This window comes from Gordonia sp. 11cp (assembly GCF_057767225.1).
In genome coordinates this window covers 115,343-170,404 of record NZ_CM173437.1, presented here as the reverse complement: position 1 = coordinate 170,404, position 55,062 = coordinate 115,343, and the positions used below count along the sequence as shown (strand labels likewise).

General features: G+C 68.1%; 59 protein-coding genes and 1 pseudogene (2 of these 60 only partly in view). 29 read left to right on the top strand and 31 right to left on the bottom strand.

The genetic code is table 11. The annotated features are described in order from the left end of the window. Positions 1-119, bottom strand: partial view of an SRPBCC family protein gene (locus tag AC3B6C_RS00815; RefSeq protein WP_488374592.1) — the 5' end (the start) only. It extends 334 nt beyond the left edge of the window; 119 of the gene's 453 nt are visible here — the first part of the coding sequence; it begins with the start codon at positions 117-119; its stop codon lies off the left edge, out of view. Positions 120-200: 81 nt separating this feature from the next. Next, positions 201-1,622: an AIM24 family protein gene (locus tag AC3B6C_RS00810; RefSeq protein WP_488374591.1), complete on the bottom strand. Its 1,422-nt coding sequence runs from the start codon at positions 1,620-1,622 to the stop codon at positions 201-203. A 282-nt stretch (positions 1,623-1,904) separates the two neighbouring features. Here AC3B6C_RS00810 and AC3B6C_RS00805 point away from each other — a divergent pair, with 282 nt between their 5' ends. Further along, positions 1,905-2,045: a hypothetical protein gene (locus AC3B6C_RS00805; RefSeq protein WP_014927829.1), complete on the top strand. Its 141-nt coding sequence runs from the start codon at positions 1,905-1,907 to the stop codon at positions 2,043-2,045. Between the two features lie 33 nt (positions 2,046-2,078). Here the strand turns inward: AC3B6C_RS00805 and AC3B6C_RS00800 are convergent, their stop codons facing one another. The 19 genes from AC3B6C_RS00800 to AC3B6C_RS00710 all read right to left on the bottom strand — a co-directional run bounded on the left by AC3B6C_RS00800 (position 2,079) and on the right by AC3B6C_RS00710 (position 26,478). Next, a complete protein-coding gene (locus AC3B6C_RS00800) occupies positions 2,079-3,572 on the bottom strand; it encodes a sugar transferase (RefSeq protein ID WP_488374590.1) in 1,494 nt (497 codons plus the stop codon). Positions 3,573-3,699: 127 nt separating this feature from the next. Beyond that, positions 3,700-4,368: a GAF domain-containing protein gene (locus AC3B6C_RS00795; protein WP_488374589.1), complete on the bottom strand. Its 669-nt coding sequence runs from the start codon at positions 4,366-4,368 to the stop codon at positions 3,700-3,702. Between the two features lie 45 nt (positions 4,369-4,413). Beyond that, positions 4,414-5,625, bottom strand: coding sequence for a lipase family protein (locus AC3B6C_RS00790; RefSeq protein WP_488374588.1), 1,212 nt, complete (start codon positions 5,623-5,625; stop codon positions 4,414-4,416). After that, positions 5,622-6,893 (bottom strand): hypothetical protein, encoded by a 1,272-nt coding sequence (locus AC3B6C_RS00785; RefSeq protein WP_488374587.1) that lies wholly within the window; start codon positions 6,891-6,893, stop codon positions 5,622-5,624. The genes AC3B6C_RS00790 and AC3B6C_RS00785 overlap by 4 nt, the downstream gene beginning before the upstream one ends. Beyond that, positions 6,880-7,986, bottom strand: a complete 1,107-nt coding sequence (locus tag AC3B6C_RS00780) for a glycosyltransferase (protein ID WP_488374586.1) — start codon at positions 7,984-7,986, stop codon at positions 6,880-6,882. The genes AC3B6C_RS00785 and AC3B6C_RS00780 overlap by 14 nt, the downstream gene beginning before the upstream one ends. Next, positions 7,976-9,367: a YveK family protein gene (locus tag AC3B6C_RS00775; RefSeq protein ID WP_488374585.1), complete on the bottom strand. Its 1,392-nt coding sequence runs from the start codon at positions 9,365-9,367 to the stop codon at positions 7,976-7,978. Before AC3B6C_RS00775 ends, AC3B6C_RS00780 begins: the two co-directional genes overlap by 11 nt. A 149-nt stretch (positions 9,368-9,516) precedes the next feature. Next, entirely contained in the window at positions 9,517-10,608 is a 1,092-nt protein-coding gene (locus AC3B6C_RS00770; RefSeq protein WP_010842226.1) for a glycoside hydrolase 5 family protein, read from the bottom strand. Positions 10,609-10,643: 35 nt separating this feature from the next. Then, positions 10,644-11,768 (bottom strand): glycosyltransferase family 4 protein, encoded by a 1,125-nt coding sequence (locus AC3B6C_RS00765; protein ID WP_488374584.1) that lies wholly within the window; start codon positions 11,766-11,768, stop codon positions 10,644-10,646. Then, positions 11,765-13,342 (bottom strand): oligosaccharide flippase family protein, encoded by a 1,578-nt coding sequence (locus AC3B6C_RS00760; RefSeq protein WP_488374583.1) that lies wholly within the window; start codon positions 13,340-13,342, stop codon positions 11,765-11,767. The genes AC3B6C_RS00765 and AC3B6C_RS00760 overlap by 4 nt, the downstream gene beginning before the upstream one ends. Then, the gene (locus AC3B6C_RS00755) at positions 13,339-14,289 is read right to left on the bottom strand and encodes a glycosyltransferase family 4 protein (RefSeq protein ID WP_488374582.1); all 951 of its coding nucleotides are present in this window, start codon (positions 14,287-14,289) and stop codon (positions 13,339-13,341) included. The genes AC3B6C_RS00760 and AC3B6C_RS00755 overlap by 4 nt, the downstream gene beginning before the upstream one ends. Positions 14,290-14,321: 32 nt before the next feature. After that, the gene (locus AC3B6C_RS00750; RefSeq protein ID WP_488374581.1) at positions 14,322-15,722 is read right to left on the bottom strand and encodes an O-antigen ligase family protein; all 1,401 of its coding nucleotides are present in this window, start codon (positions 15,720-15,722) and stop codon (positions 14,322-14,324) included. Between the two features lie 138 nt (positions 15,723-15,860). Further along, on the bottom strand, positions 15,861-16,484 hold the full coding sequence (locus AC3B6C_RS00745; protein ID WP_488374580.1) for a DUF4262 domain-containing protein: 624 nt from the start codon (positions 16,482-16,484) through the stop codon (positions 15,861-15,863). 84 nt (positions 16,485-16,568) lie between these two features. After that, entirely contained in the window at positions 16,569-17,777 is a 1,209-nt protein-coding gene (locus tag AC3B6C_RS00740) for a nitrate/nitrite transporter (protein ID WP_055476747.1), read from the bottom strand. After that, complete coding sequence (narI, locus tag AC3B6C_RS00735) at positions 17,774-18,523, bottom strand: respiratory nitrate reductase subunit gamma (RefSeq protein ID WP_488374579.1); 750 nt, start codon at positions 18,521-18,523, stop codon at positions 17,774-17,776. The genes AC3B6C_RS00740 and narI overlap by 4 nt, the downstream gene beginning before the upstream one ends. 52 nt (positions 18,524-18,575) lie before the next feature. Further along, a complete protein-coding gene (gene narJ / locus AC3B6C_RS00730; protein ID WP_488374578.1) occupies positions 18,576-19,247 on the bottom strand; it encodes a nitrate reductase molybdenum cofactor assembly chaperone in 672 nt (223 codons plus the stop codon). Continuing rightward, entirely contained in the window at positions 19,244-20,923 is a 1,680-nt protein-coding gene (gene narH / locus AC3B6C_RS00725; RefSeq protein WP_488374577.1) for a nitrate reductase subunit beta, read from the bottom strand. The genes narJ and narH overlap by 4 nt, the downstream gene beginning before the upstream one ends. Then, positions 20,923-24,642, bottom strand: a complete 3,720-nt coding sequence (locus AC3B6C_RS00720; RefSeq protein WP_488374576.1) for a nitrate reductase subunit alpha — start codon at positions 24,640-24,642, stop codon at positions 20,923-20,925. Before AC3B6C_RS00720 ends, narH begins: the two co-directional genes overlap by 1 nt. Positions 24,643-24,768: 126 nt before the next feature. Beyond that, a complete protein-coding gene (locus AC3B6C_RS00715; RefSeq protein WP_488374575.1) occupies positions 24,769-25,110 on the bottom strand; it encodes a cupin domain-containing protein in 342 nt (113 codons plus the stop codon). Positions 25,111-25,332: 222 nt separating this feature from the next. Continuing rightward, positions 25,333-26,478, bottom strand: coding sequence for a PQQ-dependent sugar dehydrogenase (locus tag AC3B6C_RS00710; protein ID WP_488374574.1), 1,146 nt, complete (start codon positions 26,476-26,478; stop codon positions 25,333-25,335). Positions 26,479-26,749: 271 nt separating this feature from the next. On the opposite strand from AC3B6C_RS00710, the gene rpsH reads away from it, so the two are divergent. The 10 genes from rpsH (at position 26,750) to AC3B6C_RS00660 (ending at position 34,676) form a co-directional block, all read left to right on the top strand. Beyond that, entirely contained in the window at positions 26,750-27,148 is a 399-nt protein-coding gene (rpsH, locus tag AC3B6C_RS00705; RefSeq protein WP_010842213.1) for a 30S ribosomal protein S8, read from the top strand. A gap of 13 nt (positions 27,149-27,161) precedes the next feature. After that, positions 27,162-27,698: a 50S ribosomal protein L6 gene (rplF, locus tag AC3B6C_RS00700; RefSeq protein ID WP_010842212.1), complete on the top strand. Its 537-nt coding sequence runs from the start codon at positions 27,162-27,164 to the stop codon at positions 27,696-27,698. 3 nt (positions 27,699-27,701) lie between these two features. After that, entirely contained in the window at positions 27,702-28,106 is a 405-nt protein-coding gene (gene rplR / locus AC3B6C_RS00695; protein WP_010842211.1) for a 50S ribosomal protein L18, read from the top strand. Positions 28,107-28,152: 46 nt separating this feature from the next. Then, the gene (gene rpsE, locus AC3B6C_RS00690; RefSeq protein ID WP_010842210.1) at positions 28,153-28,800 is read left to right on the top strand and encodes a 30S ribosomal protein S5; all 648 of its coding nucleotides are present in this window, start codon (positions 28,153-28,155) and stop codon (positions 28,798-28,800) included. A 2-nt stretch (positions 28,801-28,802) separates the two neighbouring features. Beyond that, positions 28,803-28,988 carry a 50S ribosomal protein L30 gene (gene rpmD / locus AC3B6C_RS00685; RefSeq protein ID WP_010842209.1) on the top strand — a complete coding sequence of 62 codons (186 nt, stop codon included), beginning with the start codon at positions 28,803-28,805 and terminating at the stop codon, positions 28,986-28,988. Beyond that, entirely contained in the window at positions 28,985-29,425 is a 441-nt protein-coding gene (rplO, locus tag AC3B6C_RS00680; protein WP_004023566.1) for a 50S ribosomal protein L15, read from the top strand. Before rpmD ends, rplO begins: the two co-directional genes overlap by 4 nt. A 205-nt stretch (positions 29,426-29,630) precedes the next feature. After that, positions 29,631-30,959: a preprotein translocase subunit SecY gene (gene secY, locus AC3B6C_RS00675; RefSeq protein ID WP_014927813.1), complete on the top strand. Its 1,329-nt coding sequence runs from the start codon at positions 29,631-29,633 to the stop codon at positions 30,957-30,959. Further along, the gene (locus tag AC3B6C_RS00670) at positions 30,956-31,510 is read left to right on the top strand and encodes an adenylate kinase (protein ID WP_014927812.1); all 555 of its coding nucleotides are present in this window, start codon (positions 30,956-30,958) and stop codon (positions 31,508-31,510) included. Before secY ends, AC3B6C_RS00670 begins: the two co-directional genes overlap by 4 nt. Positions 31,511-31,547: 37 nt before the next feature. Next, positions 31,548-32,345 carry a type I methionyl aminopeptidase gene (gene map, locus AC3B6C_RS00665; protein ID WP_488374573.1) on the top strand — a complete coding sequence of 266 codons (798 nt, stop codon included), beginning with the start codon at positions 31,548-31,550 and terminating at the stop codon, positions 32,343-32,345. 243 nt (positions 32,346-32,588) lie between these two features. Beyond that, the gene (locus tag AC3B6C_RS00660) at positions 32,589-34,676 is read left to right on the top strand and encodes a bifunctional lysylphosphatidylglycerol flippase/synthetase MprF (RefSeq protein ID WP_488374572.1); all 2,088 of its coding nucleotides are present in this window, start codon (positions 32,589-32,591) and stop codon (positions 34,674-34,676) included. Here AC3B6C_RS00660 and kstD read toward each other — a convergent pair. Continuing rightward, positions 34,662-36,329 (bottom strand): annotated as a pseudogene (kstD, locus tag AC3B6C_RS00655) (3-oxosteroid 1-dehydrogenase). The gene AC3B6C_RS00660 and the pseudogene kstD sit on opposite strands and share 15 nt — an antisense overlap. A 76-nt stretch (positions 36,330-36,405) precedes the next feature. Here kstD and AC3B6C_RS00650 point away from each other — a divergent pair. Next, complete coding sequence (locus tag AC3B6C_RS00650) at positions 36,406-36,996, top strand: TetR/AcrR family transcriptional regulator (protein ID WP_488374571.1); 591 nt, start codon at positions 36,406-36,408, stop codon at positions 36,994-36,996. An 89-nt stretch (positions 36,997-37,085) separates the two neighbouring features. Continuing rightward, positions 37,086-37,322 (top strand): hypothetical protein, encoded by a 237-nt coding sequence (locus AC3B6C_RS00645; RefSeq protein WP_488374570.1) that lies wholly within the window; start codon positions 37,086-37,088, stop codon positions 37,320-37,322. Here the strand turns inward: AC3B6C_RS00645 and fdhD are convergent. The 5 genes from fdhD to AC3B6C_RS00620 are packed head-to-tail and all read right to left on the bottom strand — an operon-like array spanning position 37,294 to position 40,207. After that, a complete protein-coding gene (fdhD, locus tag AC3B6C_RS00640) occupies positions 37,294-38,163 on the bottom strand; it encodes a formate dehydrogenase accessory sulfurtransferase FdhD (RefSeq protein WP_488374569.1) in 870 nt (289 codons plus the stop codon). The genes AC3B6C_RS00645 and fdhD overlap by 29 nt on opposite strands. 40 nt (positions 38,164-38,203) lie before the next feature. After that, on the bottom strand, positions 38,204-38,653 hold the full coding sequence (gene dtd / locus AC3B6C_RS00635; protein ID WP_488374568.1) for a D-aminoacyl-tRNA deacylase: 450 nt from the start codon (positions 38,651-38,653) through the stop codon (positions 38,204-38,206). Positions 38,654-38,696: 43 nt separating this feature from the next. Continuing rightward, a complete protein-coding gene (locus tag AC3B6C_RS00630) occupies positions 38,697-39,446 on the bottom strand; it encodes an SIMPL domain-containing protein (protein WP_488374564.1) in 750 nt (249 codons plus the stop codon). Beyond that, positions 39,443-39,835 carry a phage holin family protein gene (locus tag AC3B6C_RS00625; RefSeq protein WP_488374562.1) on the bottom strand — a complete coding sequence of 131 codons (393 nt, stop codon included), beginning with the start codon at positions 39,833-39,835 and terminating at the stop codon, positions 39,443-39,445. The genes AC3B6C_RS00630 and AC3B6C_RS00625 overlap by 4 nt, the downstream gene beginning before the upstream one ends. A gap of 27 nt (positions 39,836-39,862) precedes the next feature. Further along, positions 39,863-40,207 (bottom strand): iron chaperone, encoded by a 345-nt coding sequence (locus AC3B6C_RS00620; RefSeq protein ID WP_488374559.1) that lies wholly within the window; start codon positions 40,205-40,207, stop codon positions 39,863-39,865. Positions 40,208-40,456: 249 nt separating this feature from the next. Here AC3B6C_RS00620 and infA point away from each other — a divergent pair, with 249 nt between their 5' ends. The 8 genes from infA (at position 40,457) to truA (ending at position 45,270) form a co-directional block, all read left to right on the top strand. Continuing rightward, positions 40,457-40,678, top strand: coding sequence for a translation initiation factor IF-1 (gene infA, locus AC3B6C_RS00615; protein WP_004023539.1), 222 nt, complete (start codon positions 40,457-40,459; stop codon positions 40,676-40,678). A 117-nt stretch (positions 40,679-40,795) separates the two neighbouring features. Continuing rightward, positions 40,796-40,909 carry a 50S ribosomal protein L36 gene (rpmJ, locus tag AC3B6C_RS00610; RefSeq protein ID WP_005207978.1) on the top strand — a complete coding sequence of 38 codons (114 nt, stop codon included), beginning with the start codon at positions 40,796-40,798 and terminating at the stop codon, positions 40,907-40,909. 211 nt (positions 40,910-41,120) lie between these two features. Then, positions 41,121-41,489 carry a 30S ribosomal protein S13 gene (gene rpsM, locus AC3B6C_RS00605; protein ID WP_004023537.1) on the top strand — a complete coding sequence of 123 codons (369 nt, stop codon included), beginning with the start codon at positions 41,121-41,123 and terminating at the stop codon, positions 41,487-41,489. Continuing rightward, positions 41,489-41,896, top strand: a complete 408-nt coding sequence (gene rpsK / locus AC3B6C_RS00600) for a 30S ribosomal protein S11 (protein WP_004023536.1) — start codon at positions 41,489-41,491, stop codon at positions 41,894-41,896. Before rpsM ends, rpsK begins: the two co-directional genes overlap by 1 nt. Before the next feature lie 24 nt (positions 41,897-41,920). Further along, positions 41,921-42,526: a 30S ribosomal protein S4 gene (gene rpsD, locus AC3B6C_RS00595; RefSeq protein ID WP_010842199.1), complete on the top strand. Its 606-nt coding sequence runs from the start codon at positions 41,921-41,923 to the stop codon at positions 42,524-42,526. 82 nt (positions 42,527-42,608) lie between these two features. After that, positions 42,609-43,661, top strand: coding sequence for a DNA-directed RNA polymerase subunit alpha (locus AC3B6C_RS00590; protein ID WP_010842198.1), 1,053 nt, complete (start codon positions 42,609-42,611; stop codon positions 43,659-43,661). 81 nt (positions 43,662-43,742) lie between these two features. Beyond that, entirely contained in the window at positions 43,743-44,375 is a 633-nt protein-coding gene (gene rplQ, locus AC3B6C_RS00585; RefSeq protein ID WP_010842197.1) for a 50S ribosomal protein L17, read from the top strand. After that, on the top strand, positions 44,332-45,270 hold the full coding sequence (gene truA, locus AC3B6C_RS00580; RefSeq protein ID WP_488374558.1) for a tRNA pseudouridine(38-40) synthase TruA: 939 nt from the start codon (positions 44,332-44,334) through the stop codon (positions 45,268-45,270). Before rplQ ends, truA begins: the two co-directional genes overlap by 44 nt. A 114-nt stretch (positions 45,271-45,384) precedes the next feature. Here the strand turns inward: truA and AC3B6C_RS00575 are convergent, their stop codons facing one another. The 3 genes from AC3B6C_RS00575 to AC3B6C_RS00565 all read right to left on the bottom strand — a co-directional run bounded on the left by AC3B6C_RS00575 (position 45,385) and on the right by AC3B6C_RS00565 (position 47,759). Next, the gene (locus AC3B6C_RS00575; protein WP_488374557.1) at positions 45,385-46,023 is read right to left on the bottom strand and encodes a TM2 domain-containing protein; all 639 of its coding nucleotides are present in this window, start codon (positions 46,021-46,023) and stop codon (positions 45,385-45,387) included. Between the two features lie 82 nt (positions 46,024-46,105). Beyond that, on the bottom strand, positions 46,106-46,648 hold the full coding sequence (locus tag AC3B6C_RS00570; protein WP_488374555.1) for a hypothetical protein: 543 nt from the start codon (positions 46,646-46,648) through the stop codon (positions 46,106-46,108). A gap of 34 nt (positions 46,649-46,682) precedes the next feature. Beyond that, positions 46,683-47,759 (bottom strand): alpha/beta fold hydrolase, encoded by a 1,077-nt coding sequence (locus AC3B6C_RS00565; RefSeq protein ID WP_488374554.1) that lies wholly within the window; start codon positions 47,757-47,759, stop codon positions 46,683-46,685. A gap of 245 nt (positions 47,760-48,004) precedes the next feature. Here AC3B6C_RS00565 and AC3B6C_RS00560 point away from each other — a divergent pair, with 245 nt between their 5' ends. Then, on the top strand, positions 48,005-48,631 hold the full coding sequence (locus AC3B6C_RS00560; protein WP_044508128.1) for a DedA family protein: 627 nt from the start codon (positions 48,005-48,007) through the stop codon (positions 48,629-48,631). Between the two features lie 22 nt (positions 48,632-48,653). On the opposite strand, the gene AC3B6C_RS00555 is transcribed toward AC3B6C_RS00560, so the two are convergent. Further along, entirely contained in the window at positions 48,654-50,306 is a 1,653-nt protein-coding gene (locus AC3B6C_RS00555; RefSeq protein ID WP_488374553.1) for a MinD/ParA family ATP-binding protein, read from the bottom strand. 370 nt (positions 50,307-50,676) lie between these two features. On the opposite strand from AC3B6C_RS00555, the gene AC3B6C_RS00550 reads away from it, so the two are divergent. From AC3B6C_RS00550 to AC3B6C_RS00520, 7 genes are all read left to right on the top strand, one after another. Further along, the gene (locus tag AC3B6C_RS00550; RefSeq protein WP_010842187.1) at positions 50,677-51,057 is read left to right on the top strand and encodes a hypothetical protein; all 381 of its coding nucleotides are present in this window, start codon (positions 50,677-50,679) and stop codon (positions 51,055-51,057) included. 8 nt (positions 51,058-51,065) lie between these two features. Further along, positions 51,066-51,377: a YbaB/EbfC family nucleoid-associated protein gene (locus AC3B6C_RS00545; protein WP_014927796.1), complete on the top strand. Its 312-nt coding sequence runs from the start codon at positions 51,066-51,068 to the stop codon at positions 51,375-51,377. Between the two features lie 58 nt (positions 51,378-51,435). After that, the gene (locus AC3B6C_RS00540; RefSeq protein WP_014927795.1) at positions 51,436-51,744 is read left to right on the top strand and encodes a type VII secretion target; all 309 of its coding nucleotides are present in this window, start codon (positions 51,436-51,438) and stop codon (positions 51,742-51,744) included. Positions 51,745-51,758: 14 nt separating this feature from the next. Continuing rightward, a complete protein-coding gene (locus AC3B6C_RS00535; protein ID WP_488374552.1) occupies positions 51,759-53,087 on the top strand; it encodes a hypothetical protein in 1,329 nt (442 codons plus the stop codon). After that, the gene (locus tag AC3B6C_RS00530) at positions 53,084-53,395 is read left to right on the top strand and encodes a PE domain-containing protein (RefSeq protein WP_488374551.1); all 312 of its coding nucleotides are present in this window, start codon (positions 53,084-53,086) and stop codon (positions 53,393-53,395) included. Before AC3B6C_RS00535 ends, AC3B6C_RS00530 begins: the two co-directional genes overlap by 4 nt. Before the next feature lie 73 nt (positions 53,396-53,468). After that, on the top strand, positions 53,469-54,527 hold the full coding sequence (locus tag AC3B6C_RS00525) for a PPE domain-containing protein (protein WP_488374549.1): 1,059 nt from the start codon (positions 53,469-53,471) through the stop codon (positions 54,525-54,527). Further along, positions 54,524-55,062 carry the 5' portion of an ESX secretion-associated protein EspG gene (locus AC3B6C_RS00520; RefSeq protein WP_488374548.1) on the top strand. Its footprint extends 313 nt past the window's final position, so only the first 539 of its 852 coding nucleotides appear in the window; it begins with the start codon at positions 54,524-54,526; its stop codon lies off the right edge, out of view. Before AC3B6C_RS00525 ends, AC3B6C_RS00520 begins: the two co-directional genes overlap by 4 nt.

Below are 55,062 nucleotides of genomic sequence, written 5' to 3'. Positions count from 1 at the left end.
ACGGTCTCGACGCCGATCACGCCGGGAGTCAGCGCCGCCACGTGCTCCGGGATGAGGCAGTACTCCCACACGGTGGCGAGGGGCTGTCGGACGAGGACGGTCGCGCTTGCTTCGGGCATGGCGTCGACGTTACCCTCCCGTCGGATTCGGTAGCGAAAGATGGTGTATAGCACCGATTCTCGCTACGAAATCCCGGTTGGTCAGCGGCCGAGGATGCCGCCCAGCATGCCGCCGGCGCCGGACCCCGCAGAGCCTCCGCCACCGGTGCCGCCGACGAATCCGCCGGGCGGCAGTTCGGACGGTTGGACGACGACGAAACCGCGCCCGGAGAACTCGAGGGTGAACCGCTCGCCGGTGCTCCGACCCATGAGGGTGCCCAGGTTGAACGAGTCGTTGGACTTCACCGATGTGCGCAGGCTCGATGACCACGCGACCGCGGCCTGCGGGTCGGCGTAGGTCGCGGCGTCGACGTTCAGGACGACCGGGGTGCCGTCGGTGGTGATGGCGATCCGGCCGCGACCGGTGAACACGCAGTTGAACAGGCCGGCGTTGCTCATCGCCCCGGCCCCCTGCACGCGGGCGATGTCGTAGGAGAGCGACGAGTCGAAGGCGAGCACGTTGGCGCCGTTGATGGTGAGGCCGTCCGACCCGTCGAGGTCGATGAGGTGCACGTCCGACGCGGCGTCGGCGAGGAACAGGTCGCCCTGCCCGGTGACCTTCATCAGCGGGACGCCCTCACCGGTCACCGCCTGACGCATCATCCGGCCGAGCCCGCCGGAGCCGAGCGCCTCGAACTTCAGGTTTCCCTGATAGGCCACCATCGAGCCGGTCCTGGCCATCACCTCACCGGAGAGTCCGACCCGACACATCTTGCTGCCCTGCTTCTGGATCCCCTGCCCGGTGACCTCGGCGTGGGACGGCGCGAACAGATCGCTGTGCATGGGGACTCCCTGTGGTTGGGCGGTGACCGGAGGCGGCGGTGTGGACGGTGAATTCCATTGCGACGCCGGCGGTCCGGGCGTCGAAGGTGGTGCGGTCGCAGGCGCTGCCGTCGAAGGCGGCCAGGGTTGCGGATCGGTCACGTGCGGGGGTTGGCCGGGCGGAGGTGGTGGAGCGGGCTCGTCGTCGACGGTTATGCCGAAGGCTGTCGCCAGTCCGGCGAGACCGGAGTCGTAACCCTGTCCGACGGCTCGTACCTTCCAGACGTCGTTGCGACGATAGATCTCCAGACACACGACCGCCGCTTCGCTCGTGAGGCCGGCGGGGCTGAAGGTGAGGTCGGTGCCGCCGCCGGTCACCGTTGCGGTGAGCGCACCGGCGGTGGCGAAACTGGTGGGTCCCGTGCCGTCGAGGCTCGCGGCCACGACCACCCGCGCGATCTCGCGGGGCAGGGCAGCGGTGTCGATGGAGACGATGTCGGCGGAGCCGTCGGAGCGATAGCCGACGCCGGGTCCGGCGGGCTGGTTGTAGAAGATGAGGTCGGCATCGGAGCGGACCCGCCCGGCGTCGGTCAGCAGGATCGCCGAGGTGTTGACCGGCGATGCCGAGCGCACCGAGACGGTCACCGCCGGCGAGGGCAGTGGACGGTTCTCTCCGGCGGTCAGCGTGAGCACGGTGTCCATTGTGCCAACTCTTCCCATGTCGGGGTGCCTGCTGGTCGATCGACACAAGGCTGGGACGCCCGCCTCGGTCCGGACCGACGTTTGTGGTTCGTGTCGCCCCCGTCGCCCCGCCGACTGTCGCCCGAGTAGATGCACCCCGAGAAAAACCAGTGGCGCCGGCAGGCGCCGTCGCGACACCATGAGCGGGCAATCGAGTCCACGGATGCCCGCAGGCATCCTCCACCATCACGTGATCGGCGAATGAACCGCCGGCACACCGTGTTCGAGCGTCAGGAGGTCGCCATGACCGCACTGGTCCTTGCCATCGTCAGCGGGATCATCCTGCTCGCCGTCGTCACCCGCACCCTGATCGTCACCGTCCGGGATGACCGGGGGCGCATGCCTTATCGCGCGGGTTATGACACCCGGCGTCCCTCGCCCTGAGTGCGCGTCGTCTGATCTGGGTGTGGCCCAGCCTCACTCCGCCTTCTTCAGCACCGCCAGCACGGTCAGGAGCAGGATCTTGATGTCGAGCCACAGCGACCAGTTCTCGATGTAGTAGTTGTCCCACTCGGCGCGGTCGGCGATCGAGGTCTGGCCGCGAAGGCCGTGCACCTGCGCCCACCCGGTGACCCCGGCTTTCACCCGGTGGCGTTCGCCGTACCGCCGGATCTGCACCTCGAACAACGAGACGTACTCGGGACGCTCGGGTCGTGGACCGACGAGACTCATGTCCCCGCGGATCACGTTGAGCAACTGGGGCAGTTCGTCCATCGACGTCGAACGCATGATCTTGCCGATCTTGGTGCGCCGGTCGACCCCCTCGACGCCGCCGGGAGCGCTGCCCTCGGTGGGGCGGAATTTCTCCGCGTCGGGGTCCTCGGGCCGCATCGAACGGAACTTCAGGCAGTCGAACACCCGCGCGTTGCGACCCACCCTGGGTTGCGCGAAGAAGATCGGCCCGGGTGAGCTCAACCGGACCAGCAGCATGAGGGCGAGGAACAGCGGTGAGATCGCTGCCAGGATCAGGGCCCCGGCCACCCGGTCGCCGATGTGTTTGGTCCGGTACTGCCACCCGCGCGGGTTGGTGTGTGGGACCGACATCAGGGGCAGGCCGCCGATGTGGTCCACCCTGCTGCGTCGACCGACGACGTCGAACATCCGCGGCACGATCCACACCTTGACGCCGTGCCGATGGGCGATACGGACAGCGGCGGTGAGTCTTTCGACATTGGTGACCGCGAAGGCCACCACCAGGACCTCGGCCTTCGTGGCACGGATCGCCTGGTCGAGTTCGTCCACTCCACCGAGCTGCGCGATCTCGTTGGTCGGGCCCTCGTCCCGATCGGCGCGGGGCGGCGCGCCGGCCGCCAGGATCCCCACCGGCCGGAGGCCGTGCTCGGGTGCCGACACCATCCGGCCCACGACCTGTGCGGTGATCGGCCCGTCGCCGATGATCAAGGTGGGGGACAGCAGGTGGCCGCTCTTGCGCAGACTCCGCTGGATGGTGTCGCGGATGAGACGGCCGAACGGAACCCAGAACAGCGCCGACACCCACACCTTGGTGACCGCGGCGCCGGGCCGGTCGTCGGAGAAGGAGAGGAGCAGCGAGCAGAGCAGGATCATCGCGGCGATCGTGCACCCGGTCATCACCCCGCCGACCTCGTCGAGGAAGCGGCGGTTGAGTCCTCGCCGGTACACCCCGCGCAACGTGAAGATGACGACGAGGATCGGCACGAAGAGGACGAGCGTCCAGAGCGGCGGGCTCGCGCCGGCGCCGCTGTTGACCCACCAGATCCCCATGGCCACTGCGATCGACGCGGAGACCACGTCGATCGACACGGTGACGATCGTGCTCAGGGGATCGTCGCGGATCAGCTCATGGAAAGTGCGTCTCGTTCCCGCGGTCGCGGGCACCGGGGCGCGCGTCGTCGTCTGCGGGATCTCGGCCTGCGAAACACGGGTCGACAAGTCCACTCCATCCGAACAGCCCCCCGTGCCGACGATTGTAGGTGCACCGGACCGTCTCGCGTGCGCCTACCGGCCACGTGTTGGGCATCGGATGCTCACCGGCAGGTCAGCAGGCATCGGGGGGCGCTCACTTCCCGAAGATGAGTTCCTGAACCAGGATCGAGAGATCGGACATGAGCTGTACTTCCGCGGAGGACCAGTGGTGCGGTTCGGAATCCCAGGCGCAGAACGTGCCGATGACATGTCCGTCGTCGTCGGCGAGCGGGATGCCGAGGTAGGCGGTCACCTCGCCGCTGACGGCGGTCGGGTGGTCGGCGAGGAGGGCGTGGTCGGCGATGTCGTCGATGATGAGGGGTGAGCCGCTGACCACCGGAAGGACGCAGAGCGAGTTGACCAGCGTCCGGGTGCTGGGGCCGTCGGGTGTCCCGGACCGGAACGCGATCGCCGCAGTTGCCTGTTCCTCAGGGGTGATGAGATTGACGGCGACATGGGGAACGCCCACGGCGTCGATCGTGAGTCGGATGGTCTCGTCGAGGCCGTGGGTCGGCGGGTCGTCGAGGAGCCCGCTGTCCTTCAGGGCGCGCATGCGCTCGGGATCGGACAGGACCGCGTGGAGCGACCTGGCCATGTCGGGATTGCGCCCGCGGACCGCCTCGAGCACGGCGAGAAGGCCGGCCTCGGGTGAGGTGTCGAAGAGCGCGGCCAGCTGGTCGGCGTCCGCGGTCGTCTCGGAGTCAGGAGTGGGGTCGTCGACGGGGTTCACCGTGTCGTCACCGTCCTCGGTGCTCGCGCTCATCGTCACTCCTCTCGCAGCCCGGTTCGACCGGGCAGAACATCCAGCTCACGCGCACGTGTTCGGCGGTCGCTGTCCTGATCGCACGGCGCCGACCCAGTCGGTGGCCGCGGAACCGATGTCGAGTATGCCGTGCGGCTGGTTGCGGACCCTGAGCGCAGTGATGTCATCACCCAGACGGCAGGCCCGGTCGATGGCCGCCGCGGTCCACGGGGCCGGGATGACATCGTCGGAGTCGCTGTAGGCCACGAGCATCGGGGCCGATGCCCGCCCCCGGGGCAGACTCACCTCGCGCAGCCACGTCCGGAGGGACTCGGTGGCCGCGTCGTCGACCGGCCGGTAGTCCTCGGGTCGGGTCCGTTCGACGACGGCCTGTTTCTGCACGAGCGCGGCGTCGTTGCACTCGAGGAACACCCCGAAGGCCTGTTGCAGCGGTCCGTGGACGTAGTCGTCGATGACCAGTTCGGGGTGGATCGTCTTCAGCCCGGTCAGTACGAGCGGGAGGAACGCGATCTGCTCGGGCGTGAGGGTGCCGGCGGCCATCGAGTCCGCCAGCGGCGCGACGTCGAGCGCGGGACTCATGCTCACCGTGCCGCGCAGGCGTAGCCCACGACCGTAGGTGTCCGCGATCTCGTTGGCGTGGAACACCGCATGACCGCCCTGCGACACCCCGAAACCCCACCACCGGTCGCTCGTGCCGTCGACGACCGTGCGGGTCGCCCGGACCGAATCGATGATGTTGTCGGCGGCCGGCGCCGGGTCGAGATAGCGGTGGGGTCCAGGGGTTCCGAGTCCCTGGTAGTCGGTCTGCACGACGACGAAACCCTGCTCGAGCAGCGACGCGATGAGATCGATGGTGCCCAGCAGGTTCCCGTAGAGCGAGGGGGCGCAGTTGCCCGCGGTGCCGGTCGTCGGGTGCCCGACCGCCAGGATCTCCCGGCCACCAGCCGGTGCGCGGCCGCGCGGCACGAAGGCCGCGGCCGAGACCGGAACCAGTCGATCGCCGGCCGGATCGGTCGACAGATAGCGGAAGCGAACGGTGCGATCGACGAGGCGCCGCAGCGCGATGTAGGCGTCGGTCGGTACGGGTGCGCCGACGAGGTCGCCCGCCGATGCCCCGACCGGTGCCGCGAACTCTCGCGACCCGCCGTCGGAGGCAGGACCGGGAGCCGACGAGCACGCGGCGGCGACCAGCACGGTGACGACGAGGAGGGCCACGAGCACGGGCGTGCGCCCGACGTGCCGCGACGCCACCGTCATGACCGTGTGAGCAGTCGATCCAGCAGCGACACCGGATCTTCACAGAGGTGGTCGAGGGCCGCTTCGATCATCGGGCGCCCGACGAAGTCGCTGCAGAACGTCGTCGTGAAGCTCCGTGAACCGTCGATCTCGCTGACGAGCATGCTCGCCGCGTCCGGCCCGTCGGGTTCGACGTAGGCGAACAGGTGGTGCGACGCCGATGCGGGCTCCCACGGCAGGTCGCCGAAGATCCCGACCCGGCCCAGATCGCTGACCGACAGACGTAACCGGTCGGGCACCTCGACCCGGGATGGGACCGTGCCCTCGCCCGGTGTCGACGGGCGCAGCCGCATCCGCAGTTCACCGGCGGCCAGGATGGCCGCGGGCCAGCCGGATTCGGCGACCGCGCGGATACGGTCCCCGATCTCCATCGGCGTCGCGTCGGGCGGGAAGAGCAGCGGGATGCCCACGGCGAAGTTCCCGTGGTCCTCGGCGTGCTCGGCGTCGAGATAGCGGCGGCAGTCGAAGAGGATCTGGGTGCGGTCGTCGAGGGGTACGCCCTGCGCGGCCAGCGCGGCGCGCCACAGTCCGACGGTCACCGCCGCCGACGACATCCGGACGCCCGTGTCGGCGATCGCACGCTTGAGTTCGGCGGTCTGACCCGGACGCATCGCGGCGGTGACGGCGGAGCGGGTGGAGCGCCAGTCGGTGATCGTGCGCAGCGGTGCGTCGGTGGGCGGCGCGGCGTTGGCTGCGCGCAGGCGCACGATGTCGCGGAGACGTCGCGGATGCCGCAGCACGTACCGGCGCAGTGCCTGCCACGCCGCGTCGGACGGCAAGGACCGTTCGAAGCGTTCGGTCATCGGGAACTCGTGGCGGCTGGCCACACCGGCGATCTGTTCGACGCCGAGGCGGCCGTCACCCATCCCGTGGGTGTGGTCGATGACCAGCCACTGTCCGCACACCAGCACCTCGAGCCGGGGCAGCGGTTCGGGACGATTGCGCAGGTGCGTCATGATGTCGCCGACCGGCAGGTCGGCGAGGTCGGGACGCTCGCAGACCTGCGGCCGGGTCTCGACGTCGTGCGCCCAGGTGGCCGACGCTGGGTCGGGGACGAGGCTGAGTCTCGAGTTCGGCGTCCACGCCCGTGCCAGGCGGCTGCGGATGACATCGAGGTCCAGCGGCGCCATCGGACCGGTCACCGAGATCGTGCGGGACGTGGCCAGCGCACGGTCCAGGACGGAAGCGCGCTGGAGCCCGGCTGCCCCGGGGTTCCTAGATCGCCGCATCGACGACCTCGCGCATCTCGTCGCGGAACCGTTCGCGCCGGAACCGTTCGGCCCAGGCCCGGATCTCGGAACGGTCGTAGTCGTCGACGTCGAAGTCGCGCAACGAGGCCGCCAGGCGCTCGACGATCTCGTCGTCGCTGCCCGGTTGGATGAGCAGACCGGTCGAGCCGGGCACGACGGTGTCGAGCGCGCCGCCCTCCCCGAGCGCGATGACGGGGGTGCCGGTGGCCATCGCCTCGACGGGCACGATCCCGAAATCCTCGATTCCCGGCATCAGGACCGCCCGGGCGCTCCGATGCAGGTTCAGCAGGGTGTCGTGGGGGACGCGGCCGAGGAACGTCGTCTTCGGCCCGGCGAGTTCTCGGCACTGCTCCATGGCCCGGCCGTCCCCGGCGACCACGAGCCGCACGTCGGCGCGGGCGGCGGCCGCGATCGCGAGGTCGGGCCGCTTGTACGGGACCAGCCGGCCGGCGAGGAGGTAGAAGTCCTCGCGGGGGACGGCGGGATCGGGGGTGAAGCCGTCGAGGTCGACCGGTGGGTGCACGACGACCGACTCGCGTCCCCAGTGCTCGCGGATGCGCTCGGCGACCGCGGAGGAGTTCGCGACGACGGTGTGCAGGCGGGGAGCGGCCCCGACCTCACAGCGCCGGGCGGCGACCGACAGCGCCGACAGGATCGCGGCGCCGGCGGCGCCACCACCTTCGCCGGCTCGCAGCGACGGGTCCCACGCCCAGCGGGCCGGACTGTGCACGTAGGCGATGACGGGGGCCTGCGTCGCGTGCACCGCCTGCGTGGCGAAGGCGTGATGGCTGGTGACGACCGCGTCGGCATCCCGTAACGGCATCCGCCGGAACGCCAGCGGCATCAGCGGGAGCAGCGGCGCGTAGCTGCGTTCACCGAGCAGGCGGTAGGCACGATTCAGCGACGAGGTGATCGGCGGCTCGGTCAACCCGGCCGGGACACCCGCGGGCCGGGCGATCGGCGCATGGACCTCGACGCGTGGCCACGTCGCGGCCAGCTGTTCGACGACGTGCTCGGATCCGGCTATCTCGGTGAGTCGTTCGTGGACGACGGCGATGCGGTCACCGGGCATTGCTGCCCACATCTCCCGAAGCGGTTCGGAACCGGTCGGAATCGTGTGACGTCGTTCCGGGATCGTCATGCGATGCGGCAGGTGACATGGGTGTGGCGGCCTCGGTTCTGGGTGCTGCGCTGTCCCCGGCGGTCTCGCCCCCGACGCTCTCGTCGGGTACCGCGTCGGCGGGGCTGGACAAGGCAGGCGCGGAAGGTTGCTTCCCCGTGCGCTGCACGATCAGATGTCGGGTCGACCCGATGGTCGCGAACTGGGACAGGGCCTGGTCGGCGGCCTTGCGATCGCGCCCGGACGACGACACGACGACGACGGCGAGCGCGAGGTCTCCCGGGTCGACGCGCTGCCACCAGGCGTCGGTGAGAGGGTGCTGCGCGACGCGTAGATGATGCCCGGTCGCCGCGTCGTCCGCGGGCGGGACGAGATCGCCGACCAGGCGATCGGCGTCGACGTGCTCACCGGTGAGGATCAGTGCGATCTGTGCTCGGCGGTGACGCTGTGCGAACGCGGGCAGCAGCGTCGACGGCAACGCCGGTTCACCTCGCCGTCCGTAGGTGAGTTGCGCGCCGTACCGGTGCGCGGCGCGGCGCGCCCAGATCGGATTCGGTTTACGGCCGACCCGCCCACGGAACAGCACCAGCAGTTCGGCCGCGATGATCGTCGCGGCGATCCCGGCGACCGCGCCCTCCTGTGCGGGCTTGGGACTGACGGGAACCTCGCTCGCCGACGGTGCCGCGAGGATCGTCAGCGTGTCCGTCGACGAGTTCTGCAGGCGGGTGAGCTGGGAGTCCAGATCGGCGAGGGTGGCATCCGATTCGACCTTCGCGTCACTGCGGTCGGGCAGCGCGCGGTTGCGGACGCGCTCGGCGGTCACCTGCGCGCGCAGCTGGTCGATCTGCCGGGTGATGTCGCGCGCGTGGGTGGAGAGGGATGCGGCGGAGATGGCGGTGACCATCGCGCGGGCGACGTCCTCGGCCTGCTGGCTCGTCGGCGCCGTGGCGGTGAAGTCCAAGAGCGTGGGTGCCGTGCCCGGAGTCGTGGTGACATGCGAGCTCAACTCGCCTGTGGTCCACCCGGTGTCGACTTGGGTCAGCACCTGCTGCAGGACGTTCTCGTCGGTGGACAGCGCCACGAACGGGGCGCGTAACTGTTCGACGAATGCGTCGCCGGGGATGATCGTGCCTGCGGGCGTGATCTCGGTGACGACCGTGGCCGAATACTCCTTCGGGACAAGTGCGGTCCGCAAAGCGAACACCGAGGCGCCGACGATGATGCCGATCAGGATCGCGGGGACGGCTACGCGGATGAGATCACGGAAGTGCCCGAACAGGTCGACCGAGGGCGGCGCATCGCGTCGCCCGGCGGCATCGAAGCTGGAGGTCACGCGCGTAACTCCTGTGGTGTCGGATACCCCCCGACCATCCCCGGACATTGCAGTGCTCGATCAGCTGTCAGTTCACCATAACCAACGACCCGGATGACGGTGGTCGAGGCGGACGGGCGTGGCGTGTGGGCGACAGCCGATCTCGCCGGTCATCGCGACGCGAGCATCGTGTACGCCTGCTTCGGAGACCAGTCGCGTCGTACCAGTCCGAAGTTGTGTTCGAGATTGTTCGGGTCGGTGCCGGCGTCCCGCAGCGAGTACACGAACAACGGCCCCAGCCACGGCGCGTCGGTCTGGGCGCCGATGGCGATCGCGATGCTCTGCGCCTGAACGTCTTCGGAGACCGCGTTGGTGCCGGTACCGGTCGGCGCGCCGAACTCGGTCATCCAGATCTTCTTGTCGCCGTCACCCGCCGCGACCATCACATCGCGCATGTCCCACATCCGCGCCGCGGTGCTCCACGACGCCGCGGCCGGGTCGTTGGGCAGCGCCGGATAGGTGTAGGGATGCACGCCCAGCGCATCCAGAGACCGGTTGAACCCGCTCTGGTAGATGGTGCGCACGAATGTCAACGGCGCGATGTCGCGGCCGTTGTCGACGCCCGGCGCGAGACCACCGGAGACCACCGCGGCGCCCGGGACCGCGCTCTTGATGGCCGCGTACGACGCGGCGAGCAGGCGGCCGTACTCTCCTGCGTTCGCACGCGGAAGCCAGTAGTTCGCCAGGTTCGGCTCGTTCCAGATCTCCCAGACCGCTATCGATTCGGCGTACCGCTGCGCCGCCGCTGCGGCGAAGGACGCGAAGACGTTGGGGTCGGCCGGGCGGTAGTGACTGTTGCGTGGGAAGTCGGACGCGCGCGCTGCCCACAACGGGGTGTAGGTCACCAGGCCCAGCGGGCACATGCCGTGGGCGACGACGGCGTTGACCACCCGGTCGACGGGGGCCCAGTTGCGTTGGCCGCGGCGGGGTTCGACGACCGACCAGTCGACGTCGAGGCGCACCGCCCACATGCCGAGATCCTTGGCCACCGACAGCTCTCGGTTCAGATCGGCGTCGGACGCGGCGAGCAGAGCGGCTCCGGGGGAGGCCGCCACCTTGTGATCGCCACCCGCGAGTGAGCACGCGGCCGGTGCCGAATGGGCGTCGCTGCGCACCCATACGATGGCGGTGAGGGTTGCAACGAGGATGCACACGTACGTGAGTGCCGATCGGGTGGCCCGACCGTGCAGGGACCGTGTCATGGATGGTGCCTATCTGACGAGATGCGCATCGCGCGTCACAGGTGCCGGCCGCGGACTTCTTCTCGGCCGGACAACAACTCGTCGAGCATACGCGGTAAGGTCGCCGATTTGTCGTGTCCGTCCGCGATACGGCGCCGAGCCTCTGCGATCAACGAGCGGCGGAGGTCGGCGTCGTCGAGGACGCGTCTGATCGCCGCGGTGAGCGCGGGGGGATCCGACGGCGGGACGAGGACCCCGGCACCATTGCGCAGGAACTCGGTGGTGCCGCCGTGGTCGGTGCCGATCACAGGTTTTCCGAAGGCCATCGCCTCGAGTACCGACAGCGGCCCGGCCTCCGGTGTCACACTCGCCGAGAGCACCACATCCCACCGCTGCAGCGCGGTCCGCAGGTCGGTGTGGCCGAGGAACCGGACGCGGCCGGCGAGATCTGGTTTTCCGGCCCGATCTCGTAGTGCGGCAACATGATCGGCGTCGCCGGGGAACGATCCGCCGGCGAACTCGAGTTCGACATCCGGTAGCGCGGCGACGGCGTCGAGCGCGACGGCATGCCCCTTCCAGGGCGTGAGCAGGGCCAGCATGCCGACGACCGGCGGGTCGTGCAGATCGGTCGGGAGCGCGGGGACCGGCCAGGTCACCCCGTTGTGGGCGACGACGACCGGCAGGCCGAGTTCGGTGAGAGGTGCCGCGGTCGCCTCCGACACCGCCACCGCGCGCCTGATCACCGGTGCGCCGGCGCGGACGACCGCGTGTTGCCGGCCCGACGAAAGGGTGTCGTGCACGAGCCAGGAGATCCTTCCCGCGGGTCGCGCGATGCGTGCGGCGGGGAGTGCGAACAACGAGTTGACGATGGTCGACGTGCCGGCGGGCCGTGACACCCGGCGCAGGATGCGCCCGGCCCGTATCCAATCGAGCACGAGCCGGCCCGCACCCGCGAGACGTGCCAGGCCGCGCTCCCCACTCAGACCGAGCGGGGGAATGGCCACGTGGTCCACCCCGGCCGGGAGTCGTCCGGGCAGCGGGCCGTCGGGACTGACGACCCGCACGGGGTGACCACGATCGACCGCGACGTCGATCAGATCGAGCATCACCTTCTCCGCCCCGGAGACCTGGCCGGTGTGCGCGACGAAGACGATCGGGCGTTCAGATGCGGAACCGGTCATCGGACCACCTTCGTGTGTCGGCCGGGAGGCGCGGTCGCCGCCCGGATCAGCAGGACGGCGGGCCCGGCGACGATCAGCGCCGCGCCGGCCGAGACGACCGGCCACGGCACCGAATCGGTCAACCGGACCCCGAGTGCGCAGGATGCCGCGGTGAGCGCGATCAACACGATGAGCGTGCCGAGCGGGAGCAGACCGGTGATCGGCAGTGTCCGGCCGATCACCACCCAGAGCGCCACCGCCGCGACGGCGAAGGTGATCACGGTGGCGACCGCCGCTCCGTCGTAGGAGTACCGCGGGATGAGGGCGACGTTGAGTCCGACGTTGAGGGCCACTCCGCCGACCGCGATCCACGGGTAGCGGTTCGCGTGACCGGTCGACGCCAGCAGGAAGATGCCGAGCACGATGAAGGCGGTGATCGCCGCGCCCAGGACGAGGAACCGGGCGGCGTTCGCACCGACGACGAACCGGTCGCCGTACAGGAGTCCGATGATGGGCCCGGCGCTCGGCCAGAAGGTGGCCACGGCGACCGCGCCACTCGCGGCGAAGACGGCGGCCGCACTTCGGCATCGCTGACGCAGGACCGCCGGTTGGCTCGGCCACGCGGCCACCAGCAGAGTGCTGACGGGGCCGATCGCGGCGAGGATGAGGGTGTCCATGATGTCGGAGAACTTGTACCCGATGCTGTAGATGCCGACCGCGTCGAGCGAGTCGAGCAGGCTCAGCAGCAGGACGTCGACCTTCTGCAGTGCGATGGTCAGCGCGAGACCGAGTGCCAGCGGAAGCGCGTCGGAGAGCATCGGTTTCCAGCGCGACCATTCGACGATCCGCGACGGCCGCAGCCTCGACGACCGGCGCACGATGCCGACGACCTTGATGATCAGCGAGAGGATCTCGTTCGCGACCGGGGCGAGGACGAACACCAGCAGCACCGGCGCGACCAATACGGCGGCGATCGTCAGGGCCAGCTGCAACACCTGCCCCAGGCTCTCGGCGATCGCGGTGAGCAGGAGGCGGTGCCTGCTCTGGAAGATGACCGTGAGTGCCTGTGCGGGCGTGGCGAACACGACGACGAGACCCGCGACGGCGGTCGCGCGGATGACGTCACCGGGGTACTGCAGCACGATCACGTAGGCGACGGCGATCAGGTAGCCGAGGAAGCCGAGTACCACCCGTAGTGCGATGAACGCCGACGATGTCTTCGCCACGTCGTCGGGATCGTCGGAGATGAGCCGGGCCATCACCGCGCGGCCGACCCCCAGATCGGTGAAGATCGCGGTCAGACCGAGCAGGGCGAACACGAACGAATATGTGCCCCAGTCCTCCGGCGACAGGGTGCGCGCGACGAGAACGCTTCCGGCCCAGCCGAGCGCGGCGATCACGAGGCGACTCACCAGCATCGCGATCGTCGCCCGGGTGGCGGCCCGCGCATCCGAGGCGGGGTGCGGGCCGGTGTCGTCGGTTGGCGCGGTCTTCGGCCCGCTCCCGGCGTCGGTTGCCCGGGTCTGCCATTCGGCTTCGGCCTGCTGTTCGACCACCACATCGGACGGCAGTGGGCCGGTGACATCAGGGCTCACGGCACCCCCGGAGCGGGTGGGTCGATGCCCGCAGCGCGGTAGGCCTCGACCGTCCGGCGGGCGGTGGTGTCCCAGGTCAGCGCCGACGCGACCGCGGTACCGGCGGCGACGAGCTCGGCGCGGGCGGCATCGTCGCGGACGAGGGGTTCGACGGCGCGGACCCAGTCGTCCTCGTCGTGGCCCTCGACCAGGGTCGCGCCGTTCCCCACGACCTGCGGAAGCGCGCCGACCGCGCTCGCGACGACGGCGCCCCCACACGCCATCGCCTCGACCGGTGGCAGGCCGTAACCCTCGTAGAAGGAGGCGTAGGCGGTCACGGTCGCCGCGGCGTAGAGCGACGGCAGGTCCTCGACGTCGACGTAGCCGAGCCCCACCGCCGACGACGGCGCATCGGGCCCCGTCGAACCGGCGCCACCCAGCACACACGGGATGTCGAGGCGCCGCGCCACCGCCGCCACCAGCTCGACGTTCTTGCGGGGTTCGACGGTGCCGATCTGCATCACGAAGCGTTCGGGCAGATCGTATTTCGCCCGGACGCGCTCGACGTCGGCGTCCGACGGCGGCCGGGCCCACTCGGCGGGCGCGAGTTCGGTGACGTACGCCTCCCGCCCGCACGTCTCGCGGATCCGTTCGGCGGTGAACTCGGAGACGGCGATCAGGACGTCGGCACGACGAAGTGTCGTGCGGACGAGTACGGATTCGCCCGCGGCGCGGAACCTGCTCGACGCGGACGGCATGTCGAGCACCGACAGGTCGTGGACGGTCGCGACCGACGTGTCCGGACCGATGATCGGCAGGTCGACGTCGAGGCCGTGGAACACCCCGCCGGACCGGGTGGGCAGTACACCGAACAGTGCGCGCCGGACACCGTCGGCGACCGGACGCTCCACCGGTGCGATCGACGCCGGCAGTTCACCGACCGCGTCCGTCTGGACTACCGCGGACAAGGGGGTGCCGTTCAGATGGTTCGGCAGCGCCCTCAGGAGTTCGCGGATGTAGGTCTGGACTCCGCTCCCTCCGGGACGAAGTGCAAGCGCACCGTACGTGATTCGTGTTGTGCCGTCGCGCATCCAGCAGCTCCCAACAGTAACCAGAAGTAGAAGTCGAGCGGGAAGATCTCGAAGTAGGTGGCCACCAGGCACGCCACCATCGCCGCGACCATCGACGCACTGACACCCAGGACGAAGGCTCCATCCGGGTCGGGCATCCGGCGCGAGTACTGCACGCACCAGATCACCGCGGTCACGATCAGCGCCAGGAACAACCACAATCCGATCGGCCCGAGTTCGAGGAGGAGCTTCACGTAGTAGTTGTCCGGCTGATAGTTCTTCGACAATTGCTGCACGGTACCGCCGGCGCCCGCGGTGATCGTCTGGGACGTGTCGCCCCGGGCTGCCGACAGCGCGTCGGCGGCCGACCCGCTGGACGCGAGACCGGTTCCGAGCGGGTGTACCCCGATGCTCGCGAAGATCTCACCCCACCCGGAGCCACGCTCACTGAGGCTGCTCGAGGAGAAGAACACCTTGGTGATGCTCGAGGGCAGGAACGGCAGCGAGATGACGGCGACGACGCCGAGTGCGAGGAGCGGGGCGATGAGGCGGCGAAAGCGCAGTGCGGCGAGCCAGACCACCCCCACGACGAGGCCGAGGATCGCCGCCCGCACCACCGACGTGGCCATCGTGATCGCCATGACCGGCCAGCAGACGAGAAACAACTGGTTGCGCCGGCGTCCGGTGTCGGACAAAGCGACCGCCCCGCCGACCAGCAGGGCGAGCATGACGAAGAGTCCGAAGCCGAAGGGCTGATTGAACGTGCTGAAGGTGCGGAACAGCGGGCCGCTCGACCTGACCTGCTCGCCGTAGGTGTAGCCGAGTTCGACCAGCCGCGCCGGACCCAGGATCTGCTGCCCGATGCCCACGACGGTGGTGAGGACACCGAGCGCCATGATGATCGAGACCAGCCGGTCGCGATCGAGCGCGTCGAACGGGGTCAGCCAGAGGGCGAGGACCACGAACAGGTAGAAGAACGTGACCTTGACGCCGTACAGCCCGATGGGTCCGTAGACGTAGAGCGCCGAGACCACCCCGAACGCGACCAGCACGGCCGCGGCCGGCCACCATGGCATGTGCAGCGGCGGGCCCGTGCGCTCGGTGGGCCGGACGCGACGGTTGACCGCGCAGATGAGGGTGAGGGCGAGGACGCCTTCTTTCCACGCGGAGGCGATGCCGGGCACCGGAGCGACGTCGAGGAGGCCATCGAGGGGTGTGAGTGCGGCCAGCACCAGGAGCCCGCGCTGCGGGCGCCGGTAGATGACGGCGACGAAGGCGAGGGCGAGGACCAGGGCGACGAGGACAGCGACCACGACGGGGAGGTACGCCACGCCGACCTGCCTTTCCACGTGCCCCCGTGGTCTGTTCTGGCCCCCCGGCCATCCATGGTGGCACCTCGGAGGTCCGTTTGTCCGGGGCAACACGGACACACCTCGCCCCGGACGCCGCCGGACCCCCTCGGCCGCAGGTCAGTGACCCGAGATACGACGACCCTTTCGTGGGCGGGCCCGGTCCGGCCCGTATTCGGTTGTGAGAAGGCGCGGTTCCCCGAACGGGGGATCGAGGAGCTGCGGCATCCCCTTCACCGGTTGATGCATCGGCAGCAGGGTGTAACCGTCTTCCCACGGCAGGTGGCCGTGGTCGTCGGGCCAGACGACCTGCAGTTTCGGATGGTCCGGGAACAGGAGATTGGCCAGGAGGAGCTCGTCGTGATCGAGTTGCTCGATGAGTCGAACGGTCACGGCGACCGTCTGCAGCGGGATGTCGGTCTGCGCGGCGACGAGATCCCGCCAGTCCTCCCGGTGCAGGAGTGCGCCCAGCTCGTTCAGGATGTGGGTCGCCGTCAGCGGATCGACACCGTAGATCGAGAGCTCGGGAATCGAGTGCAGCGACAGTCCGGCGGTATAGGAGTAGCCGCACTCCGGCAGAGACTGTTCGGCACCGGACCGGGTCCTCACGTCGAACCCGTCGTCCACCTCGCCGACCGATGTCACCTGCCAGCCGCAGCGCCGGATGGTCTCGATGGTCGATCGGATGAGCGGATTGGGATGCCACCGGGGCAGACCTCGGATCGCGGCAGCGTGGTCTGACATGGATCGCTCCTTTGTTCGACGGGTGCGATCATCAGAACACGAGGCCCCGACAATTCTCCTCGGGCCGCGGCGGGAGGCGAGCGGTCAGGTGTCCGCCGTGCGTCGGATGCCGAACACGGTGAACAACGCCGCGCACGTGGCGAACACGACGAGCAGAGCGAGCCCGATCGTGTAACTGTGCGTTGTCGCGTCGTAGGTGGCACCCATGATCATGGGTGGGAAGAATCCGCCGAGACCGCCGAGCGCGCCCACGATCCCGGTGACCGAGCCGACCCGCTCGGCGGGGGCGGCCTGGGCGACCCAGCTGAAGACCGACCCGGAACCGAGACCCATGCAGACCGCCATCAGGACGAAGTCGAGTCCGGCGGGTATCTCCAGTGGCGGCTTCGTGATCATCCAGACGGCGAGCACGGCGGCACCGCCGCACGAGATCACGGTGATGATGCGGGGCCCGAACCGATCCGACAGGATCCCGCCGAGCGGACGCGCGATGACGGCGGCGATCGCGAACCCGGCCGTACGGGTGCCGGCTGCCTGTAGGTCGAAGTCGTACACGTCCTTGAGATAGGTCGGCAGGTAGGTGCTGAAGGCGACGAACCCGCCGAAAGCGGCGGCGTAGAGGAAGCCCAACTGCCAGGTGACCGGAAGCTTCGCGGCGCCGATGAGCTTGGGCACCACCGAATCATGGGAAGGAGTCCATCGGGGCGAGTCCCGCATGAACAGCCAGCAGATGACCGCCACCACGGCCAGCGACACGGCGATGATCAGGTGTGTGGCGATGTAACCGAACCACGACACGAATCGCGGGGTGAAGAAGGCGGACAGCGCGGTCCCGCCCATCCCGGCCCCGAAGACGCCGGTGGCGAAGCCACGCCGCGACTTGTCGTACCACGCGTTCACGAACGGGATGCCCACGGCGAACGTGGTACCGCCGACGCCGAGGAAGAATCCGGCGACGAGCAGGAGCGGATAGCTCGCGAAATGCCCGGCGGCTGCGACCAGCAGCACGAACGGGATGGTGACCACCAGCAGCACGGTGAACATGAGGCGACCGCCGAAGCGGTCGGTGAGTGCGCCGGTGAGGATTCGGCCCAGCGAGCCGACCAGGATGGGGATGGCGACGAGCACCGACTTCTGCGTCGCGGAGAGGTCCAGCTGATCGGTGTAGACGACTCCCAGCGGGCCGATGAGATTCCACGCCCAGAAGCTGATGGTGAACGCGAGTGTTGCCAGAGCGAGATTCGTCGTCTGCGCACGCGAGCTGATGGCGGTCGTCGTGGTGTCGGTGGTCATCGATCACGATCCTTCACTCCTACGGGCGCCCATCCGGGGCGGTACGGCTGATTCCCCGGCATCGACCTCTGGTCGCGACTGCGGTACACGATGTAGGGACGGAACAGGTAGTGCACCGGAGCGGTGAAGATGTGCACGAGCCTGGTGAACGGCACCATCGCGAAGAGCAGCATCCCGATCAGGATGTGCACGTGAAAGCGCAACGGCGCCTCGGCCATCGCCGAGACATCGGGGTGCAGGACGAACAGTGAGCGGAACCACGGCGACACCGTCTCGCGGTAGTCCACTCCTTCGGCATGCGGATCGAGGGTCCCGATCAGGGTGATGTAGGTGCCCGCCACCAGAGCCGTGACCAGCACGAGGTACATCGCCTTGTCGTTGCGTGTGGTCGCCATGAACACCGGCCCCACCGTGCGTCGCCGGTACACCAGCATGCCGACCCCGACGAGCGTCGCGACCGCGGCGAGGAGTCCGAAGCCGCCCGCGCCCCAGTGGTATACGGTCTCCGAGACGCCGATGGCCTCGGTCCACGACTCGGGGATCAGCAGTCCGATCGCGTGACCGATGATCACCACGAGCACGCCGTAGTGGAACAGGGGTGAGGCGATCCGCAACAGCCGGGACTCATAGAGCTCCGACGACCGCGTCGTCCACCCGAACTTGTCGTAGCGATAGCGCCAGATGGTGCCGCCGATGAGCAGTCCGAGCGTCGCGTAGGGCACCACGCCCCACAGGAAGATGTCCACGCGTCACCTCTCGTTCGGTCGGTCGGTCAAGCCGGGTCGGGCATGTGGCGGGTCACGTCGGGTCCAGGGGCAGAAGTCGCGGGTCGTACGGTTCGAGTCCCACCGTCTCGGTGGGGACGGGCCGCGACATCGCCATCGCCGATTCGCGGTCCGGCGGAGACGGACTGGGCAGCGTTCTGCACACGGCATCGAGCGTCGCCGCATACGGGGATTCGCGTTCGAGCAGTGAGAACTTGATGAGTTCGAGTGCTGCACGGTGCTTCTCGAGTATCTCGACGCCGCGCTGCGGATCGGCGCGGGCGCTGAACTCGAGCACGATGGGCAGGTGGTCGGGCAGCTCCCCGTGGAGATCGACGAGGAACCCGCTGTCCCGGTAGGCCTGCTTGAACTCACCGAGAGAGGTGCCGCGCCGGCGGGTGTCGCCGTCGGTCCAGTACGACAGGTAGAGGGTGTGCCGCTTCGACAGGTCGAACAGATCGATGTACTCGCGTCGGAGGTCCCCGGGATCGCCCGCCGCCAGGTGATCGACCGTGATCCGCATCCGTTGGGCCGCTGCGTATTCGTTGCGCTCGTCGAGCGCGGCACGCATCAGGTCGACTCGTGCGAGGACGTCGTCGTCGGGATAACCCAGGCACCACGAAGCGATCTGGTGGATCACGCGGGCGTCGGCCGGTTGCCGTCGACGGGTGGCCGAACGGCGGTCGAGGGCGCGCAGAGCCTTCACGGGGCACCGCCGCCATCTCGGAGTTCGCGTTCGGGGAACATGCCTGCGGGAACGCCGTTTCCGTCCCAGTTGAGCAGGTTGGTCCGGCCGGCCATCGTGTGCTCGCCCGCCGCGGTGTCGGTGGTCTGGCGCTGTTTGAGCGCGTGGAAGGTTTCGACCGAAACCGGTGCGGGCCGCCCACTGGCCTCGCCGAAGGCCGACGAGTCGAACATGCCCGGTCCGTCCTCGTGGTCCAGCGAGCACGCCATCTCGTCGAGCTTCTCGGCCTGCTCGAGGTGGGCGGTCGGAATCACGTAACGAGCATCGTATTTCGCGATCGCCATCAGGCGGTACATCTCGTAGACCTGTTCCTCGTCCATGCCCACGGCGGCCGGGATGCCTGGGTCGGTCTCCCGGCCCAGGGTGACGTCACGCATGTAGGCGCGCATCGCGGCCAGGCGCCGGAGCACGCCGTCGATGACGTCGGTGTCTCCCGCACTGAACAGCTCCGCCAGGTACTCGACGGGGATCCGGAGTGCCTCGATCGCGCCGAACAGTGTTCCCGGACTCTCGGCGTCGTGCCCCTGTTCGGTGAGCAGGTCGACGATCGGCGACAAGGGCGGTACGTACCAGACCATCGGCATGGTGCGGTATTCCGGGTGCAGCGGGAGTGCGACCCGGTACTTCTTGGCCAGCGCGTAGACCGGTGATCGACGTGCCGCCTCGAGCCAGTCGTCCGGTATCCCGTCGGCGGTGGCCGCGGCGATGACCTCCGGGTCCTCGGGGTCGAGCATCAGGTCGAGCTGGGCCTCGTACAGATCTCGTTCATCAGGGGTCGACGCCGCCGCGGTCACCGCGTCGGCGTCGTAGAGGAAGATGCCGAGATAGCGCAGTCGGCCGACGCATGTCTCCGAACACACCGTCGGCTGACCGACCTCGATGCGCGGATAGCAGAGGGTGCACTTCTCGGCCTTGCCCGACTTGTGGTTGAAATAGATCTTCTTGTAGGGACATCCGGTGATGCACTGTCGCCAGCCGCGGCAGCGGTCCTGGTCGACGAGCACGATGCCGTCCTCGCTGCGCTTGTAGATCGCGCCGGACGGGCACGACGCCATGCAGCTGGGATTGAGACAGTGCTCGCAGATCCGCGGCAGATAGAACATGAACGTCTGCTCGAAGCCGAACTTGACGGCGTCCTCGGACTCGCGTCGCAGCTTCTCGACGACGGGATCGTGCGGTGCGAGTTCCGGTCCGCCGCCGAGGTTGTCGTCCCAGTTCGCCGACCAGGTCACTTTCGTGTCCTTGCCCGTCAGCAAGGATTTGGGCCGGGCGACGGGGAAGTCGTCGCCGAGCGGGGCGTCGATCAGGGTCTGGTAGTCATACGTCCACGGTTCGTAATAGTCGTCGATGGTGGGTTGGACCGGACTCGCGAAGAGCGTCAGCAGTTTCTGCAGTCGTCCGCCGGCTCGGAGTCGCAACTTGCCGTTGCGGTTGAGCCGCCAACCGCCACGCCACGTGTCCTGGTCCTCGTAACGGCGCGGATAGCCCTGTCCCGGGCGGGTTTCGACATTGTTGAACCAGACGTACTCCGTACCCGATCGATTGGTCCACGCCTGTTTGCAGGTCACCGAGCAGGTGTGGCAACCGATGCACTTGTCGAGATTCATCACCATCCCGACCTGAGCCATCACTCGCATCAGTACGTCACCTCCTGCGCGCGTTTGCGGATCGTCGACACCATGTCGCGCTGATTGCCGGTGGGGCCGAGATAGTTGAAGGCGTAGGACAACTGGGCGTACCCGCCGATGAGGTGCGTCGGTTTCACGAGCAACCGCGTCGGTGAATTGTGGATGCCGCCACGGCGTCCCGTCGCCTCCGACTTCGGTACGTCGATGGTGCGTTCCTGCGCGTGGTGGACGTAGCAGACCCCGGCCGGCATGCGGTGACTGACGATCGCCCGGCAGACGAACACCCCATTGGCGTTGACGCATTCGATCCAGTCGTTGTCGGACACCTCGATCGAGGCCGCGTCCTGGGGGCTGAGCCACGCGGTCGGGCCGCCCCGCGACAGCGACAGCATGAACAGGTTGTCCTGGTATTCACTGTGAATGGACCATTTGGAGTGCGGGGTGAGGTAGCGGACCGTGATCTCCCGGGAGCCGTCGGGGCCGAGTTTGGGTTCGCCGAACAGCCTGTGCATGTCCAGCGGCGGCCGGTAGATGGGGAACGACTCGCCCATGTCGATCATCCAGTCGTGATCGAGGTAGAAGTGCATCCGTCCGGTGAGGGTGTGAAAAGGCTTGAGGCGTTCGATGTTCACGGTGAACGGCGCATACCGGCGCCCGCCGGTCTCCGACCCCGACCACTCGGGGGAGGTGATCACCGGCACCGGTGCCTTCTGGGTGTCGGCGAAACTGATCCGCTTCTCCTCGGAACCGCGTGCGAGATCGTCGAGCCGCACGCCGACACGTTCCTGGAGTTGCTCGAAACCGGCAACCGCGAGTTCGCCGTTCGTGGTACCCGACAGCGTGAGGATGGCCTCGGCGAGTTTCTCGTCGGTGTCGATGGCCGGCCGGCCGTCGCCGGCCCCGCCCAGCATCACCCCGTTGGATTCGGCGAGTCGCCGCGTCTGCTCCTCGAGTGGGTAGGTGACGTTCTTGACGGTGAAACCGAGCGAGTCGGCCAGTGGACCGACGGTCGCCAGCTTGTCCGCGATCGTCGTGTAATCCCGTTCGACGACACTGAAATTGGGCATGTTGCGGCCCGGCTGCCCGCGAGCTCCGTCCCGCTGCCAGTCGACCACCCGACCGTGCGGTTGAGCCGTCTCGCCGGGAGTGTCGTGCTGCAGCGGCACGCTCACCAGGTCGTGGCGCGTCCCCAGGTGGGTGCGGGCCATCTCGGACAGTCGGCGTGCGAGCCGATGAAACAACTCGAAATCGGACTTCGCCTCCCACGGCGGGTCGATCGCCGGGGTGAAGGCGTGGACGAACGGGTGCATGTCCGTCGACGACAGGTCGTACTTCTCGTACCACGTGGCCGCCGGGAGCACGATGTCGGACAGCAGCGTCGTCGAGGTCATCCGGAAATCCGCGGACAGCAGCAGATCGAGTTTGCCCTCGGGAATGTCGTCGCGCCAACGGATCTCGGCGGGACGCGGTGTGTCGGGATTCTCCGTGCCGAGGACGTTGTGGTGCGTGCCGAGCAGCGTGCGGAGGAAGTACTCGTTGCCCTTGGCCGACGAGCCGAGCAGGTTCGACCGCCAGAGCACCAGCGTCCGCGGCCAGTTCTCGGGGGCGTCGACGTCGGAGATCGCCGGGGTCAGGTCACCGCTCTGCAGACGTTCGGCGACGTAGCCGGCGACATCGGTGGCCGTACCGTCGTCGATCGCAGCCGCCGCGGCCTCGCCGACGTCGAGCGGGTTGGCGGAGAACTGGGGATAGAAGGGCATCCACCCGAGTCGTGCCGACTGTGCGATGGCGTCGGCGGTGTGTTCGTGGTCCATCGTGCCGCGGGCGAGGGGAGAGGCGAGTGAGGCCGTCGAATACCCGTCGTTCCGCCACTGACCGGTGTGCATGTACCAGTACGACGTACCGGTCATCGTGCGCGGCGGACGCGTCCAGTCCAGCGCGTTCGCCAGCGAGATCCACCCGGTGATGGGGCGGCATTTCTCCTGTCCGACGTAGTGCGCCCAGCCTCCGCCGTTGCGGCCCATGCACCCGGTGAGAATCAGCAGGGACAGGATCGCGCGATAGGTCGCGTCGCCGTGGAACCACTGGCAGATACCGGCCCCCATGATGATCATCGACCGGCCCTGTGACTCCTCGGCATTCGCGGCGAACTCGCGCGCGACGCGGATCGCGGCGGCCGCCGGGACGCCGGTGATCTCGGCCTGCCATGCCGGGGTGTAGGGCGCCGAGACGTCGTCGTAACCGGTGGGCCACTCGCCGGGGAGTCCGTCGCGGGCGACGCCGTACTGGGCGAGCATCAGGTCGTAGACGGTGGTGACGAGCCGACCGCCGATGCGTCGCGCGGGGACGCCGCGCCGGATCACCGTGCCGCTGCCGTCGGGCGCGTCGAACAGGGGGAAGGCCACGGTGACGTGCTCGGCGGCATCGCCGAGCAGGGTCAGCGCCGGACGCGCGCCTTCGAGATCGAGGTTCCACCGACCCTTGCCCGACTCGGCATACCGGAAGCCCATCGAACCGTTGGGAATCGCCGGTCCGTCCTGCTCGGAGTCCCAGAAGACGGTCTTCCACACGTCCTCGTCGGCGGGTGCACGGCCTCCCGGGTCGAGTTCGTCGGCGGTGACGAACTTTCCCGCGACGAACTGGCCCGGGTGCTCGTCGCCCTGCTCGTCGAGGTGGATCAGGAACGGGAGGTCGGTGTAACGCCGCACATAGTCGTCGAAGAAGCCGGTCGAGCGCTGCACGAAGAACTCGGTGAGGATGACGTGCCCCATCGCCATCGCGAGGGCGCCGTCGGTGCCGGCCTGGGCCGGCAGCCATTCGTCGGCGAACTTCGTGTTGTCGGCGTAGTCGGGGCTGACGGTCACCACCTTGGTGCCCCGGTATCGCACCTCGGCCATCCAGTGGGCGTCCGGGGTCCGCGTGACGGGGACGTTGGAACCCCACATCATCAGGTAGGTCGCATCCCACCAGTCGCCGGATTCGGGAACGTCGGTCTGGTCGCCGAAGACCTGCGGGCTCGCCACCGGGAGGTCGGCGTACCAGTCGTAGAACGACGTCATCACCCCGCCGATGAGCTGGATGAACCGGGTGCCGACGCAGTGGCTGACCATCGACATCGCCGGGATGGGTGAGAAGCCCGCACAGCGGTCGGGGCCGTACGTCTTGATCGTGTGCACGTGTGCGGCGGCCGCCATCTCGATGGCCTCGTCCCAGTTCACCCGTACCAGTCCGCCCTTGCCGCGAGCCTGCTGATACGAGCGCCGCCGAAGCGGATCGCCCACCACATCGGCCCAGGCCTCGACGGGATCGTGGAGGCGCTTCTTGGCCTCGCGGTACATCTCGACGAGGACACCACGCGCGTACGGATGCCGCACGCGCGTGGGGGAGTAGGTGTACCACGAGAAGGCGGCCCCGCGCGGGCACCCGCGCGGCTCGTACTCGGGACGGTCCGGGCCGACCGACGGATAGTCGGTCTCCTGGGTCTCCCAGGTGATGATGCCGTCCTTGACGTAGACCTTCCAGGAGCAGGAACCCGTGCAGTTCACCCCGTGCGTGGAGCGCACGATCTTGTCGTGGCTCCACCGATCGCGGTAGAACACGTCGCCTGCGCGGCCACCCTCGCGGAAGACCGCTCGACGGTCGTCCGTCTCGTCCCAACGGGTGAAGAATTTTCCGATGTCCAACAGGGCTGTGGCTGCAGTGCCCTGGATGTCGTCAGACCGGGCCATGTGCGTCACCCTACGGACGGTATGGCGAACTTTCTTAGCGAATCGAAAAGTCGATCAAATGCGGCGCACAATGTTTCCGCAGAATACATTCGTGGCATGTGGACAACTCCAATGTGATCGGCACGGTCACCGTGTCGCGACGGTCAGCAGGATCGCGGAATCCTCTTCGGCGGTCAGGCCATGGCGTTTCGAGGGAATCGTCACCAGGTCGCCCTGCGCACCTTCCCAGCGGCCACTCTGGTCGCCATCCGCCTCGGTCAGGACGACGCGTCCGCGGAGGACCTGCACCGTGGCCTCGGTGGGACTGTCGTGATCCGACAGCGCGGCGCCCGCGACCAGTGCGATCACCGTCTGCCGCAGGTGACGAGACGAGTTGCCGTGCAACGTATGAGAGGCTCGCCGGCTCGACGCCTCACGCGCGGAGGAGAGGAGCTGGTCGACGAGTTCGGGCAGATGAGTCGAATCCACGTGTACACCATGGCATCGCGACACGACGCCGATACGGCAATCGGGTGGATCGGGTCCGGTTCGTTGTCCATTTCGATCGCGCCTGGGACGACCGGCAGAAATAGATCACGCAATCATTGCGGAAATAGGCCCACAACGCAGCGGGCGGCATTCTCCGAAATGCCGAATGAGACGTTCTCGTGAATGCGTTCCGCGTGACGTCGGAAACCGCGCGGTGTCGTGTCAACCCAGTCGCATGCGGAGCAGACGATCGTCGCCGTCCGTCGGCCTGCCCCGACCGTCGGTGTTGCTGGTGCCGAACCACAGGGAGCCGTCCGGTGCCGCGGCCACGAGTCGCAGGCGTCCGAACTCGTCGGCGAAGCGGCCGACCGGCTCGCCGGCGAGGAGGCTCGCGGGCACGTCGGAGGTGCCCTCGGGTGAGTCGGCCAGCGGTATCTCCCACAGCCGCCGACCGCGGAGTGCCGCCATGTACGCGCGGTCGCCGACTATGGCGAGCCCGGCCGGGGAGGCCTCACGCGTGGTCCAGGTGGCGGCGGGGGCGACGAACCGCGGATCGTCGGAGTCGCCTTCGGCCTCCGGCCACCCGTAGTTGCCGCCCGGGCGGATCAGATTGAGCTCGTCGCGGCTGTTCTGTCCGAACTCGCTCGCCCACAGCCGCCCCGCACCGTCGAAGGCCAGACCCTCCACGTTGCGGTGCCCGTACGAATAGACCTCGTTGCCGAACGGGTTGCCCGGCCACGGACGGCCGTCGCGGTCGACCCGCAGGATCTTGCCGTTGAGCGCTGCGCGATCCTGGGCGACCTCCGGCACCGCGGCATCGCCGACCGCGACGAACAAGCTGCCGTCGGGACCGAAGGCCAGGGCTCCGCCGTGATGGTTGTAGGCCGCGTCGAGTCCGGTGATCAGGGGGCGGGCGCCGGTGAGCCGGGTCCCGTCGAACTGCAGGCGCACCAGCCGGTTGTCGGCGGCCGTCGTGTAGTAGACGAACACCGCGCTCTCGTCGCCCGGCGCCATCGCGATGCCCTGCAGCCCGCCCTCGCCGAGCGGCGCGGCGTCGCCGAACTCGCCGACCGTCCGCACCTCGCCGCGAGGGGACACCCGCACGACGGTCGCGTCGTCACGCTGGGTGACCAGCGCGTCGCCGCCGTTCAGGAAGGCCAGCGCCCAGGGCACGTTCAGTCCCGACGCGACGGTCTCGACGTTCGACACGCCCCCCGGTGGGACCGTCGCCGCGGACCGGTTCGGTCCGCCGCGTGGTGTGGTGGTCGTCTCCTCGTCGCCGGAGCAGCCGGCCAGTACCGTGGTGCCGGTGACTCCGAGGAGCCCGGCCCCGAGGAGTCCTGATCTGAGTAGCTGACGCCGGTCCATACCCTCGATGGTGCCCGAGGTCCGCGGCCGATGACCGGCGCCGATTTGGGTCTACGCTGCGAGTTCCCTACACTAGACCGGTTGCCTGTGCACCTCAGGTGTCCGGGACACAACTGAATAGTCTCCGGTGCCGGCGAAAAGCCAAGGGCATCGGCGGCGAGAACCTTCAGAAACAACTATCCACTTCGTGGAAGGCCCACCGCAGGTCACGGGGATGTCCCCGCGTCCGGCGCTGTATGGGAACCGCTACGAGAAAGGTTGACGGTCACCCATGACCATGACTGACCCGATCGCAGACTTCTTGACGCGTCTGCGTAACGCCAACTCGGCGTACCACGACGAGGTGACACTGCCCTCGTCGAAGATCAAGGTGAACATCGCCGAGATCCTCAAGCGCGAGGGCTACATCACCGACTACCGCACCGAAGACGCGGAGGTCGGCAAGAGCCTCGTCGTCTCCCTGAAGTACGGCCCGAGTCGTGAGCGCTCCATCGCCGGCCTGCGCCGCGTCTCCAAGCCCGGCCTCCGGGTCTATGCAAAGTCCACCAACCTGCCCAAGGTTCTGGGCGGCCTCGGCGTGGCCATCATCTCCACGTCGTCGGGCCTGCTCACCGATCGCCAGGCAGCCAACCAGGGCGTGGGCGGCGAAGTCCTCGCCTACGTCTGGTAGGGGAGGTAACACAATGTCGCGTATCGGAAAGAACCCCATCGAGATCCCCGCGGGCGTGGACGTCACCATCGACGGCCAGAACGTCACCGTGAAGGGCCCCAAGGGTGAGCTCTCGCTCACCGTCTCCGAGCCCATCGTGGTCGCCAAGGAGGACAACTCCATCGTCGTGACCCGCCCCAACGACGAGCGTCGCAGCCGCGCGCTCCACGGCCTGAGCCGTTCACTCGTGAACAACCTCGTCGTGGGCGTCACGCAGGGCTACACCAAGAAGATGGAGATCTTCGGTGTCGGCTACCGCGTGCAGGCCAAGGGCAGCGACCTCGAGTTCGCGCTCGGTTACAGCCATCCCGTGCCGATCGAGGCCCCGGCGGGCATCACGTTCGCCGTGGAGTCCCCGACCAAGTTCTCGGTGTCGGGTATCGACAAGCAGCAAGTCGGCGAGATCTCGGCGGTCATCCGCCGCCTGCGTCGTCCGGACCCCTACAAGGGCAAGGGCATTCGCTACGAGGGTGAGCAGATCCGTCGCAAGGTCGGAAAGACGGGTAAGTAAGCCATGAGTGAGACAGCTACCAAGACAGTTCGCAAGCCCGTCGGCAAGGACGTGTCGACGCGTCGTCGCAAGGCGACCGCCAACCGCCACTTCCGCCTCCGCAAGAAGGTCAGCGGAACCCCGGCCCGTCCGCGTCTCGTGGTCAAGCGCAGCTCGCGCCACATCCACGTCCAGCTCATCGACGACCTGGCCGGCAAGACGCTGGCCGCGGCATCGTCGATCGAGGCCGACGTGCGTGCCGCAGGCGGCGACAAGTCGGCGCAGGCCCGCAAGGTCGGCGAGCTGATCGCCGCCCGCGCCAAGGCCGCCGGCGTCGACGCCGTCGTGTTCGACCGTGGCGGCAAGGACTACCACGGCCGGATCGCAGCGCTCGCCGATGCCGCCCGCGAGGGAGGCCTGAGCTTCTGATGACCATCTTCACCAGCTACACCCACATGACCGGAGGGAACCTCTGATGCCCGGACGTCAGCGTGACGGCGGAAACGGACCCGCCGGTAACGACAACAACCAGAACAACCAGGGCGGCGGCAACGACCGTCGCGGCGGTGGCCGCGGCGACCGTCGCGATCGCGGCGGCCGCGACCAGGACCGCAACCAGCTCGAGCGCGTGGTGACCATCAACCGCGTCTCGAAGGTGGTCAAGGGCGGACGCCGTTTCTCGTTCACCGCTCTCGTGGTCGTCGGCGACGGCCAGGGCATGGTCGGTGTCGGCTACGGCAAGGCCAAGGAAGTCCCGGCGGCGATCCAGAAGGGCGTCGAGGAAGCTCGCAAGAACTTCTTCCGCGTGCCGATGATCGGCGCGACCGTCACCCACCCGGTCCAGGGTGAGGCGGCCGCCGGTGTCGTCATGCTGCGCCCGGCCAGCCCCGGTACCGGTGTCATCGCCGGTGGCGCGGTGCGTGCCGTGCTCGAGTGCGCGGGCGTCCACGACGTCCTCGCCAAGAGCCTCGGCTCGGACAACGCCATCAACGTCGTGCACGCCACCGTTGCCGCACTCAAGATGCTGCAGCGTCCCGAAGAGGTCGCGGCCCGCCGCGGTCTGCCGATCGAGGACGTCGCTCCGGCCGGTATGTTGCGCGCCCGTGCAGGACAGGGAGTCTGATCATGGCAGAGCTGAAGATCACCCAGGTCAAGGGCACCATCGGTACCAAGAAGAATCAGCGTGACAGCCTGCGGACCCTCGGACTCCGGGGCATCCGCCAGACCGTCACCCGCGAGGACACGCCGATCAACCGCGGCCTCATCAACGCGGTTCGTCACCTCGTGACAGTCGAAGAGGTTCAAGCATGACCATCAAACTCCATCACCTTCGCCCCGCACCGGGGTCGAAGACCGACAAGACCCGCGTGGGTCGCGGTGAGGGGTCCAAGGGTAAGACCGCCGGTCGCGGCACCAAGGGCACCAAGGCACGCAAGAACGTGCCCGCCGGGTTCGAGGGTGGCCAGATGCCGATCCACATGCGGCTGCCGAAGCTCAAGGGCTTCACCAACCGCAACCGGATCGAGTACCAGGTCGTCAACGTCGGCGACATCGCGCGCCTGTTCCCGCAGGGCGGCACCATCGGCGTCGACGAGCTCGTCGCGGCCGGCGCCGTTCGCAAGAACAAGCTGGTGAAGGTTCTCGGCGACGGCGACCTGTCGGTCAAGGTCGACATCACCGCCGACAAGTTCACCGCTTCCGCCAAGGAGAAGATCGCCGCTGCCGGCGGCAGCGTCACCGAACTCTGACGGACACACACCGCGGTCGGGCGGCAGCATCGCTGCCGCCCGACCGGGGCGTTTCGGTGTGACTGTTAGAGTCTCAGACGTTGTCCCGCCGGACACCGCAAGATCGCCGCATCCCGAAAGATCATCGTCGATTGCCGAGCACACGGGGACCGGGTCGCATCGACCCGGGACGTACGCCTCGCGTGGTCGTTCCTAGGAGGAGTTAGTGCTTTCCCCCCTCTTCGCGGCCATTCGGACGCCGGACCTGAGGAAGAAGATCCTCTTCGTTCTCGGCATCATCGTCCTGTATCGGCTGGGTGCGACGGTCCCGTCCCCGGGCGTGGACTACCAGGCCGTGCGGGCGTGTCTCGACGAGGTCTCCTCGGGTGAGTCGAGCTCGGTCTACTCACTGATCAACCTGTTCTCCGGTGGCGCACTGCTCCAGCTGTCGGTGTTCGCGATCGGCATCATGCCGTACATCACCGCGGCCATCATCGTGCAGCTGCTCACCGTGGTCATCCCGCGGTTCGAGCAGCTCCGCAAGGAGGGCCAGGCCGGCCAGGCCAAGATGACGCAGTACACGCGTTATCTCGCCGTCGCCCTGGCATTGCTGCAGTCGACCGGCATCGTGGCCCTCGCCGATCGCGGCCAGCTCCTTCCGCAGTCCTGTGCGACCAGCGGCGAGGTGCTCAACGACTCGAGCATCTTCGGTCTGTCGATCATCGTGCTCGTCATGACCGCCGGCGCCTGTGTCGTCATGTGGTTCGGTGAGCTCATCACCGAGCGCGGCATCGGCAACGGCATGTCGCTCCTGATCTTCGCCGGTATCGCCGCCCGCATCCCGGCCGAGGGTCGCTCCATCCTGAACAGCCGCGGCGGACTCGTCTTCGCGCTGGTGTGTGTCGCCGTGCTGATCATCATCGCCGGCGTGGTCTTCATCGAGCAGGGCCAGCGGCGCATCCCGGTGCAGTACGCCAAGCGCATGGTCGGCCGGAAGATGTACGGCGGGTCGTCGACGTACCTGCCGCTGAAGGTCAACCAGGCCGGCGTCATCCCGGTGATCTTCGCCTCGTCTCTGCTGTACCTGCCCCAGCTGATCGTCGAACTCACGCGCAATCCCGATGGGACGCAATCGACCTGGCAGGAGTACGTCACCAGGTATCTGACCGACCCCAGCAACGGCGTCTACATCGCCGTGTACTTCCTGATGATCATCTTCTTCACGTACTTCTACGTGGCTGTGACGTTCAATCCAGAAGAGCGCGCCGACGAGATGAAGAAGTACGGTGGGTTCATCCCGGGCATCCGACCGGGCGCCCCGACCGCCGAATATCTCGGGTATGTGCTCAGTCGCATCACTCTGCCGGGCTCGATCTACCTCGGTATCATCGCGGTACTCCCGAACCTGTTCCTCGAGATCGGCAACAGCGGCAACGTCCAGAACCTGCCGTTCGGTGGTACGGCCGTGTTGATCATGGTCGGCGTGGGTCTGGACACGATGAAACAGATCAACAGTCAGTTGATGCAACGCAAGTACGAAGGGTTCCTGAAGTGAGACTTGTCATCCTCGGCCCGCCCGGAGCAGGTAAAGGCACCCAGGCGGAACTCTTGAGCGAAGCACTCGGGATTCCCCACATCTCGACCGGCGATCTCTTCCGCGCCAACATCTCCCAGGGCACCGCCGTGGGTGTGGAAGCCAAGAAGTACCTCGACGCCGGCAACCTCGTCCCGTCCGAGATCACCGTGGACATGGTCCGCGCCCGCGTCGGTGAGCCGGACGCGGCGAAGGGCTTCATCCTCGACGGCTTCCCGCGCTCGACCGAGCAGGCCGACGCCCTCAACGACATCCTGGCGAACCTCGACGCCTCGCTCGACGCGGTGCTCTCGTTCGTCGTCGACACCGACGTCGTCGTGGAGCGCATGCTGGCGCGTGGTCGCGCCGACGACACCGAAGAGGTCATCCGCAACCGGATGGACGTCTACACCCGTGAGACCGCGCCGTTGCTCGCCTACTACGGCGACCAGGTCAAGACCATCGACGCGGTCGGCGACATCCAGGGCGTCCACCAGCGCGTCCTGAGCGCGCTCGGTGCCGGCGTCTCCTGACCCGCGTTTCCTGACAAACGAGGAATCGCTGTAACGCATGGGGTTTCGTAAGCGCAAGCGTGTCGTCCCGTTCCGCAGCGCGGGCGAGCTCGACGCCATGGCTGCCGCCGGTGCGGTCGTCGGGGCCGCTCTGGTCGCGGTACGCGATGCGGCGAAACCGGGGGTGAGCACCCTCGATCTCGACGAGGTGGCCGAGTCCGTGATCCGGGGAGCCGGCGCGGTGCCGTCGTTCAAGGGCTACCACGGCTTCCCCGGCTCCATCTGCAGCTCGGTGAACGAGGTGGTCGTCCACGGGATCCCGTCTGCGGAGGTCGTTCTGGCCGACGGCGATCTGGTGTCGATCGACTGCGGTGCGATCCTCGACGGATGGCACGGCGACTCGGCCTGGACCTTCGGTGTGGGCGCACTCTCCGCCGCGGACGAGGAACTGTCCGAGGCGACGCGCCTGTCGATGGAGGCGGGTATCGCGGCGATGGTCGACGGTGCGCGTCTCACCGACATCTCCCATGCCATCGAACTCGGCACTCGCGCCGCCGAGAAGAAGTACGGTCGGGCATTCGGCATCGTGGACGGCTATGGCGGACACGGGATCGGCCGCGAGATGCACATGGACCCGTTCCTGGCCAACGAGGGTGAGCCGGGTAAGGGGCCGACGCTCGTCATCGGGTCCACGCTCGCCATCGAGCCGATGCTGACGCTCGGCACCACCGAGACCACCGTCCTCGACGACGACTGGACCGTCGTCACCGATGACGGATCGCGCTCCGCACATTGGGAACACACCGTCGCGGTCACCGCCGACGGCCCGCGGATCCTCACCACTCGCCCCGCCTGAGTCTGAGCGCCACGCGCAGGATGGCCGTCGGCTCCGCGACCGGCAGACGTCAACTCGACCGACAGACTTCGATCGTGGTCTGGGAGTCGAGTTCAGGTCTGGGGCTCGATCCGGGTGTCCTCCACATCCACGACGAGGCCGTCGTCTGGCGCCGGTATGACGAACGCTGGTGTGCGACACCCGCGGAGTACTGTTCATGTGCGATGACCGTGTGGGCGCGGCCGTCTCGTCGTACCGTTGACCATGCATTCTGACGTGTCCTGGCTCATCGTCGTGCGCCGGCTTCCGTTCACCATCGCCCTCGCGACGGCCCTGCTGATCGTCGGTGCGACGACCGGCTCGCTGTGGGGCCGGGCATCGGACAAATCCTGGTATCGGGATGTCGCGTTCGGGCTGCCCGCTGTTCGGGAGGGGCGATGGTGGACGCCCGTCACGTCCGCGTTCGTCGAGCCCGGGCCCTGGCTGTACCTGCTGGCTGTGGTGGCCGTGATCGTCGGGATGGGTTGGGCCGAGTGGCAATTGGGCACGGTGCGGGCCGTTCTGGTCGGTGTCGCTGGCCACCTGGTCTCGTGTCTGCTGACGGTCCTGCTGTTGTGGTTGCTGTCGTCGGAGGTCACGTCCTGGCGCTGGGCGGAACAACTGGCGGACTCGCGTGCCACCGGCGTTGGGGCGCTGGTCGTGTCGGCCGTGGCCGTGGCCTCGGCGACCGTCCGTTCGCCGTGGCGGCTGCGTGTCCGGGTCCTGCTGGGGGCGATCGTCTCGATCGCGTTCCTGTTCGAGGGAACCCTCGCCTCGGTCGAATACGTCCTCGCAACGGTCATCATGATGGTCGTCGGGGAGAAGTTCTTCGCCACCAACGAGCGCGGCTGGGTTCCCCGCACGCGGCGTGAGGTCCGCATGCTGGGGTGCGCCGCGCTGCTGGTCATCGCGGGCGCGAACCTCCTGGTCTTCCTGTTTCCGGGCAGCGGGCCGCTGGGACCCACCGACTCCGGTGACGACTCGCTGTTCACGATGCTGATCGGCCTCGTCGTCAACGTGCTCATCGCCGACCAGCTGCGGCGCGGCAAACGATGGGCATGGTGGGTGGCCGTCGTCCTCGGTGCGCTCAACGTCCTCGCGACTGTGCTCGCGGTGGTCCTCGTCGTCTTCACCGACGTGTCGTCGGAAGGCGCGGTGACGCTCGGGACCACGCTCCTGTGGGTGGTGGTCCTCGCGATCCTCATACCCGGCCGGTTCGCCTTCGCGGTGCCGTGGCGCGTACGTCAGGTCGGTACCTCCGGCCAGGTCGACGACCCGGTCGGCCGCGTCGGGGAGCTGCTCCGCGTGCACGGCGGCGGCACCATGTCGTGGATGACGACGTGGCCGGGCAACAGCTACCAATTCACCGGGGACGCACGCGACCTCGACGATCAGTCCGTGGTGACCTACCGCAAGCATGTCGGCACGATGGTGGCGCTCGCCGATCCGGTGTGTGCGCCCGACCGGCTGCGTGACGCGGTCGACGCCTTCGTCGAACTCGCCGAAGGTGCCGGCGCCACGCCCTGCTGGTTCTCGATCGGTTCGGCGACGTCGGAGATCGTCACCGAGCGCGGGTGGCTCAGTGTGCAGATCGCGGAGGACACGATCGTCGACCTGCCGGGCCTGGAGTTCAAGGGCAAGCCGTGGCAACACGTGCGGTCGGCGATGAACAAGGCTGCCAAGCAGGACATCTCGATGCGGATGGTCTCGCTCGCCGACGAGTCGTTCGCCGTCAAGACCCAGGTGCGCGCCATCTCGGAGGAATGGGTGGGGGACAAGGGCCTACCCGAGATGGGTTTCACCCTGGGCAGTGTCGAGGAGGCCATGGATCCCGCGGTGAGGGTGGCACTCGCGGTGGACCCGACGGGCAACGTGCACGGCGTGCTCTCGTGGTTGCCGGTGTTCGCTCCGGGCGGCGACATCGCGGGCTGGACACTCGACATCATGAGGCGCCGGACCGACGGGTTCGGGCCGGTCGTCGAATATCTCATCGCATCGTCGGCGGTCGCTTTCAAAGACGAAGGTGCGCAGTTCATCTCGCTGTCGGGCGCCCCGCTGGCCCGGACCGGCGACTTCGAGGCCGAGCCGTTGGACAAACTGCTCGACACGCTGGGGGCCGCACTCGAGCCGTACTACGGGTTCCGGTCGCTGCACACCTTCAAGAAGAAGTTCAACCCCCGGTACGAGCCGGTCTACCTGGCGTTCCGTGACGAATCCGACCTCCCACGTATCGGTGTCGCCATCTCGCGGGCCTACCTGCCGGACGCCACCACGGGCCAGCTCGTCCGGTTGGCGGCGTCACGAGGGGAGTGACGGTGTGTTTCCGCTGGCATGCAGTGCCGCGAGGTATCCGAAGACCAGTGCGGGACCGATCGTCGCGCCGGGTCCTGCGTACGTGTGACCCATGAGTGCTGCGGAGGCGTTCCCGACGGCGTACAGGCCCGGGATCGGTCTTCCGTCGGAGTCGAGAGCCCGCGCGTGGGTGTCGGTGACGATTCCACCCTTGGTCCCCAGATCGGCAGGGACCATCCGCGCCGCGTAGAAAGGCCCCCGATCGATGGCGCCCAGGCTCGGATTGGGCTTGTTGGTGGGATCGGAATAGTAGCGATCTCAGGCGGATTCGCCCCTACGGAACTCGCTGTCGTGCCCCGCGTGGGCCGCGCGGTTGAACGTTGCGACGGTCGTCGAGAGATTCGCCGCCGGCACGCCGATGGCGTGGGCGAGCTCGACGATCGAGTCGGCCCTCGTCACGGCTCCGCTCTCGAACCAGGACCGGGGCAGCGTGGTTCGCGCGGGCTTACCTGCGAACATGTAGCGATCGCGGTACGTCTGATCGAAGACGAGCCAGCACGGCAGATTGGCGGCCGGGCCGTCTCCCCGTCCCCATCGACCGCCGAACATGCGGTGGGTTGCCTCGATGTACGGCAGTGACTCGTTCATGAAGCGTCGACCGGCCGAGTTCACGATCATGCTGCGAGGCAGGGACCGTTCCGCCAGGGCGAACCACGGTCCCTTGGGCAACGGGATCGACGGCGCCCACCACGCGTCGTCCATCAGGGCGGTGGCTGCACCCGCCGCGATCGCCGCCCGGATGCCATCTCCCGTGTTGCTCGACGCGCCCAGGGACAGGGCGGGCCCCGCCGGCGGCCGGTGGTGCTCGGCCCTCATCTGGGCGTCGTGGTCGAAGCCGCCGCTCGCGATGATCACCCCACTGCGCGCGGTGAACGCCCTCCCGTCAGCGCAACGGACACCCGTCACCCTGCCGTCTGTGAGGATGAGCTCTTCTGCGGCCGTGTCGAGATGAACGGGGACACCGGCTTGCCGGACGCCGATCATCAGTGAGCCCGCCAACGCGCCGCCGAGACCGAGCAGTCTGGCTCCGCGAGCCCGCCCGACTGCTGTCCGGGTCGCGACTCGCACAGCGCGGGTCGGCCCGCGCCAGTGTCGGGTGCCCAGGCTCAACCAGCGGTAATCCGATTGCTGGACCACGACGTTCATGGGCGTCGCGGTGTAGAACGGCTGCAGTGTCGCCAGGTCGTCGCCGAGTCTGCGACCGTCGAACGGACGTGGCTCGCATGACCGTCCGTCGCTCTGCCCACCCGGGCATTCGGGCAGGTAGTCGCTGTAACCGCGAACCCACTCCAGGTCCAGAGCACTGTGTGCGGTCAGGTACCGGAGAGCCTCGGCCCCGCGATCGATGAATGCGTCGATCCGACGAGGATCCGCATCGGGTCCGACGATCGCGCGCAAGTAGATGCGGGCGTCTTCCACATCACGAGCCGGAAGGTGACTGCGCAGCACGTCGTTTCCGGGTACCCACACCCCGCCTCCCGAACGCGCTGTCGATCCACCCCAGAATCGAGACTTCTCCAGGACCACCGTCGAGAGACCCTGTCCTGCGGCGGTGATGGCCGCAGCCATCCCGCCCGCGCCGGACCCAACTACCACCACGTCGACAACGTCCATGTTCCATCCAATTCGATAGTAGGTGTCGATATGACAGTTACTATCAGATTGGTTCTGGGTCGCACAAGATGGCAGGATGACCGGCATGGGATCGACGCTCCGCGCCAAACAGCGGGAACAGGTACGCCGCGACATCGACGCGGCCGCTCTGAAGCTCTTCGCCGAACGTGGGTACGAGCGCGTGACGACCGACGAAATCGCTTACGCCGCAGGGGTGTCGGCGAGTACGTACTACAGATATGTCCCGACGAAGGAAGACCTGCTTCTCCGCCCGATGCGGGCCAGTAGTGCGGCCATCGTCGCCGGCTTCGAATCCCAGGACGCCGACTTGGAGGTGGGCGCTGCTCTCATCGGTGCGGTCCGCACGCAGACCTCGGAAGTCGATGTCGCCGAACTGCGGCAGTGGCGGTCGGTGGTGGCAGAGGTGCCCGAGGTCGTGACACGGGTGGCCCTCATCGCCGACAAGGATCGTGCACGGCTCATCGACCTGGCAGGGGCGCGGATGGCCCTGGATCCCGACGTCGACTTCCGGCCCGGCGTGGTGGTGTGCACCGTTCTGGCCGTTGTCGAGTATGCGTACCGCCGGTGGTTGCTGAATATCGATCCGGCTGTCTCGTTGCTGGATCTCATCGACGCCGCGATCGCGGCAGCCCCCTTCGGCAGCTGAGTCGGGACGGCCCAAGTCGGGATCGCCCGTCCGGTACCACGGGCCGGGTCGACGCGGCGGCCCCGCAGGCCGGGACCCTGGCGGCGACGGTGGATCTGGTCGAAGAGCTGGGCGCCGAGCAGGTCGTCTACTGCCGCGCGGACCTGCGACTGCGCGGCACCCGCGTCGTCGTGCGGGTCGATCGTCGCCGGTCCATCGGGGCCGGTGACGTGCTCGTGCTGACCCCGGAGGTCGACGAGACGTACTGGTTCGATCCGAGCAGCGGTGTCGCCCTCGACGACCCGCGGCGCCACGACCTCAGTGCGGGACCGAAGCGATTTCGGTGACCGCGGCGCCCGTCTCGTGGGAGATCCGGTCGGGTCGCGAGTAGATCACCATCGACTCGCCGCGGGAGAAGCCGACGAGGGTGATGCCGAGATCGTCGGCGGCGTCGGCCGCGAGTGACGAGGGCGCCGACACCGCGCAGAGCATCGGGATTCCCGCCATCGCGGCCTTCTGGACGAGTTCGAAGCTCGCGCGTCCGGAGACCTGCAGAATCGTGTTCGACAGCGGCAACCGGTCGGCGAGGACAGCCCAGCCGATCACCTTGTCCACCGCGTTGTGCCGGCCGACGTCCTCGCGCACGGCGAGGAGCTGCCCGTCGCTGCCGAAGAGCGCGGCGGCGTGCAGGCCGCCGGTCTTGTCGAAGACGTTCTGTTCGGCGCGCAACCGGTCGGGGAGGTCGAGAACGGTGCCGGCGGCGACGGTCATGGTGTCCGCGGCGGGGTCGTGGACGGAGGCGGTGGTCACCGCGGCGATGGAGTCCTTGCCGCAGATCCCGCATGCGCTCGTGACGGTGTTGACGCGGACCAGATCGGGTCCGGGAGGCGGGACGTGGGTGGCGAGCGTGGCGTCGACGACGTTGTAGGTGTTGGCGCCCTGGGCGTCGGTGCCTGCGCAGTAGCGCGCCGTGGAGAAGTCCGCGCCGGTGGTCACGACGCCCTCGGAGACGAGGTAACCGGCGACGAGTTCGAAGTCGTCGCCGGGCGTGCGCATGGTGACCGTGAGTGAGCGCCCGCCGACTCGGATCTCGAGCGGTTCCTCGACGGCCAGGGTGTCGGCACGGTGCGTCGGTTCCGCATCGCGACGGATGCGGGTGACGCGGCGGCGTGCGGTGATTCGTCCCACGACTCCGACGATAGTCGTGAGACCGTCCGTCCCGGCGGTCTCAGACGTCGAGCACGAGCGTGACCGGACCGTCGTTGACGAGACTGACCTCCATGTGCGCGCCGAAGCGTCCGGTGGCGACGGTGGCGCCCAGAGCCCGCAATGCCTCGACGACCCCCTCGACCAGCGGTTCGGCGACGGCGCCGGGCGCGGCTGCGTTCCACGACGGTCGACGGCCCTTGGCGGTGTTGGCGTAGAGCGTGAACTGGCTGATGACGAGGATCGGTGCGTCGAGGTCGGCGGCGGCTCGTTCGGGCCCGTCGCCGCCGTCGAAGATCCGCAGCCGCCAGATCTTGTCGGCGAGCCGGAGCGCGTGGTCGGCGGTGTCGTCGTGCGTGACACCCACGAGGGCGACGAGGCCCGCCGTGCCCGACGGGATGTCGAGCTCACCCACGATCTCGCCGTCGACGCTCACACTGGCTCGGCTGACTCGCTGGAGAACGGCACGCATCGGTCCAGGATGTCAGGGCACGACCGCCGGACGGGCCGCGGTGTCAGTCGAGGGCGAACGTGACCGTGACGGTGAAGGTGAGCTCCTGCTCGCCGGGTTCGACGGGAACGGGTGCAGCCGCCACATCCCGCTCGAACGTGCCCGGCGCGACGGGCTGCTCCTGGCCGCTCGTGCTCTCCTTGATCGTGAGGACATCGCCGAGGGAGTCGCCGGCAAGACCGGCGTACTGCTCGGCTCGGCCCCGCGCATCGGTGAACGCGGCCTCCCGGGCCTTCTCGAGGAGCTCGGAGTCGTCGTCGATGGCGAAAGCGACGTTGTTGATGCGTGTGTTGTCCCCGCCGGCCGTCGCGGCGGCGCTCAGCACGGTCGACGCCGTCGAGATGTCGCGGATGGTCACCCGGATCGTGTTGGTGGCGAGGTATCCGCTGATCTGGCTCGAGCCGCCGGGGGCGGGACTCGAGTACTGCGGGTTCACCGACACCTGCTGGGTGGCGACGTCCTTGCGCTCGACCCCGGCAGCCACGACCGCGTCGGTGACCGCGGTGACCTTGGCGCTCGTCTCGTTCAGCGCCGTCGTCACGTCGGACGCGCTCGCCTCGACACCGATGTCGGCACGCAGGGTGTCCGGTACGCCACTGACCTGTCCCGACCCGACGACGGTCACCGATCGTGGTTCGCCGCCGGTGTCGCTGCCACACCCCGCCGCCACCGAGACCACGGCGGCGAGGGCCGCGAGAGCCGACATCGTCCGGAGAGCGGGGCGTCGTGCCGCACCGCGAGATGCGCCGTTCATCGGTCGACCGGATCCCGCATCAGCAGCGCCAGCAGCCAGCCGACCACCGACACGACGATCGCGCCGAAGATCGCCGACCAGAAGAAGTCGTCGACCTCCAGCCCCCAGTGTGTGGTGTTGCGGGTGATCCATGCGGTGAGTTCGAGCATCAACGCGTTGATGACGATGTGGATCAATCCGAGCGTCAGAATGTAGAAGGGGATGGCGATGATCTGCACGATGGGTTTGATGATCGCGTTGAGGACACCGAAGACCACGGCGACGACCAGCGCGATTCCGACCTTCTCGGCGGTCGTCGAACCGCCCACGAAGTCGATACCGGGAACGATCAGCGTCGCGACCCACAGGGCCACCGCGGTGAGCACGGTACGCACCAGGAAGGCAGGCATGGCGGACAGTCTGCCAGCAACGTCCGTTCATCCGTCGATCTGATCGCGACGGAACGCCATCATCGCGCGGATCGCGTCGTCGGGCGGCGGGGTCCGGGGCTGAAAACGCACGGTGCCCTTCTCCACGTCGAACCCGGCGAGGTGCGGCCGTCCGGCGTCCACCGCCTCCGGGCTGAACGGGTACAGCCCGATGTGCTTCTTCGTGCGCATCACGGACAGGAGCGGGCTCCCGTGATAGGTGAGGGCCGGCATTCCGTATCCCTTGCCCTGAACGGTGTCGGGGACCGTACCGCGAGCCACGTCGTAGATGCGACCGATCACGTCGCGGTCGGCGGGGTCGAGGCCGTCGAGATAATCGTCGACAGTGCCCATCCGGGGCGGCCCCTCTCGGTGGCGCGAAGCACGCATTTGGCCTGGCCTGCTCGTTCGCGTAACATGGACCGTCGGTGCGCATCGCGTGCCGGGCCTCAGCGTGTCAGCACGTGGGTCCGGGCCGGCGTACACCGGGTGCAGGTCCTCGCGGACCGGTGCCCACACCCTAACGGACAAACACTGATTCAATCCGGCCAACCGCCGCAGCATCATCAGATGTCGCGGACGCGGCCAGGAATCGCGGAGGACATGGCGAAGAAAGACGGGGCCATCGAGGTCGAGGGTCGAGTGATCGAACCCCTGCCCAATGCGATGTTTCGTATTGAGCTGGAAAACGGACACAAGGTTCTCGCCCACATCAGCGGCAAGATGCGGCAGCACTACATCCGCATCCTGCCCGAGGACCGGGTCGTCGTGGAACTCTCGCCCTACGACCTGGCTCGTGGGCGAATCGTGTACCGCTACAAGTAGGACTTTCCCGGCGTTGCCGGGGACAAACTTCTCGGACATCCGTCCGGGAGGAGACCGACACCCACGTGTACGGCCGTTTCGGCGTGCGCGCGGGCGAGCCGAGCAGGAGAGATTGACGTGAAGGTTCAGCCGAGCGTCAAGCCGATCTGCGAGAAGTGCAAGGTGATCCGCCGCAACGGTCGGGTCATGGTGATCTGCGAGAACCTGCGTCACAAGCAGCGTCAGGGCTGATCACGCGCACCCTCCGGGTCGCTTGAGTCAGAACAACTGAAGATCGACAACTGAACACCCAAGGATCTCCCAGCACCAGCGGCGACAGACGCGTCACCGCCTACCTCCGGATCAGAGGCCGGAGCCCACGAGGCCGGACATACGGTTCGGCACCAGCTCGCGGGACGGACTGGGAGCAGACCTCTGAGAAATCGAAAAGGAAATCCGCCACATGGCACGTGTTGCTGGTGTGGATCTCCCCCGCGAGAAGCGGCTGGAGATCGCACTGACCTACATCTACGGAGTTGGGCGCACCACCTCCAAGGAGATCCTCGAGGGGACCGGCCTCAGCCCGGACCTGCGAGCCAAGGATCTCACCGACGCAGACGTCTCGAAGCTGCGTGAATACATCGAAGCCTCGGTGAAGGTCGAAGGTGACCTGCGTCGCGAGGTGCAGGCCGACATCCGTCGCAAGATCGAGATCGGCTGCTACCAGGGTCTGCGCCACCGCCGTGGCCTGCCTGTCCGCGGACAGCGCACCAAGACCAATGCCCGCACTCGCAAGGGCCCGAAGAAGACCATCGCCGGGAAGAAGAAGTAATGCCTCCGAAGTCACGTAGCGCAGGCCCGAAGAAGGGCACCCGCCGTCGCGATAAGAAGAACGTCCCGCACGGCCACGCGCACATCAAGTCGACGTTCAACAACACCATCGTGTCGATCAGCGACCCCAGCGGAAACATCATCAGCTGGGCGTCGTCGGGCCACGTCGGTTTCAAGGGCTCGCGCAAGAGCACCCCGTTCGCGGCTCAGCTCGCGGCCGAGAACGCTGCGCGCAAGGCCCAGGAGCACGGCGTCAAGAAGGTCGACGTGTTCGTCAAGGGACCGGGTTCGGGTCGTGAGACCGCGATCCGCTCCCTGCAGGCAGCCGGCCTCGAGGTCGGCACCATTTCCGATGTCACCCCGCAGCCGCACAACGGTTGCCGTCCGCCCAAGCGGCGTCGGGTCTAGCGGGAAAGGGAGGAACAGAGAAACATGGCTCGTTATACCGGCCCCGCAACCAAGAAGTCTCGTCGTCTTCGCGTCGACCTGATCGGTGGAGACGCTGCATTCGAGCGTCGCCCCTACCCGCCCGGCCAGCACGGCCGCTCGCGGATCAAGGAGAGCGAATACCTGCTCCAGCTCCAGGAGAAGCAGAAGGCCCGCTTCACCTACGGCGTCATGGAGAAGCAGTTCCGCCGCTACTACGAAGAGGCGAACCGTCGCAACGGCAAGACCGGTGACGAACTGCTGAAGATCCTCGAGACCCGTCTCGACAACGTCGTGTACCGCTCGGGCATCGCGCGGACCCGTCGTCAGGCCCGCCAGCTGGTCAGCCACGGCCACTTCACCGTCAACGGTGTGAAGGTCGACGTGCCCAGCTACCGCGTCAGCCAGTACGACATCATCGACGTCCGCCCGAAGTCGCTGCAGACCGTCCCGTTCCAGATCGCCAAGGAGCTCGTCGGCGATCGTCCGGTCCCGGGTTGGCTCCAGGTCGTGCCGTCGACCCTGCGCATCCTCGTGCACAGCGTGCCCGAGCGTGCTCAGATCGATGTCCCGCTGACCGAGCAGCTCATCGTCGAGTTCTACTCGAAGTAAGACACACCGCCCGACAGCAACAGCTGTTCGGTTCACCCTCGAGGCCGTCATATAGCGGTCGGCCAAAGGAGATATCCAAGAAATGCTCATCTCACAGCGACCCACCCTCACCGAGGATGTCCTTGCCGAGAACCGCTCGAAGTTCGTCATCGAGCCGCTCGAGCCGGGCTTCGGCTACACCCTCGGCAACTCGCTGCGTCGTACCCTGCTCAGCTCGATCCCGGGTGCTGCCATCACCAGCATCCGCATCGACGGTGTGCTCCACGAGTTCACCACCGTGGCCGGGGTCAAGGAAGACGTCACCGACATCATCCTGAACCTCAAGGGCCTCGTGGTCAGCTCGGATGAGGACGAGCCGGTCACCATGTACGTGCGCAAGCAGGGTCCGGGCACCGTCACCGGAGCCGACATCGTGCCCCCGGCCGGTGTCACCGTGCACAACCCCGATCTGCACATCGCCACCCTGAACGACAAGGGCAAGCTCGAGATCGAGCTCGTCGTCGAGCGGGGCCGCGGCTACGTGCCGGCCGTGCAGAACAAGGCGTCGGGTGCCGAGATCGGCCGCATCCCGGTCGACTCGATCTACTCGCCGGTGCTCAAGGTGACCTACAAGGTCGAGGCCACCCGTGTCGAGCAGCGCACCGACTTCGATCGTCTGGTGCTCGACGTGGAGACCAAGAACTCGATCAGTGCGCGTGACGCGCTGGCATCGGCGGGCAAGACCCTGGTGGAGCTGTTCGGGCTCGCCCGGGAGCTCAACGTCGAGGCCGAGGGCATCGAGATCGGACCTTCGCCGGCGGAGGCCGACCACATCGCGTCGTTCAGCCTGCCGATCGAGGATCTCGAGCTGACCGTTCGTTCCTACAACTGCCTCAAGCGCGAGGGTGTGCACACCGTCGGCGAGCTGGTTGCCCGGACCGAGTCGGATCTGCTCGACATCCGCAACTTCGGCCAGAAGTCGATCGACGAGGTCAAGGTCAAGCTGCACGCGCTCGGTCTGTCCCTCAAGGACAGCCCGGCCAGCTTCGATCCGTCGCAGGTCGCGGGTTACGACCCGGCCACCGGCACGTGGTCGGAAGACGCGTCGTTCGACGCCGATTCCGGTGAGGATTTCGCGGAGACCGAGCAGCTGTAGTCGCTTCGACGCGGCGGTAGCTGTCACTGCCCAACCCTGACTTCCGCATCGAGTGATGCGGGGTCCTCCTAGGAGAAGACAATGCCCAAGCCCACCAAGGGTGCCCGCCTCGGCGGGTCGGCCAGCCACCAGAAGGCGATGCTGGCGAATCTCGCCACCTCGCTCTTCGAGCACGGCCGCATCACCACCACGGAAGCCAAGGCCAAGCGCCTGCGTCCGTACGCGGAGAAGATCATCACCCACGCCAAGGCCGGCAAGCTGGCCAACCGTCGTGAGGTGCTGAAGGACATCCGTGACAAGGACGTCGTCCACACGCTGTTCGACGAGATCGGCCCGTTCTTCGCCGATCGTCCCGGTGGCTACACCCGCATCATCAAGACGCTGCCGCGCAAGGGCGACAATGCCCCCATGGCCGTGATCGAGCTGGTGCGCGAGACCACCGCCTCGAGCGAGGCAAGCCGCGCGACTCGCGTCGCCGCCTCCAAGAAGGCCGCCGAGGACAAGCTCGACGCCACCGAAGAGGTCGTCGGCGACGACACCGCAGCGGCCACCGACGGCTCGGAGAACGTGGTGGAGGCCGTCGAGGCCGACGCCACCGATGCCGAGGTCGCCAATGCCGAGGCCGTGGCCGAGGCTGTCGACGACGAGTCGACCGCGGCGACCGCTCCCGATGCCGAGGCAGCCGGAGCCGACGTCGACGGTGACAAGAAGTAGTCGACTGACTCGAGAATCGCAGACCGAACCCGTCGGCCCGGATCCCGGTGCCGGCGGGTTCTGTCGTCTCCGCTTCGACATCTCCTACGACGGAACCGACTTCGCCGGGTGGGCACGGCAGATCGGTCAGCGCAGCGTCTGCGAGGAGATCGAGACCCGTTTGTCGACGGTGCTGCGGGTACCGGTGCGGTTGACCGTGGCGGGCCGCACCGACGCCGGTGTCCATGCGTCGGGGCAGGTCGCACACGCCGACGTCCCGCGGTCGGCGCTGGAGACGAGATCGATCGCCGGCGACCCCGCGACGCTCGTCGGGCGTCTCGCGAAGATGTGTCCCGACGATGTCCGGGTGAGGGCGGTGCGCGTTGTCCCGACGGATTTCGACGCCCGGTTCTCGGCGTTACGTCGGCACTATCGCTACCGGCTGACCGATGCGCGGTGGGGTGCCGAGCCGGTGGTCGCACGCACGACCGCCACCTGGCGCCGGCCGCTCGATGTCGACGCACTGAACGCCGCGTCGTCGGAGTTGTTGGGACTCAACGACTTCGCGGCCTTCTGTCGTCGGCGCGAGGGGGCGACGACCATCCGGGATCTGCAACGGTTCGCCTGGGCCCGCGACGCCGACGGTGTGCTCGTCGGTGAGGTCAGCGCCGATGCGTTCTGCTGGTCGATGGTGCGCTCGCTCGTGGGGGCCGTCGCGAGCGTCGGCGACGGCCGGCGCGACATCGCCTGGTGCCGTGGGCTTCTCGAGGAGCGCGAACGCAGCAGTCAGGTGCCCGTCGCCGAGGCCCGCGGGCTGTGCCTGGTCGGCGTCGACTATCCCGCCGACGACGAACTCGCCACACGCAACACGGTGACCCGCGACGTACGCGGCTCCATCGGTTGCTGCGGGGGTTGACGCACGCCGCCCCTGAAATCCGCCCTCTAGGAACCGACCGGCGACGATATGTCGGCCGTGGCTCTCTGGTGGGCGGGCTTCAGGGGCGGTTCTGCTCGATGTGGCGAGCCCGGCTCAGTTGCCGAGTTTGAGACCGTTCTTGTCCCGTACGTTGCCGGTCAGCATCATGATGCCGTCGATCAGCGCCCACACGGCGACACCGAAGACGATGAAGATCCCGACGATGAAGATCGCGGTGATGTAGCCGAGGATGGTCAGGCCGAGCTGGATCGCGCCGGTGGTGTTGTCGCCGATGTAGAAACGGCCGACGCCGAGGCTGCCGAGGAAGATCTGTAGCAGGCCGGCGACCAGCTTGGACTTGTCGGACAGCGGTTCACCGGTGGCCGGGTCCCGGCCGTAGGGCGCGGTCGGGTCGGGTGCGCCGCCGTACCCGTAGCCCGGTGCCGCGGGGTATCCGCCCTGCGGCGCACCGAACTGCTGGGGTGTTCCGTACTGCTGGGGTGCCCCGTATTGCTGGCCCCCGTACTGGGGTGCCCCGTACTGCTGACCCCCGTACTGCTGGTTGCCGTACTGCTGGTCGCCGTACTGGGGACTTTCGAACCCGGGTTGCGATGTTCCGGCCGTACCGAAGTCGGTGTTCCCCGGCTGCCCGGCGGCGGGGTCGGTGCCGTAGGTCGGTGCCGGGTCGGCGGGTGGTGGCTGCTTCACGAACGGATCGTCGGGCTTGTTGCCGGAGTTCTCTGGTGTGGTCATCGGGTGGATCCTCCTCGTGACTTGGGTGGAACGTCGTGCTCGGGTCGAACGGGTGGGCGGGCAGCCGGTCAGGCGACCCGACTCATGCGACGGCGGCCAGTTGGCGTGCGTAGTACACGCGACCGGACACGTCGCTCATCACCCAGGGCGAGGTCGCCGGGATGTTGGTGACGTGCATCGCGCCGCCCGCGCCCCGGACTCGTACCTGGATGTGGCCCGTCGTGCGCCGTTCTTTCATCAACAAGAACAGCAGACTCAGAAAGCAGACCAGAAAGAAGCCGACGAGCGCCAGCACCAGGCCCGTTTGTGACATCTGTTCGGAGGACACGGACATGTCGGTGACCTCCCACTGCGAACCCGCCAGCGGGAACGTGCCCGACGGCGTGACCACGTAGTGCTGCGTGCAGGTGATGTCTCCGATGACCACGAGTGGCGGTTCGGGCAGCGCCGCCGCGCCCGCGTCGGGGTAGGGCCAGCCGTACCCGGGAGAGACACCCGGGCTCGCGAAGTGGTTGGGAGCCGGGTAGTCGGCGGGGGCAGGCACGAATCCAGGACTGGAGTCGTAGGCATTCGGCTGGTGCGGCAACGGACGTGTGCCGTGATCGCCACTACCCGGGTAGGTCATCCAGCAATGGTGGCATACGCGTGTGTGTTTCGGGTCAGGTGGCGTTGCGCTCGTCTTCGAAGGCCTCGAGCACTTCGTCGACCGTGTCGTCGTCGCCGACGAACTGTTCGGGATGGGCGCCCTCGGACATCAGATGCCGCCAGTTGAGGGGGTCGAATTCCACCGGCGCGTGCCGTGAGATGAAGTCGATGACGATCCGGCAGAACCGATCCGGGTCGTCGTGGAACGGGAAATGCCCGGAGCCGGCGAAGGTCTCGAATTCGGAGTGCGGGATCGCCGAATGCGCCAGCTCGCCGTGGTGGTAGGGGATCACGATGTCCTGATCGCCCCACACGAGCAGGACAGGCAGTCGCTCGGTGAGGTAGCAGCGGTCGAGCATCGTCACGGATTGTCCCCGCCAGTCGACGACCGCGCGCAGCGTGCGGAGGAAAGCCGCCGACGCGGTGGGGTCGGCGAGCCCGCCGAGAACCCGCATGAGGTCCTCATGGTCGGCCAGGAGATGCTCGGGTGTCGCCGCAGAGGGAAACACCGACGGCAACGGTGCGGCGACGATCGCCTTCGCGAGCGTCGTGAGACCCGGGACCACACCGGGGACGCGAAGCACCGACAGCACCTGCGGAACGACCGGCAGCGAGAACAGACGCAGGACCGGATTGACGTCGCGGGTGACCCCGCCTGCCGCGACCAGGACGAGTCGCTCGACGAAGCGCGGGAACTGATAGCAGAACTGCATCGCGACGCCGCCGCCCAGCGAGTGGCCGACGACCGTCACCTTGCTGATCCCCAGGACGACGAGGAGGTCACGCATGCCGTTGGCGAAGGCCGGCACCGAGTAGTCGGCGCGAGGCTTGTCGGAGTGCCCGTGCCCGAGGAGATCGGGCGCGATGACGGTGTAGTGCTGCGCCAGGATCGGGATGACCTCGTCCCAGGTCGACGAATTGTCGCCGATACCGTGGATGAGCAGCAGGGCGGGACCGCTGCCCGCGATCCGGTAGGCGCGGCGGTAGCCGTGGATGGTGTGGTACTCGATGCGGACGTCGGTGTCGGACACCGGACGCAGCGTCGGACCGGAAGTCGTGTTCGGGGACGGATCCCGGTGCTTCGTGGGCACTGTCTCTCCCCTCGGTGTCGCTCGTGCGGTTGGCAGATCGCGTGTCGGCGACGGGCCGGTACGTAGCAACGTCCGTTGTACGCCTCAGGGGTCGAGTAAACCGCATCCTCGGCCGTCGTGCGCGTCGGGTCCGGACGCGGTGGTGGTGACGGGGGGTTACCGGGAACTGAATGCTCGGCGACGCGTTGCGCGCCGCGACGCCGCGGGACTTCGACGTACCGGCCACGACACTACTGTTGGATTCGATGAATCCCTTCGACATCGAGTCCTTCGTGGCCACCGGCGGCCTCATCGGTCTCTGCGTGCTGATCTTCGTGGAGACCGGCATCCTCGTCGGGTTCATCTTCCCCGGCGACTCGGTGCTCTTCACCGCAGGTGTGTTCGCCGCGCAGCCCGAGCCGTTCGCACCACTCTGGCTGTTGTGCCTCGCCGTGCCGCTGGCAGCGATCCTCGGCGACCAGTGCGGCTACTTCATCGGACGACGTGTGGGTCGCAGTGTGGTCGAGGGCAAGCTGATGCGCACCATCGGGCCGGAGTACCTCGCGAAGACGAACCACTACTTCGACCGCTTCGGGCCGCTCACCGTGTTCTTCGGCAGGTTCATCGGGATCGTCCGCACGCTGACCCCGCTGGTCGCCGGGTTCAGCGGGATGTCGCACCGGACGTTCACCCTCTTCAGCGTGCTGGGCAGCTTCACCTGGGCCGCCGGGATCATCCTGCTCGGCTACTTCCTCGGCAACGTCCCCCTCATCCGCGACAACATCGAGATATTCATCATCGCCTCGGTGCTCACGATCGTCGTGCCGACGTTCATCCACCTGGCGCGGCGATGGCGGACGGCGCGCCGAGACCGGCGGGCCGGGGCGTCCTGAGACGGCCGGAGTCAGGCGCCGGTCATCGGAGGAACGGCTCCTCCCGAAATCCGGGTCCGCCGGAGAAGTCGTCGGCGATGGTCGCTGCCAGTTCGACGAACGACCGCTTGGTCGGCTTCGACATCAGTTCCAGATCGACATCCGCGCCCTCGGCGAGATGGTCGTCGAACGGGATCTTGTGGACGGCGCGGCATCGCGTGAGGAAGTGCTGGCCCAGCTGATCGGTGTCGATGGTCGACGAACCGGGTCGCGACGAACTCAGGACGACGACGGCGCGAGAGACGAGGTGTCCGAACCCGTGCGCCTCCAGCCAGTCGAGGGTTGCCCCCGCGCTGCGAGCACCATCGAGAGCCGGTGAGCTGACGAGGATGATCGTGTTCGCGAGGTCGAGGACGCCGTTCATCGCCGAGTGGCTCAGGCCGGTACCGCAGTCGGTGATGATGATGTTGTAGAAGCGCTGCAACACGGTGATGACGCCGCGGTACTCCTCCTCGTTGAACGCCTCTGCCATCGCCGGGTCTCGTTCGGAGGCAAGGACTTCGAGACGGCTCGGTGCCTGCGAGGTGTGTGCCCGGACATCGGAGTACCGGTAGACGTTCTCGTCGGCGAGCAGGTCGCGGACCGTCGACCGGGTCTGCTGCGGAATCCGCTGTGCGAGAGTGCCGAGATCGGGATTGGCGTCGACGGCGATCACGCGGTCACCGCGCAACGACGCGAAGGTCGAGCCGAGACCGACTGTGGTCGTCGTCTTGCCGACGCCGCCCTTCAGGGACAGCACGGCGATGCGGTAGTCCCCGCGAACCGGTCGGTTCACCCGCTCGAGCAGTTGCTGGAATTCGATGTCGCCCTGCGACTCACCGGGATTGATGGCACCGGCCGACAGCGTGTGCACCGCCCGGCGCCACCCGCGGCTCGGTGCGCGACGAGCCTTGCGGATCAGGGCCACCTCGTCGAGCGACGGGCCTCCGGGAGGCGGCCCGTATCCGTGCTGCATCGGCTGTCCGGGAAAGGCAGGCGCGGGGCCTGGTCCCACCGGCACGGGACCGGCGTGCGGCGGCGGTTGATGACCGACCGGGGTCGGCACCGACTGGTGAGCCGGCCCCGGATCGCCGGGATGCGGGGCGGGCGGGGCGGGCACGGGTGAACCGGGTGGAGCGAAACGTGGGTCGACGTGGTGCGGCGACATTCCGGGCGTCGGTGCCGGGCCGGTGAACTGGTCTGGGCCGAACTGGTCTGGGCCGAACTGGTTTGGGCCGAAGTGATCCGATCTGGGGCCCGGGGGTACGTGAGGCGGCCACGGGGGAGCGGTGGGATTGGTGGCCGGTGGGACCTCGGGACGGAACTCCGGCGGAACGGTCCCGTTGGCCGGACGGGGATCGGTGGGCGCACCACCGGGGTGCATCGACGGGCCGAATGCGCCGGTCGGCGGTGGCGGGGACACGGGCTGATCGGACATCGGCGGTACGCGATCGGTGTCGACGTCTGGATGTGGAGGTGCCGGCCGGCCGGCCGGCGATCCGCTGCCATTCGGAGGAGCAGACGCCTGGAACTGTGGCGGCGGGCCGGGATCGGCGGGCGGCGGCGCGAACTGCAGCCACGGCGGCGGGGCCGGCGCATCGGCATTCGGGCCCTCGGGCCCTGTTCGGTCGGGCCTCGTGGAGTTCTCGTACGTCATCGGGGAATCCTCTGGTCAAGCGGCCGGGCGCCGATCGCGTAGCTGCGAGTTCGGCGAGGCGAGCAGCGAATCCACCCCGTTTGTCGATCAACCCCGGCTGCGTCCTGCGGGAGTCTACCGAAGGCCGCGGTCCAGGTCCGGACGACATCCACAGACCGTCTCACCGCACACGTTTGGCATCCCGCATCGCTGGTGTGGTGGCGTTCACGCGAGTATGGCAGTATCAGGCACTCCACACATGTGCGCAGCGGGGTGCGCGGTTCTTCACGGATCCGCATGTGGGAGGTGTGGTTCCATCGAACGAGAATTCGATGGAACCGAAAGGGGCCCCGGCTGCGTCTTATTCGGCGTGAAGGGGGTGCAGCTTTCCATGACCTACTCCGATGATCCTCGGGATTCCGTCGACGGTGACGCCGGCGACCCGTGGGCCGTGATGCACGAGTTCACGACCGCACGGTCCCGATCCGGCGGCCTCGGCGTCCGGACCACGGCACAGGGGTTGCCCGTTGCGGTCCGTATCGAGCCGTCCGAGCTCGACAAGGACCCGGCGCTGCTCGCCGGTGACATCCTTCGGCTGTGTCAGCAGGCGGCGATGTCCGCCGGTATCCGACTTCGGGAGAACCTCCTGGCGTCCGGCATCGACCGTGACCTCGTGCAGGAGATGCAGCTGCCGCGTCCGGACGATCTCGCGCGAGCCGAATGGCGCGACGACGAGGAAGCCGACGCACCCGCGTCGTGGTTGCAGCGATGAACTGGGCAATGGACGAACTCGAGGCGCGCGCGCAGCGTCAGCTCGACGGCCTGCACGATTACCAGGAGAAGTTGCGTGCCATCACGGTGCGTGAGACGTCCGCCGACGGACTGGTCACCGCGGAGGTGGACGGAAAGGGCGCGCTCGTCGATCTGCGATTCGCCCACGGCGCCAACGAACTCGGCGCGAGCCGCCTCGCCGACCAGGTTGTGACGACCGCCGCCCTGGCCGCGCAGAAGGTCTACGCCCGGATCGCCGCGGTGACCGAGGAGTTCAACGAATCGTTCGGCGACATGCTGGCCGCTCGTCCGGCCGAATGACGGACCCGGCCGATACAAGATCGTTCCATCAGACTGACAACCACGAGGGGGTTCGAGAATGACGAACGTCAAGGTGACGCCGGAGGTGCTCGAGGGCTTCGCCGCCACGAATGCCGCGATGGCGACCGCCGTCGGTACCGCGGGGTCCATCGACGCCGCGGCCAACACCGCGGCGATGGTTCCCGTCTTCGGACTCATCGGTCAGGAGTTCCTCGCCGCGTTCATCGCGGCGCAGGCCAGTCACCTGATGTCGGTGGGACAACTCGCCGCCGTACACGCCGCCACGGCCGCGTCGACTGCCGCGGGCCTCGCCGAGTTCGAGGGCACTGACGCCTCGAGCGCCGCGGCGATCCGCTCGGTGCTGTGACGGTCCCACCGCCGATGCCGGCACCACTGCCGGGTATCCCGGATGTGCCGGCGCTGAATCACATGACGGTCCAACAGATGATCGAGGCGACGCCCCTCGGGCCGATCCTGGACCGAACCGTCGCCGACGTGCTCGGCGGGATGGGGCTGCCGCCGCTTCCTGTCCTGCCGCCGCTGCCGCCGATGCCGGGCCTGCCTCCGCTGCAACCGCCGAATCTCGACATGTTCATCAAACCCATGACCGATCTGCTGGGCGGATTCGGCACGGGTGATCTCTCCGGCGGGGGCTTCGATCCGACGATCATCTTCGAGAGCCTCACCAAGGTGCTCGAGACATCGATGACGATGGGGCAGAGTGCCCTCAAGCTCGCCGATCAGCTGTGGACCGGGCAGGGCGCGGTCAGCGCCGGCGCCAAGACCGCCGAGGCAGGGGCCAACAGCTCGGCTCTGGCGACGCAGGGATCGGGGATCTCGCTGGACACCAAGACCGCCGCCGCGATCGTCGCCAAGGGACTCGCGGTGGTGCAGGGGATCATTGCGGCCACCATCGCGAAGATCACCAGTATGGCGGTCCCGATGATGATGACACCGGCAGTCGGTGCGGGCTTCGCGGCCGCGGCCGGATTCGCCTCCATCGGACTGTCTCAGGCGACCGCCGCGGTCGCAGTCACACGGGCGGAGCTACTCGGCCCGACAACCGCGATGGCGGTGAACGGGGCGCCGGTCGCGGTCACCGGTGCACCCACCGCCGGCGCCGGACAATCGCCGTTCACGCTGGCGAGCTCGATTCTCGACGTCGTGTCGCCGGCCATGTCCACGGCCACCGAACTGCCGACGTCCCTGATGCAACCGATCAGCAAGATGCTGAACGTCGACCACGAGTCGCCCGCCGTTGTCCCGGCAGCGCTGACACCGAAAGCCAAGGGCGGCGGTGGTGGCGGTGGGGGAGGCGGTGGCGGTGGTGGCGGCGGCGTCGGCGGCGTCGGCGGAGTCATGACGCCGCTCAGCGCTTCCCGCCCGACCGTCCCGACGAACTTCTCGCTCTCCGAACCCGCGCTCGGCGGCGCGTCGAGCGCCCGGCCGATGACTTCGACGCCCGCGGCGATGCCGATGGGCGGTGCCCCGATGGGCGCGGCCGGAGCCCGCGGCGCGGGCGCGTCGGACGATCAGCACGCCGTACCCGACTATCTCGTGACCGAGGACAACGGCCGCCGCGTGGTCGGCGACTCGCCGGAGGTCGCGCCGGCGGTCATCGGCTACGAGGAAGCTGCCGAGAGCGATCCGAGTCCGGACATCGAACTCCGACTGGGTGTGCCCGGTCCGAAACGAAACGAGGAAGTATGAGTAGCTCGCAACTCCGCGTCGAACCCGCCGAATTGATCTCGGCGGCAAGCGACCTCGACCGGATCGCGGATCGTCTGGAACTGGCGCTCACCGGCGCCGGCCACTCGCTGACGGTCGCGGCGCAGGGCCGCGACGAGGTGTCGGCCGCGGCCGCGGCGAGTTTCAGTGCGGTTGCCGCGAGTTTCGAAAAGGACACCTCGACCGGCGTTCTCGAGATGCGGAAGATCGCGGCCGTGCTGCGTGCACAGGCTGCCGGCTTCATCGAGGGCGACGCCGAGGCGTCGGACGCCTTCCGAGTGGCGCTGTAGGCGTCGTTCGAACCACCCGCTCAGCAACGTCGCTCGCCACCGACATCGCACCGGCGCCCGAAGGGAGGCACTCGTGATCGGTTTCACCGGAGTCAACTGGGACGCACGTCCGACCGAACAACTGGCCGCCGACCTCGGTGCCGGCCCCGGCCCCGCACCGTTGGCGGAGGCCGGTATGGCGTGGGCGGCCCTCGCGACCGAGATCGGGGAGGCCGGGGTCGAATTCACCGCCGTACTGGCACGCCTCGGCGTGCACTGGCAGTCCGCGCACTCCAGTGCGGCATTCGAGAAGCTCACACGGCTGGCACCGTGGTTTGCCGAAGTCGCGTCCGAGGCGGTCGAGAATGCCGCGCGTGCTGAATCCCAGGCCGCGGCAATCACCGTCGCGCGGCTGAACATGCCCGACCTCGCCGAGGTCGACGTCGTCGAGAAGCTCCACACGATTGCCACCACGGCCACCGCGATCGCTCCCATCATCGCCGGGGCAGCCGCCCAGGCCGAGCGTGCGGTCGCGCACCAACGTATGCGCGCCGCACGCGTGATGCAGACCTATGAGAGTGCCGCCGAACCGGTTGCCACGCCATGGAAATCGGCGCGGCCGGCACCGGGGCTCGTGTCCGGTGACGCACTCGCGGCCGAACAGGCGGCGGCGACGCGCGAGTCGGCACCACCTCCGGCTCCGGTGTCCACCGCGCCGCCGATCGCCGCGATGCCCGTGGGCGTCGGGGGAGTGTTCACACCACCGCCCGAGAAGCTGAGGTACGCACCGACGATCGTGGCCGGCGTCCAACCGCAGGTGGCCACGACGACTCCCGGGGGCGCACCGGTAACGTCGGCACCCGGCTCGGGTCCCGGCGTGCCACCGCCCGTGGCCCCGGGCGTCGCGACCGCGGACCGCGGGGCGGTCGTCCGCACGATCAGCGCGGACGCCGCTGATCTCGACTCGCCTGACGAGTCGACGTCCTCGGCGACCGAATCCACCGAACAGGGGGCCACGTGGGCCGACCTGGCCACGTCGGATCGCCCTGCCGCGCACTATGTCTCGGCCCCGGACAGAGACGACCACGCCGACGTCGATCCGCGATATCTGTCGGAGACACTGATGCTCGGCGCCCCGGGTGAACACCGATGATGCCCGTGACGTACGACGCCGGGATGGCGTTCGACGCCGCGATTCTGCGTCGGCTCGGCGAACGTTTCGGAGTCCAGACCTGGCCGGTCGTCCTCGACCTCGGCGACCTCGGCGAGATTCCCGGCGCCGACACGGAATCCGGCGCACTCGCCGAAGCCGAAGCCGAAGCCGACGCAGACGCAGACGCGACGATCGCGTCGCTCGACCTCGTCGAGCACGGTGAACCGACCCCGTGGGCCTCCACGGTGCTGCGCGTGCTGGCACAACCGCAGCGCGAGATCGAGATCCGTTCCTACTCCGACGGGTTCGTCCGACGAATCTGTCTGGCGCGCAACGGTCACGACCACGTACTCGCGGCGCGGACCGGCTCTCGCGTCGACGTCACGGTCGTCGATGTCCCGGACGTCGACGCGCTCGCGACTGCCGTTCGAGCGCAATTCGCCTCATCCGGATCCGACGAGGCGTCGCCGGCCGACTTCACAGCCTTCTCGGCTCCGTCCGACGAGGTCATCGACAGGCTCGGACGGTGCCGGAC

What these genes read in the sequence shown, in the direction of transcription:
- map (WP_488374573.1), top strand. Translation starts at nt 31,548, where the DNA reads ATGGGGTTTCGTAAGCGCAAGCGTGTCGTCCCGTTCCGCAGCGCGGGC.
- rpsD (WP_010842199.1), top strand. Translation starts at nt 41,921, where the DNA reads ATGGCTCGTTATACCGGCCCCGCAACCAAGAAGTCTCGTCGTCTTCGC.
- rpsH (WP_010842213.1), top strand. Translation starts at nt 26,750, where the DNA reads ATGACCATGACTGACCCGATCGCAGACTTCTTGACGCGTCTGCGTAAC.
- rpmD (WP_010842209.1), top strand. Translation starts at nt 28,803, where the DNA reads ATGGCAGAGCTGAAGATCACCCAGGTCAAGGGCACCATCGGTACCAAG.
- AC3B6C_RS00560 (WP_044508128.1), top strand. Translation starts at nt 48,005, where the DNA reads ATGAATCCCTTCGACATCGAGTCCTTCGTGGCCACCGGCGGCCTCATC.
- rpsM (WP_004023537.1), top strand. Translation starts at nt 41,121, where the DNA reads ATGGCACGTGTTGCTGGTGTGGATCTCCCCCGCGAGAAGCGGCTGGAG.
- AC3B6C_RS00650 (WP_488374571.1), top strand. Translation starts at nt 36,406, where the DNA reads ATGACCGGCATGGGATCGACGCTCCGCGCCAAACAGCGGGAACAGGTA.
- AC3B6C_RS00790 (WP_488374588.1), bottom strand. Translation starts at nt 5,625, where the DNA reads ATGACGGTGGCGTCGCGGCACGTCGGGCGCACGCCCGTGCTCGTGGCC.
- AC3B6C_RS00810 (WP_488374591.1), bottom strand. Translation starts at nt 1,622, where the DNA reads ATGGACACCGTGCTCACGCTGACCGCCGGAGAGAACCGTCCACTGCCC.
- AC3B6C_RS00720 (WP_488374576.1), bottom strand. Translation starts at nt 24,642, where the DNA reads ATGGCCCGGTCTGACGACATCCAGGGCACTGCAGCCACAGCCCTGTTG.
- AC3B6C_RS00555 (WP_488374553.1), bottom strand. Translation starts at nt 50,306, where the DNA reads ATGACGTACGAGAACTCCACGAGGCCCGACCGAACAGGGCCCGAGGGC.
- AC3B6C_RS00795 (WP_488374589.1), bottom strand. Translation starts at nt 4,368, where the DNA reads ATGAGCGCGAGCACCGAGGACGGTGACGACACGGTGAACCCCGTCGAC.
- truA (WP_488374558.1), top strand. Translation starts at nt 44,332, where the DNA reads ATGCCGAGGCAGCCGGAGCCGACGTCGACGGTGACAAGAAGTAGTCGA.
- rplQ (WP_010842197.1), top strand. Translation starts at nt 43,743, where the DNA reads ATGCCCAAGCCCACCAAGGGTGCCCGCCTCGGCGGGTCGGCCAGCCAC.
- AC3B6C_RS00740 (WP_055476747.1), bottom strand. Translation starts at nt 17,777, where the DNA reads ATGACCACCGACACCACGACGACCGCCATCAGCTCGCGTGCGCAGACG.
- AC3B6C_RS00535 (WP_488374552.1), top strand. Translation starts at nt 51,759, where the DNA reads ATGCCGGCACCACTGCCGGGTATCCCGGATGTGCCGGCGCTGAATCAC.
- AC3B6C_RS00765 (WP_488374584.1), bottom strand. Translation starts at nt 11,768, where the DNA reads ATGACCGGTTCCGCATCTGAACGCCCGATCGTCTTCGTCGCGCACACC.
- AC3B6C_RS00745 (WP_488374580.1), bottom strand. Translation starts at nt 16,484, where the DNA reads ATGTCAGACCACGCTGCCGCGATCCGAGGTCTGCCCCGGTGGCATCCC.
- AC3B6C_RS00625 (WP_488374562.1), bottom strand. Translation starts at nt 39,835, where the DNA reads ATGCCTGCCTTCCTGGTGCGTACCGTGCTCACCGCGGTGGCCCTGTGG.
- AC3B6C_RS00770 (WP_010842226.1), bottom strand. Translation starts at nt 10,608, where the DNA reads ATGACACGGTCCCTGCACGGTCGGGCCACCCGATCGGCACTCACGTAC.
- AC3B6C_RS00780 (WP_488374586.1), bottom strand. Translation starts at nt 7,986, where the DNA reads ATGCCCGGTGACCGCATCGCCGTCGTCCACGAACGACTCACCGAGATA.
- AC3B6C_RS00590 (WP_010842198.1), top strand. Translation starts at nt 42,609, where the DNA reads ATGCTCATCTCACAGCGACCCACCCTCACCGAGGATGTCCTTGCCGAG.
- AC3B6C_RS00540 (WP_014927795.1), top strand. Translation starts at nt 51,436, where the DNA reads ATGACGAACGTCAAGGTGACGCCGGAGGTGCTCGAGGGCTTCGCCGCC.
- AC3B6C_RS00575 (WP_488374557.1), bottom strand. Translation starts at nt 46,023, where the DNA reads ATGACCACACCAGAGAACTCCGGCAACAAGCCCGACGATCCGTTCGTG.
- AC3B6C_RS00630 (WP_488374564.1), bottom strand. Translation starts at nt 39,446, where the DNA reads ATGAACGGCGCATCTCGCGGTGCGGCACGACGCCCCGCTCTCCGGACG.
- AC3B6C_RS00570 (WP_488374555.1), bottom strand. Translation starts at nt 46,648, where the DNA reads ATGACCTACCCGGGTAGTGGCGATCACGGCACACGTCCGTTGCCGCAC.
- AC3B6C_RS00530 (WP_488374551.1), top strand. Translation starts at nt 53,084, where the DNA reads ATGAGTAGCTCGCAACTCCGCGTCGAACCCGCCGAATTGATCTCGGCG.
- rpsK (WP_004023536.1), top strand. Translation starts at nt 41,489, where the DNA reads ATGCCTCCGAAGTCACGTAGCGCAGGCCCGAAGAAGGGCACCCGCCGT.
- dtd (WP_488374568.1), bottom strand. Translation starts at nt 38,653, where the DNA reads ATGCGTGCCGTTCTCCAGCGAGTCAGCCGAGCCAGTGTGAGCGTCGAC.
- AC3B6C_RS00545 (WP_014927796.1), top strand. Translation starts at nt 51,066, where the DNA reads ATGGACGAACTCGAGGCGCGCGCGCAGCGTCAGCTCGACGGCCTGCAC.
- AC3B6C_RS00660 (WP_488374572.1), top strand. Translation starts at nt 32,589, where the DNA reads ATGCATTCTGACGTGTCCTGGCTCATCGTCGTGCGCCGGCTTCCGTTC.
- infA (WP_004023539.1), top strand. Translation starts at nt 40,457, where the DNA reads ATGGCGAAGAAAGACGGGGCCATCGAGGTCGAGGGTCGAGTGATCGAA.
- rplF (WP_010842212.1), top strand. Translation starts at nt 27,162, where the DNA reads ATGTCGCGTATCGGAAAGAACCCCATCGAGATCCCCGCGGGCGTGGAC.
- AC3B6C_RS00550 (WP_010842187.1), top strand. Translation starts at nt 50,677, where the DNA reads ATGACCTACTCCGATGATCCTCGGGATTCCGTCGACGGTGACGCCGGC.
- narH (WP_488374577.1), bottom strand. Translation starts at nt 20,923, where the DNA reads ATGCGAGTGATGGCTCAGGTCGGGATGGTGATGAATCTCGACAAGTGC.
- rplR (WP_010842211.1), top strand. Translation starts at nt 27,702, where the DNA reads ATGAGTGAGACAGCTACCAAGACAGTTCGCAAGCCCGTCGGCAAGGAC.
- AC3B6C_RS00785 (WP_488374587.1), bottom strand. Translation starts at nt 6,893, where the DNA reads ATGCGGCGATCTAGGAACCCCGGGGCAGCCGGGCTCCAGCGCGCTTCC.
- AC3B6C_RS00805 (WP_014927829.1), top strand. Translation starts at nt 1,905, where the DNA reads ATGACCGCACTGGTCCTTGCCATCGTCAGCGGGATCATCCTGCTCGCC.
- rplO (WP_004023566.1), top strand. Translation starts at nt 28,985, where the DNA reads ATGACCATCAAACTCCATCACCTTCGCCCCGCACCGGGGTCGAAGACC.
- AC3B6C_RS00710 (WP_488374574.1), bottom strand. Translation starts at nt 26,478, where the DNA reads ATGGACCGGCGTCAGCTACTCAGATCAGGACTCCTCGGGGCCGGGCTC.
- AC3B6C_RS00620 (WP_488374559.1), bottom strand. Translation starts at nt 40,207, where the DNA reads ATGGGCACTGTCGACGATTATCTCGACGGCCTCGACCCCGCCGACCGC.
- rpsE (WP_010842210.1), top strand. Translation starts at nt 28,153, where the DNA reads ATGCCCGGACGTCAGCGTGACGGCGGAAACGGACCCGCCGGTAACGAC.